We start from the raw sequence: 56863 nt of genomic DNA on the forward strand, positions 1-56863 counted from the left end.
CTGCTCGACCCGTCCGAGCAGTTCGGCACCGCTGCCGGTCAGGGCCGGGCTGACCGGCTCCCCCTCGACCACTCCCCTGGCCCGCAATTCGTCGAACGCGTCCGCCCACTCCCGTTCGGACAACCCGCGCGCCCCGCGCAGCACCGATTCGGCCGCCTTGCCCGCCGCCGCCTGCATGACCATCGCCTGCCGCCCGGTCAGGCCGTGCGTCGCCAGCGCGGCCACGTGCCCGTCGCCGCGATGCTCGCGCAGCGAGGTGGTCAGCTGCCAGAGCGCGCCCACCGGGTCCGCGGACAGCGGCAATGCGGCGTTCGCGGCGAACAGCGGCCTGCCTGTCGGGTCGGCCTGCTCCTGTGCCGGCGCGAGCAACGAGACAGCGCGGGCACACTCCGCGTCACCGGCCCCGAGTTCACGCAACAGCGTCGTGGACAGGTCGAGCCTGACCTCGAGACACTGCTCGGGGGTTGCCCGGGACCAGGCGCCGGGCAGCGCTTTGCGCACCATTTCCGGATGAAAACCGGCGAAGATCGCCTCGACTGTGGCGGGCGTCACGGCGCCGAGCGGCGCCGCCCGAAATGCGAAGTAAGTTTGCCAGTAACCGCGCAGTCCGATCGCGACTCCGGCCTCCTTGACGCCGGTCCCGAAATAGACCACGTCATGTAGTGGCTCGAGAGTCTTCCAGATTTGCCGCGCGGGATGAATTGCCATGTGGCGCAGCGTACGTCGATGAACCACCGGGCGATAGCCGAGTTCGGATTCCGAATAAACGACGGTGGCAATTCGAGCCGCGCACAATATCACGCTACAATCGCACCGGACAACGAAAAGTTTCGCTCGACCGACTTGCCTGATCTGTGCGTGCACCGCCCAGCGGTACCGATCCGATCGGCATAACGAGCAGCGATTTCGTGGTCCAGGAAAATGTGCGCGCACCAGCTCCGCATCACCAGTGCGCCGCGCCGAGATCTCCCGAGGTAGCCGCCCAGTCGCGGCACCCGAAGATCTCCAGAGCGTGGCCGGGTGAGTATCACAGGCGGAGACGTGGTCGTCGCGGGCCGACCGGTCCGCCCCACCTCGTGCGCGCGGGACGCGATTACGAGGAAGGCACGAACCTGAGCAAGATCACTGTCGAACAGGAACCCGGGGTAGCGGAGACGCTGTTGACCGCCGAACTGGACGCAACACATACCGCACCGACATTTGCCGAATTGGGCGTTCGCGACGAAATCGTGCGCGCGCTCACCGAGATCGGCATCGACCGTACTTTCGCTATTCAGGACCTCCCCCTGCCGCTGGCGCTGGCCGGCGAAGATCTCATCGGCCAGGCCCGCACCGGCATGGGTAAAACCTTCGGCTTCGGGGTGCCGCTGCTGCACCGCATCGCCACCGCCGACACCGGCACCACGCCGCTCGACGGCACGCCGCGGGCGCTGATCATCGTGCCGACCCGCGAGCTGTGCATCCAGGTCACCTCCGACCTGGAGAACGCGGGCAAGTACCTGAAGAACCACCAGGGCTCGTTGAAGGTGGCCTCCATCTACGGTGGCCGCCCCTACGAGTCGCAGATCGCGGCGCTGCGCAACGGCGTGGACGTCGTCGTCGGCACCCCGGGACGCCTGCTGGACCTGGCGAACCAGAACCACCTGATCCTGGGCAAGGTCGGCGTGCTGGTGCTGGACGAGGCCGACGAGATGCTCGACCTCGGCTTCCTGCCGGATATCGAACGCATCCTGACCATGGTCCCGGACAAGCGCCAGACCATGCTGTTCTCGGCCACCATGCCGGGCCCGATCATCACCCTGGCCCGCACCTTCCTCAGCCGCCCGACGCACATCCGGGCCGAGGAAGCGCACGAGACGGCCATCCACGACCGCACCGCGCAGTTCGTCTACCGGGCGCACGCGCTGGACAAGAGCGAGCTGGTCGCCAAGATCCTGCAGGCCGAGGGCCGCGGCGCGACCATGATCTTCACCAGGACCAAACGCACCGCGCAGAAGGTCGCCGACGATCTCGCCGAGCGCGGTTTCTCGGTCGGCGCCGTGCACGGTGACCTCGGTCAGATCGCCCGTGAGAAGGCGCTCAACAAGTTCCGCAAGGGCGGCATCGACGTGCTCGTCGCGACCGACGTCGCGGCCCGGGGCATCGACATCGATGACATCACCCATGTCATCAACTACCAGTGCCCCGAGGACGAGAAGACCTACGTGCACCGGATCGGGCGTACCGGCCGGGCCGGGCGCACCGGTATCGCGGTGACGCTGATCGACTGGGACGAACTGGGCCGCTGGGCCGGCATCGACAAGGCGCTCGGCCTGGGTATGGCAGAGCCGGTGGAGACCTACTCGCGTTCGCCGCACCTGTTCGCCGAACTCGGCATCCCCGAGGGCGTGACCGGCACCATCCGCAAGGCCAAGCCGGCCGAGCGGGACGAGGACGCGGTCGTGGTGGAGCGCTCGGCGCGGGCCCCGCGCACGCGCAACCGCAAGCGCACCGTACGCGGCAGGCCGATCGATGAGACCGAGTCGAACGGCACCGCCACCAACGGCACCGAGGTCTCCGCACCGCACGACGCGCCGCCGAGCGAGGACGCGCCCACCGACGAGAACGGCGACCAGCCCGCCCGTCGTCGGCGCCGTCGCCGCAAGCCCGCGGGCGAGGCCGACAACGGTGGCGAAACCGCTACCGTCGACGCCTCGGCCGACCACGAGAACGGTGACGCGGAGTCCGGTGACCAGCCCGCGCGGCGCAGGCGCCGGCGTCGCAAGCCGGCCGGCGAGAACGGCACCGAAGACAGCGCCAACACGGTAGAGCCCGCCACGGCTTCGGTCTGACCGGCCGGATCCGCTACTCTCGCAACCGTGCTCGCACCCGAGCGGCGAACGCGCGCCGACGTCATCTCCGCTGCCGCGATCGCCGTACTCGTGGTGATCGCGGCGGTGGCGGTATGGGTGCGCGGCGATGCGAGCGGCACCGAGTCGGTGACCGCGAGCTCGCCCGTGCCGACCCCGGTGGCCGCCGACCAACTCCCGGCCTCGCTGCGTGAACTGTGGCATGCGCCGAACGCCGCGAGCGCCCGGGCGCTGACCGCGGGCGGTGTCGTCGTCACCGGTGACGACGGCACGGTCACCGGTCACGACCCGCTCACCGGCAAGGACCTGTGGTACTACCGGCGCGACATGCCGCTCTGCGGGATCGAGAGCCAGTTCAGCACCGTAGTCGCGGTGTATCTGGACGAGCGCGGCTGTAGCCAGGCCACGCTGCTGACCGGCGACAGCGGTGCCAGGCGCACCGCGCGCAGCAGTTACATGGATCCGTCCGTGCGGCTGTCCGTCGACGGCACCTATGTGCTCGCCCAGGGGCCGAAACGGCTGGAGATGTGGCGCTCGGACCTGGTGCGCACCATCGAATACGGCTTCGTCGACGCGCCGGTGAACGTGAAAACCCAACCGCGCAAAGGCTGCACGCTGCTGTCCGCGGGCTCGAGCCCGTCGCGGCTCGGTGTACTGGAACGCTGCCCCGAGGACGCCGCCAACCGGCTGACCATGCTGAATCCCGCGCCGAAGGACAACACGGTGCCCGAGGAGTCCGGCTCGCACGTCTTGTCCGGCCCTGGTGCGGACTCCCCCGACGCGCGGGTACTCGCGGTGTCGGACAACAGGATCGTGCTCTACCTGCCGGGCACCCCGGCCGCCGGCGGGACGGAGGCGGCCGCACCACGGCTCGCCGTCTACGACGCATCCGGTAATCCGATTGTCGTGCATCAGCTTTCGGCCCCGCTGAGTGACAAGACCGCGACCACCCGAATCGGTTCGGCCTACCTGGTTTTCACCGGCAACAGCGTAATCGCCTTGAACGGCAGCACTTTCGACCCGATCTGGACCGCGGCCGGCGCGCTCGGCTCCCCCAGCATGATGGCCGGCCGGCTGCTGATGCCGACCTCGGGTGCGATCGCCGCGCTCGATCCCGCGTCCGGCGCCGAGGTCGGCCGCATCCCGGTGGACCGGCCCGGCTACAGCGGCGCGCCCATCTCGCTCGCGGTGCTCGGCACGACGATCCTCGAGCAACGCGGCACCGAGCTCTACGCCCTCGGCTGACCGGCGGTAGACCGGCCGGACGACTGGGCGGCGCACCGGTGAACCATGATGGATCCATGTCCGTACTCGACGATGCCCGGCTGGTGCTGCTGCGCCACGGCGAGACCAGCTGGTCCACCCTGCACCGCCACACCGGCCGCACCGATCTGCCGCTCACCGAGCGCGGCGAGGCACAGGCCCGGGCGGCGGGCCCGCTGCTGAGCGCCTTGAAGCTGCGCGATCCGCTGGTCTTCACCAGCCCACGCCAACGCGCTCGGCAGACCGCGGAGCTGGCCGGACTGACCACCAGCACGGTCGACGAGGACCTCGCCGAATGGGACTACGGCGACTACGAAGGCCTGACCACCCCGGAGATCCGGGAGAGCGCACCCGGCTGGACCATTTGGACCGGCGCGGTGCCGGGCGGCGAGTCCGCGGACGCGGTGCAGGCCCGCGCCGATCGGGTGCTCGCCACCGTGGCGCCGCGGCTACCCGAGCGGGATATCGTGCTCGTGGGGCACGGGCACTTCTCCCGGGCGTTGATCGCCCGCTGGGCCGAGTTCGACATCAGGGAGGGTCGCCGGTTCGCCATGTCCACGGGTGCGCTGACCGTGCTCGGCCATGAACACGAGGTGCGAACCATCTTGGCGCACAACCTGGTTCCCACCGCTGAGGGAGAAACACTGTGACTGCAGAACTGCGCCGCGCCGTCCCCGCCGACGTGCCCGGCCTGGTCGGCCTCATCCATGATCTGGCCGAGTACGAGCGGGCCAGCGACCAGTGCACCGTCACGGCAGCCCAACTCGACACCGCGCTGTTCGGCGCCGAGCCGAAGGTTTTCGCCCATGTGGTGGACGAAGACGGCGAGCTGGTCGGCTGCGCGATCTGGTTCCTCAACTTCTCCACCTGGAACGGCGTGCACGGCGTCTATCTGGAGGACCTCTACGTCAAGCCGGAAACCCGCGGCAAGGGTTACGGCAAAGCCCTGCTCGCCGCGCTGGCCAAGGAGGCCGTGGACAACGGCTACAGCAGGCTCGACTGGGCCGTGCTGACCTGGAACACACCCTCCATCGATTTCTACGAATCCCTCGGCGCCGCAGCGCAGAACGAGTGGGTGGGCTACCGCCTCACGGGTGAGCCGCTGGGCAAACTCGCCAAGGAAGCGCGGTAGTTCACCGAAGATGACATGGCTCGAACATTTTGACGAGGACGCCTGGCCGAGCACCCCCGACGCGGCCATCGCGGTGCAGGACGAACTGCGGCCGAAGGTCGAAACAACCCGGCAGGCCGGGGAATTCGGCACCATCGCCGGACTCGACTCCGCCTACGCCGAGACCGGCGAGGTCGCCGCGGCCGTGGTGGTACTGCGTGCGACCACCTTGGAAACCATCGAATCTGCTGTCGCACACGGCACTTCGAACTTCCCATACCACCCCGGCTTGCTCGCGTTCCGCGAATTACCCACGACCATGCGAGCATTGGCGCAACTCGACGCCGCCCCGGCCCTACTCGTCTGCGACGCACAGGGTTTGGCGCATCCCCGCCGTTTCGGCCTGGCCTGCCACCTCGGTGTGCTCACCGGCATCCCGACGATCGGCGTCGCCAAGTCCGTCTGGGGCGACTACCACGAACCGGGTCCCGAGCGCGGCGCCCGCACCGACATCACCATCGATGGCGAGCTCGTCGGCAGCGCCCTGCGCACCAGAACGGACGTGAAACCCGTCTTCGTCTCCGTCGGCCACCGCATCGACCTGGACACCGCGTGCGCCCAGGTGCTGGCCCTCACGCCGCGCTACCGGCTCCCCGAAACCACCAGGCGCGCCGACTCCCTGTGCCGCGCCGAGCTTCGCGCCGCACTCAGCGCATAGACCCGCGCGACCATGCCACGGTCAGCTCGACGGATCGGATTTCTCCGGCTCGATGGCGTAGTCGGCGGCCATCCACCGCGTAGAGGCCGGGGCGAAAAGCAACACCAGCGCGGCGACGACGACCACGCCGAGCAGCGTGCCCCAGACCGGCTGGTGTGAGTCGGTCAGCAGCGACCAGGTGACCGGCAGCAGCAGTAACTGGGCGATCACGGCGATCGCGCGCCCCCAGCGCTTGCCGAGCAGCAGACCGATGCCCGCGGCGAGCACCGCGCCACCGAGGATGCCGAACCAGGCGGCGGTGCCGTACCCGCTGGCCGCGGTCTGGTCGTGGCCGAGCAGCCCGCGCACGATCAACACCAGCGCGACGATCACGGCGACCGCCCCCTCCAGCGTCACCAGTCCACCCGCGCCGCGCACCGTCCTCGGCACGCCACCGTCACCCTTGCGTTCAGCCACCCGGCAAGCCTACGACCCGACGTAGTGGCCGTCCTCCCGACCGCTCCGGTTCAGCGGCTTTTCGGACCGGATCCGCCGACGATTAGGCTGCGGGTCGTGCGGACGCTGCTGATCGTGAATCCGAATGCCACCTCGACCACTCCGGCGACTCGGGATCTGCTGGCGCACGCGCTGGAGAGCCGCACCCAACTGACCGTCGCGCACACCCAGCATCGCGGCCACGCCGCCGAATTGGCCCAGTGGGCCGCCACCAACGAGATGGACCTGATCGTCGTGCACGGCGGCGACGGGACGGTCAACGAGACCATCAACGGCTTCCTGCCGCTGCCCGAACTCAACGACGGGCAGGCCTGGCTGCCGCGGCTCGGCGTGATCCCCGGCGGCTCGGCGAACGTGTTCGCCCGGGCGCTCGGAATCTCGCCGGACCCGGTGACAGCAACCAACCAGCTCATCGATCTGCTCACGCTGGATCGAGACCGCAGGATCGGCCTCGGCCTGGCCGACGACCGGTGGTTCACCTTCAGCGCGGGCGTCGGCCTGGACGCCGATGTCTGCGAGGCGATCGACGCCAGCCGCGCCGACGGCAAGACGGCCACGCCGGCCCGCTACCTCCGGACAACCGTGCGGCAGTTCTTCCGGGCCCGGCGCAAGGAGCCGACCGTCCGGATCGAGGTCCCGGGGCACGAACCGGTCACCGACGTGCATTACGCCTTCGTAACGAACACAACCCCGTGGACCTACCTGAACACCACCCCGGTGCACACCAACCCGGGCACCAGGTTCGAAGACGGTCTCGGCGTGTTTGCCGTGCGTTCGATGTCTGTACTGCCTACACTGCTGCTTGCCAGACAGCTCTTGGCAGTCGACGGAAACCCCAAGTCTCGCAATTTGTTTCGCGAAGACAACGTTCCGTCCGTGCGTATCGAGACGAAGGAACCCATCGGTCTGCAAATCGATGGCGACTTTATCGGGAAGCGCAACGTGGTGGATTTCACGGCCGTGCCCGCCGTCTTGGATGTCGTGGCGCCGCGACCAGAGTGATGCAGGAAACGCACGAAAAACATCGTGGTAGTGCTGCGAAAACTGGGTAGAGCGAGTACAAAGGACCGGGCAGGTTCCCCTAGCGGGGGCCGTTAGAGCGTGAGCTTCCCCACGGTGCACCAGATACCTATTGACATCTACGGTGTTCGTGAAAGCATTCACAAGCAACCGTGCGGAAACATTCGAGTCGCACAAGTGAACGATCCACAAACCGTCGGCGCCATTTGCGGCGCCCAGCAAAGGAGCAGAGGAATGGACTGGCGCCACAAGGCCATCTGTCGCGACGAGGACCCCGAACTGTTTTTCCCGGTGGGTAACAGTGGTCCTGCGCTCGCGCAGATTGCCGATGCCAAGCTGGTCTGCGCTCGCTGCCCCGTAACCGCTGACTGCCTGTCCTGGGCCCTGAAGTCCGGACAGGATGCCGGCGTGTGGGGCGGTATGAGTGAAGACGAGCGCCGGGCGCTCAAGCGTCGTAACGCACGCACGCGCACCCGCACCGTCGTCTAGCAGACGATCGGATTTACCGGACCATTCAGCCCCGGTCCGGTGAACGCATTTAAGCCCGGCACCTTCGAGGTGCCGGGCTCTCTTGTGTCCCAACGCATATAACGAAACGGCTATCAGCGACCGGAGCGACGGCCCAACGGAACACGAAGTACCGCATCGGTTCCGATATCCGCGCCCGGGTGCAGGCCGATGGAACCGCCGAGTTCGGCGGTCACCAGGGTGCGCACGATTTGCAGGCCGAGGCGGTCCGAGGATTCCAGGCTGAATCCGCTGGGCAGGCCGCGGCCGTCGTCGCTGATGATCACGTCGAGCCAGCGCGCGGAACGCTCGGAACGGATTGTCACCGTGCCGTCTTCGCCCGAATCGAAGGCGTGCTCGATCGCGTTCTGCACCAGTTCGGTGAGCACCATCACCAGCGGGGTCGCGCGTTCGGCGGAGAAGACGCCGAGCGAACCCGCGCGGCGCACCTTGATCCGCGCGGTGTGCACGGTGGCCACGTCGGCCATGATCGGTAGCAGCCGGTCGACGACCTCGTCCAGGTCGACCTCTTCGTCCACCGACATGGACAGCATCTCGTGCACCGACGCGATCGAGGTGACCCGGCGCACCGACTCGGTGAGCGCGACCTGCGCCTCCTCGTTCTCGGTGCGCCGCGCCTGTAACCGCAGCAGCGCGGCGACGGTCTGCAGATTGTTCTTCACCCGGTGGTGGATCTCCCGGATGGTGGCGTCCTTGCTGAGCAGCGCCCGATCGCGGCGTTTGACCTCGGTGACATCGCGCACCAGCACCGCGGCGCCCGCCAATTCGCCGTGCGGGCGCAGCACCAGGGTGCGCAGCAGCACCGTCGCGCCGCGCGCCTCCACCTCCATCCGGCGGCCGGTGCGCCCGGCCAGCGCGGCCTGGATGTCGCCGACCACCTCCTGGGCGTCGAACGGATCGGTGATCAGCGAGCGGGTGAGCACCGCCAGATCCTGGCCCGCGAGATCGGCCTGCAGGCCCATCCGGTGATAGGCGGACAGGGCGTTCGGGCTGGCGTAGACGACGATGCCCTCGGTGTCGAGCCGGATGAAACCGTCACCGGCACGCGGGCTGGAGTGGGTGGCCGCGCGGTCCTCGGTGGTCGGGAAGGTGCCGTCGGCGATCATCTGGCACAGGTCGTCGGCGCAAGCGACATAAGCGATTTCGAGCGTGCTGCGCACCCGCGAGCGCTGCACATCGGTGTCGCGGCTCAGCACCGCGATGACATCGTCGCCGCAGCGGACCGGGATGGCCTCGCGGATCGCGTGCACCGGAGTCGGGTGATAGACGCCCGCGGTCTCCACGTCACGATCGGCGCGCACGATCTTGCCCGACATCAACGCCTCGAACACCTGCGGATGATCGGCCTGCAAGGCCAGGGTGCCGACCAGGTCCTCGTGGTGCACGGTGGACGCCGTGGTCGGGCGACACTGCGCGACACACACGATGTCGGCGCCCGCCGCGATCGGTCCCGCACCGACCCACAGCTGCAGATCGGCGAAGGACAGATCGGCAAGCAGCTGCCAATCGCCCACCACCCGCTGCAGGTGATCCACGGCGACGCCGGGTAAGTCGGTGTGTTCGGCTAATAGCTCGCTCAGCGTCGCCATGAAGATCTACCGCTAACGTTTTCTAGGAGATGACGGCGATTAGGTGACCGGCTTTGATGGCATCGCCCTCTTTGACGCCGATCGAGGTGACGGTGCCGCCGACCTCGGCCAGCACCGGGATCTCCATCTTCATCGACTCGAGGATCACCAGGGTGTCGCCCTCCTTGACCACGTCCCCCTCGTTCACCACGACCTGGTAGACGACGGACACCAGCTCGGCGAGCACTTCCTCGGCCATGACACCCCATTCACTCGGTTGGTTCACGCGGCTCGCCCGGCAGGTTCGAGCAGCCGAGCCGTGCGGCCTGCATCCGCTGCAGGTATAGCCAACCACACGTGAAAGAATGGCCTTCAATCAGAAGGGAGACTACTCATGGGTAAGCGCGGACGTAAGAAGCGTAGTCGCAAGGGCAACGCAGCCAACCACGGCAAGCGGCCGAACGCCTGAGCGAGAGCTCGGCTGAAAAACGCAGAACGGCACGCACTTCCACCAGGAAGGCGTGCCGTTCAGTTTTGCGTGGGACCTACGAGTCGGAGGTCTCGATCGTGGATTCGACCTGGGTGATCGTGACCGTCTTACGGATCTCGAAGGTCAGCCGATCGCGCAGGGCGTCCGGGGCGCGGTCGCCACCGCACTTGCGGCTCAGCAGACCCTTGATCTTCTCCTCGATGCCGTAGGCCTCGATGCAGGGGGAGCAATGGTCCATGTGGTGCTGCAACCGGGCGCGGGTCTCGTCGTTGCACTCGCCGTCCAGCATCAACCAGATATCGGTGAGCACCGCGGTGCAATCAAGATCCATGTCCGGATCCCGCTCGGCGTTCACTGCTTGACCTCCTGGCGTTCCCCCGAACGGTTGAATCCACGTTCGCGCGCCACATCGGCGAGCAAACCCTTGAGCTGCTTGCGGCCGCGGTGCAGCCGGGACATCACGGTACCGATGGGGGTGCCCATGATGTCGGCGATTTCCTTGTACGGGAAGCCCTCGACATCGGCGTAGTACACGGCCATCCGGAATTCCTCCGGCAGCTCCTGCAGCGCGGCCTTGATGTCGTCGTCGGGCAGCGCGTCCAGGGCCTCGACCTCGGCCGAGCGCAGACCCTGCGAGGTGTGCTCGGCGGTCGCCGCGAGCTGCCAGTCGGTGATCTCGTCGGTCGGGTACTGCGCGGGCTGGCGCTGCTTCTTGCGGTAGGAGTTGATGTAGGTGTTGGTCAGGATCCGGTACAGCCAGGCACGCAGATTGGTGCCTTCCTTGAAGGACTTGAAACCCTGGAACGCCTTGACGTAGGTCTCCTGCACCAGGTCTTCGGCGTCGGCCGGATTCCTGGTCATCCGCAGCGCGGCACCGTAGAGCTGGTCGAGCAGCGGGAGCGCGTCGCGCTCGAACCGCTGGGCCAGCTCGGTTTCGTCGACCGCGGCACCGACACCGTCGGTCACCACGTCATCGTCGCTCGTCACACCTGTCCCTTCGATCGCCGTACCTGCCAAATCTACCGGCACTGGCAATTCGAAGGGGAATCCGGCTTCCGTCAGCGACGCCGTCGTCCCTCTCGGACGTTCGTCGAGCAGCAGGGGCACCGACATCTCCTTCACGTCGTTCACGGGGCTGATCAGTCGCGAGGCCGGGCGTGTCGTCCCGGCCGGGCGCTGTGTATTCGCTTCCAACATGCGGGACACGTCCTCTGTTCCCGCAGCGAAACTCCAGCACCGCAAAATCCCTTGCAGCTCGGGCGGGTCTGCTCGTTAAGGTGTGCGCCATGGCAGGAGCCTCGACCCCGGCGATCCGGACCCTGACGCAGGCCAAGATTTCCCATCGGGTGCACGCCTACAAGCACGACCCGCGCGCCGACTCCTACGGCACCGAGGCGGTGGACGCGCTGGCCGGTGAACTCGGGGTGACGGCGGCGCAGGTCTTCAAGACACTGGTGCTCGAACTGGCCAGCGGCTCGCTCGCGGTGGCCGTGCTTCCGGTGCCGAATACGTTGTCGCTCAAGGCCGCTGCGGCCGCGTTCGGGGTGCCGAAGGCGGCCATGGCCGACAAGGTGAAGGCCGAACGCAGCACCGGATACGTGCTCGGCGGCATCTCCCCGCTCGGCCAGCGCAAGCCGTTGCCGACCGTGCTGGACGAGTCCGCGCTGTCCTGGGATCGCATCCTGTGCAGCGCCGGGCGGCGCGGGCTGGAGCTCGAGCTGGCGCCCGCCGACCTGATCCGGCTGACCTCGGCGGTGACCGCCACAGTGAGGACGACGTAATTCACTCGATTCGACACAATCTGTGCGTCAATGGACGGGCCAGATTCGTCCGACTCGAGGATGTGATGCGAAATGCCCGCGCACCAGCGTGTACGCACCGTGATCGTCGCCCTGCTCGGAACTCTCGCCCTGTCCCTCGGCGCGGTGGCGCTGCAAGCCCCGACGGCCACCGCCGCACCGCCGACGGCGGCCCAGATCGACTTCCCCTTCGACGGCCTCGGCAAAGACGACGCCCCGAGCACGCCGAACGCCCCTAAGACAGACGAGAAGGCGGGCAAGGCCGAGAAGCTCGGCGGCACCGTGACCAGCAAGGTGATCGACCTGGTCACCGGCATCGTCAAGTGCGGCCTGAATATCGCCAGCCCCGCCGTGAAGTGCTCGATCTGATCAGCTGATCGGAGGCCGGGCGGTCAGAGCATGCTGATCTGCCCGGCTTCTTCCTGCTCGCTCACCTGCGCGAGCAGCTCGGGGCCATTGTTCTTGACGCTGTTCACCAGCGACGGCACCGGTCGCGCCACGATGCCCGCGATCACGTCTTCGCTGGGCGTCTCCAGCAGGCTCGACGGCGCTGGGTGGTCCGGGTCGAGCCAGGCGTCCCAGTGCTCCCTCGGCATCGGCAGCGGCATGCGATCGTGGATGCCCGTCAGATCGCCGATCGCGTCGGTGGTCAGGATGGTGCAGGACAGCAGTGGCTCGCTGTCGGGCAGCGACTTGTCCCGCCACACCGACCACAGCCCGGCCATATACAGCCGCGAGCCGTCCTCCCGGGCCATGAAGAAGGGCTTCTTGGCCACCTTGCCCTTGGCCGCCGGGTCCGGCTCGACCACCCACTCGTACCAGCCGTCCATCGGCACCAGACAGCGCCGGTACTTCACCGCGTCCCGGAACGACGGGGTGGTCGCGGCCTTGTCGGCGCGGGCATTGAACAGCGGCTTGCCCTTCACCGGCACGCCGGGTTCGGCGACCTTGGTCCACACCGGGATCAGGCCCCAGCGCATCCGCCGCAGCCGCAGTTTGGGCTCATCGTCTTTGTGGCCGTGCTCGTGCCGCTCCACCACGGTGAGGATCTGGGTGGTCGGCGCCACGTTGTAATTGGTGAAATTGCCCGAGCCCGGCGTGCTTTCGGTTTCATCGATCGCATCCAGCTCGACCGCGAGCCGGCCGGGGTCTGTCGTGGTCGCATATCGTCCGCACATATCTCGATACTTCCACCTCCCACCGACACTCTCATGGACAATTGATCCATAGCTGGTGACCAGTTGAGAGTTTTGACCTAACATTCTCTCAGAGGATGGGTGGTCGCTGTGCCCGTCCGCTGACGCATGCGCCCCGACCGGCCACCGCCAGGAGCAACCGGGATCGACGTCGTCCCGAGCAATCACCGGCAAGAGGAGAGACTCACCGTGACTTCCACCGACATCAAACCGGCCGACAACGATACGGCGCTCACGTCGGTCAATCCGGCGACGGGCGAGGTCATCGGCACCTACCCGATCGCGGACGAGGACGCGGTGCGCGCGGCCGTGGCGAAGGCCCGCACGGCCGCCGCCACCTGGGGCGCGTTGAGCTACGACGAGCGCAAGACGCACCTGCTGCGCTGGTCGAGCCGGCTGGTCGCGGACTCCGACGAGTTCTGCCGGCTGATCCACGCCGAGAACGGCAAGCCACTCGACGACGCCTTCCTCGAGCTGATGCTCGCGCTCGAGCACATCGCCTGGGCGGCCAAGAACGCCAAGAAGGTGCTGTCGCCCAAGAAGGTCTCCCCCGGCGCGTTCATGGCGAACTTCGCCGCCAGGGTCGAGCAGCGCCCGCTCGGCGTGGTCGGCGTGATCGGCCCGTGGAACTACCCGGTCTACACCCCTAACGGCTCGATCGGCTACGCGCTCGCCGCGGGCAACACCGTGGTGTTCAAGCCGAGCGAGTACTCCACCGGCATCGGCAACTTCCTGGCCGAGGCGTTCGCCAAGGCCAACCCCGACCTGCCCGAGGGCGTGTTCAGCACCATCAACGGCTACGGCGCCACCGGCGCGGCGCTGGTCAAGTCGGGCGTCGACAAGCTCGCGTTCACCGGCTCCACCGCGACCGGCAAGCGCATCATGGCCGCCGCCGCCGAGAATCTCACCCCGGTGCTGCTCGAATGCGGCGGCAAGGACGCGGTGATCGTCGCGGGTGACGCGGACGTGAAGGCCGCCGCCGACGCGGTCGCCTGGGGCGCCACCGCCAACAGTGGCCAGACCTGCGCGGGCGTAGAGCGGGTGTACGTCGACCGGTCGGTGCGCGACGAGTTCGTCGCCGAGGTGAAGAAGATCTTGGAGAAGGTCGGCCCCGGTTCGGGCGCCGACGCCTCCTACGGCCCGATGACCATGCCGAGCCAGGTCGATATCGTGCGCCGCCACATCGAGTCCGCGCTGAAGAACGGCGGCACCGCCGTGCTCGGCGGCCCCGAATCGGTGAAGGCGCCGTTCATCGAGCCGGTGGTGCTGGTCGACGTGGACGAGAAATCCGAAGCGGTGCAGGAGGAAACCTTCGGCCCGACGGTCACCATCCGCACCGTGGACGGCGTGGACGAGGCGGTCGAGCTGGCCAACAGCTCCAAGTACGGGCTGTCCTCGGCGGTGTACTCCAAGAAGAACGGCCTGGAGATCGCGCGCAGGCTGCACGTCGGCGCCACCTCGGTGAACTCGGTGCTCGCCTTCGCCGCCATCCCCGGCCTGCCGTTCGGCGGCGTCGGCGATTCCGGCATCGGCCGCATCCACGGCGAGCCCGGCCTGCGCGAATTCGCCCGCCCGCACTCGATCGCGGTGCAGCGCTTCGCGATTCCCGGTATGGCGCTGCTCAGCTACTCGCGCACCCAGTCCACCATGAAGCTGCTGCGCAAGCTGGTTCCGTTCCTGCACGGCCGGCACAAGTAAGTACACCGCCCGCGTGTCCGGCCGGATGATGGGCGAAGATGGACAGGTGAGTTTCTGGCCAGCGCCCCATGTCGATGTCCCTGTGCACGCGACCGTGACCCTGCCTGGATCGAAGTCGATCACGAACCGGGCATTGATCCTGGCCGCCTTGGCCGACGGGCCGTCGACGCTGTCCGGCGCGCTGCGCAGCCGGGATACCAATCTGATGATCGCGGCCCTGTGCGCACTGGGCACGGGTATCGAGGGTGACGGTGACACGCTCACCGTCACCCCGGCCCCGTTGCGCGGCGGCACCGTCGACTGCGGGCTCGCGGGCACCGTGATGCGTTTCCTGCCGCCGGTGGCCACGCTCGCCGCGGGCGAGGTGGCCTTCGACGGTGACGCGCAGGCCAGGGTGCGCCCGCTCAGCACCATCCTGGACGCGCTGCGCGGTCTCGGCGCCGACATCGACGGCGATGCGCTGCCGTTCCGGGTGCACGGCAAGGGCGCGCTGCGCGGTGGCACGGTGACCATCGACGCCTCCGGGTCCTCCCAGTTCGTGTCCGGGCTGCTGCTGTCGGCGGCGCGGTTCGACGAGGGCCTGATCGTGCACCACGACGGCAAGGCCCTGCCGTCCATGCCGCACATCGAGATGACCGTGGAGATGCTCCGCCGGGCCGATGTCCAGGTACAGGCGCCTGAGCACAGCCGCAAGGCGCAGACCTGGGAGGTTTCGCCCGGCCCTATCCGCGCGGTGGACTGGGACGTCGAGCCGGATCTGTCCAACGCGACCCCGTTCCTGGCGGCCGCCGCCGTCACCGGCGGCGAGGTGAAGATCCCGCACTGGCCGCGGCTGACCACCCAGCCCGGCGACGTGATCCGCGAGATCCTGGTGCGCATGGGCGCCGAGGCGCGGGTCTTCGACGGCGTGCTGACCGTGCAGGGCCCCGACCGCCTGGCCGGCATCGACATCGACCTGCACGACGTCGGCGAACTGACCCCGACCGTCGCAGCCCTTGCGGCACTGGCCGATTCGCCGTCGCACCTGCGCGGCATCGCGCACCTGCGCGGGCACGAGACCGACCGGCTGGCCGCGCTGTCCACCGAGATCAACCGGCTCGGCGGCAAGGTCACCGAGACCGAGGACGGACTCGAGATCGAGCCCGCCGAATTGCACGGCGGCCGTTGGCATTCCTACGCCGACCACCGAATGGCCACCGCCGGAGCGATTCTCGGGCTGCGGGTGCCCGGCATCGAGATCGAGGACATCGGCACCACGGCCAAGACGCTGCCGAATTTCGTTGCGCTGTGGGAGCGGATGCTCGATCCGACGCGCTCCGATCAGGAGGCGGCGCACTGAGGAAGCGCGAGTACGACGAATCCGACGTCCGGGTGCGCCCGGGCAAGAGTTCGCGTCCCCGCACGAAAACCCGTCCGCAGCACAATGATGCGGAATCCGCGATGGTCGTCGCGGTGGATCGCGGCCGCTGGGGCTGTGTGCTCGGCGGCGACCCGAACCGGCACATCGTCGCCATGCGCGCCAGGGAACTGGGGCGCACCCCGATCGTGGTCGGCGATCAGGTCGACGTGGTCGGCGATCTGTCCGGCCGGCCCGACTCGCTCGCCCGCATCGTGCGGGTGACCGACCGCCGAACGGTGTTGCGGCGCACCGCCGATGACACCGATCCGTTCGAGCGCATCGTGGTCGGCAATGCCGAACAACTGTTCATGGTGGTCGCCCTGGCCGACCCGCCGCCGCGCACCGGCTTCGTCGAACGCTGCATGGTCGCCGCGTACGCCGGCGGGCTGCACCCGGTGCTGTGCCTGACCAAACACGATCTGGCCGCCGAGTCCGAGTTCGCCGCCGCCTTCGAGGATCTCGACCTCACCATCGTCTACGGCGGCGTCGACGACCCACTGGAGCCGGTGCTCGAACTGCTCACCGGACGGCTCACCGCGTTCATCGGCCACTCCGGCGTCGGCAAGTCGACGCTGGTGAATCGCCTTGTGCCGGACGCGTATCGGGCCGTCGGCGAGGTGTCCGGCGTCGGCAAGGGCAAACACACCTCCACCCAATCCGTCGCGCTGCCGCTGCCCGACGGTGGGTGGGTCATCGATACCCCGGGTATCCGCTCGTTCGGCCTGGCCCACATCACCCCCGACGACGTGGTCGCCGCCTTCAGCGACCTCGCCGCCGCCATCGAGGACTGCCCCCGCGGCTGCACCCACCTCGGGCCGCCCGCCGACCCCGAGTGCGCGCTGGACAAACTGCCCGGCAAAGAGCGCCGGGTGGCCGCCATCCGGCTGCTGCTCACCGCGCTCAACTCCAATGAGCACTGGCAGAACAACAGCGGCCCGCGGCCGATCGACTAGCCGCCCGGCAGCTGGGGACTTTCCCCAGGGTGCAGCGGGTTCGCTCAGCCGCCTGCCGCACTCAACTGCGCAGTGCTTCGGCGGATCGGTCCTGCCCGTCCGGCTGACCGGGAGCGAACGGCCACTCCTCGAACCAGGTGCAGCGACCTTCCCCGTCGAAGCGCAGCACCCATAGGTCGCGCCAGCGCGCCGGTTGGCCGGGGTATTCGACCTCCGCCCGAACGACGGCGGTCAGTCCATCCACGGCAACCACCTCGGGCTCCATCGAGAACGTCTCGTCCGGCCCGTCCCGCCCGGCCTCCCAGAATTTCGCCAGCGCGGGTAGCCCGGTGAGCGGTTCGGCCCACGGGGAGACTTGGTATCCGACTTCGGGGGCGAAGAGGTCGCCGAGCTTGTCCGTGCCCGGCGATCGCCAGGCCCGTTCATATTCGCTGACCCATGCCTCAACTGTGCTTCGGTCCACCCAGAAAAAGTACGCCTCTTCGACAACCGCCACGCGGATTCCGCCGCAAAGAGAGCCACACCGGCCCGCACCGATCAGCCGCACACGTCCTGATTTCCCGCATACGGAATCGCATGCGAAACCCTATGCGGGAAGTCGAAAGGTGTGCGGCCGACCGGGTTCTCCAGCGGCGCACGCAACCCGGGCTATTCCATGGACAACTGATCTCGCGAGCACATGGGTAACTCGCCGGGTACAGGCTTAGGCGGCCGCCGATTTACCGGCGGCCGCCAACGTCACTGCCGTCGCGCCTGAGTCTGGCCTGAATACGCGGAGAGGCGGGACAGTACGCGTCAGTGGCGGCGACGCGGCTTCGGGGCGCGCTTCGGCTTTTCCTGCGCGCGGGCGGCCTCGCGGCGCTCGCGGCGGGTGGTGCCGTCGCCGTACTCCTCGGCGTCGCTGTGCACCTCGCGGTGCCCGCCCTCGTCGGGTCCGGAGTAGCTGAGCCCGCGCTGGTTACCGGAGTCGATGCCCTTGGCGCGCAGCGCCGCCGGGGCGGCGGTCCCGTTGCCGACGGGCGCTTCGTCGGTGGGCAGCGGGCGCGGCGCGGCCATCGCACCGACCGGCGAACGCAGGCCCTGATCGACCGAGACACCGTCCGGCTGCGGCTGCTGCACCTCTACCTGCAGGTTGAACAGGAAGCCGACCGACTCCTCCTTCAGGCCCTCGAGCATCGCGGTGAACATGTCGAAGCCTTCGCGCTGGTACTCGACCAGCGGGTCGCGCTGCGCCATGGCCCGCAGGCCGATGCCTTCCTTGAGGTAGTCCATCTCGTAGAGGTGTTCGCGCCACTTGCGGTCGAGCACCGAAAGCAGCACCTGCCGTTCGAGATTGCGCATGCTGCCCGCGCCGGCCAGCCCGTCGATCTCGGCCTCGCGCCGCGCGTAGGCGTCGTGTGCGTCGTCGAGCAGCGCTTCGAGCAGCTCGTCGCGGGTGAGATCGCCCGCCTCACCGACCGCGGTCTCACCGGTCAGGTCCTTGTAGTTGATCTTGACCGGGTACAGCGTCTTGAGCGCCGTCCACAGCTTGTCCAGATCCCAGTCCTCGACGTAGCCCTCGGCGGTGGCGCCGTTGACGTAGGCGGTGATCACGTCGGTGATCATGCCCTGGACCTGGCCCTCCATGTCCTCGCCGCGCAGGATCCGGTTGCGCTCGCCGTAGATGATGGTGCGCTGCTGGTTCATCACCTCGTCGTACTTGAGCACGTTCTTGCGGATCTCGAAGTTCTGCTGCTCGACCTGGGTCTGCGCGCTCTTGATCGCCTTGGAGACCATCTTGGCCTCGATCGGCACATCGTCGGGCAGGTTGAGCCTGGTCATGATCGCCTCGAGCGCGGCGCCGTTGAAGCGGCGCATCAGCTCGTCACCCAGCGACAGGTAGAACCGGGACTCGCCCGGGTCACCCTGACGGCCGGAACGACCACGCAGCTGGTTGTCGATGCGGCGCGACTCGTGCCGCTCGGTGCCGAGCACGTAGAGCCCGCCCGCCTCGCGCACCCGATCGGCGTCGGCCGCGGTCTGCGCCTTGACCTGCTCCAGTGTCGGCAGCCAGGCCTGCTGGTAGGCGTCCGGCGTCTCGACCGGGTCGAGGCCCTCCCGACGCAGAATGAGGTCGGCGATGATGTCCGGGTTGCCGCCGAGCACGACGTCGGTACCACGACCGGCCATGTTCGTCGCGACGGTCACCGCGCCGGGCCGACCGGCCTCGGCGATGATCTCGGCTTCCTTCTCGTGGAACTTCGCGTTGAGCACGGTGTGCGCGATGCCGCGCTTGGTGAACTGCTTGGACAGGTACTCCGAGCGCTCGACGCTGGTGGTACCGATCAGCACCGGCTGGTCCCGCTCGTGCCGCTCGACCACGTCGTCGACCACGGCCGCGAACTTGGCCTCTTCGGTCTTGTAGATCAGGTCGGACTGGTCGGCGCGGACCATCGGCCGGTTGGTCGGGATCGGGACGACGCCGAGGTTGTAGATCTGGTGCAGCTCGGCGGCCTCGGTCTCGGCGGTACCGGTCATGCCGGACAGCTTGTCGTAGAGGCGGAAGTAGTTCTGCAGGGTGATCGTCGCCAGGGTCTGGTTCTCCGGCTGGATCTCCACCCCTTCCTTGGCCTCGATCGCCTGGTGCATGCCCTCGTTGTAGCGGCGCCCGACCAGAATGCGGCCGGTGAACTCGTCGACGATGATCACCTCGCCGTCGCGGACGATGTAGTCCTTGTCGCGGGTGTAGAGCTCTTTGGCCTTGATCGCGTTGTTCACGTAGCTGACCAGCGGCGAGTTGGCGGCCTCGTAGAGGTTGTCGATGCCGAGCTGATCCTCGATGAACTCGACACCGGCCTCGTGCACACCGATGGTGCGCTTCTTGATGTCGACCTCGTAGTGCAGGTCCTTCTTCAACAGCGGTGCGATGCGCGCGAACTCGGCGTACCACTTGCTGGAGGCGTCGGCCGGACCCGAGATGATCAGCGGGGTCCGCGCCTCGTCGATCAGGATGGAGTCGACCTCGTCGACCACGGCGAAGTTGTGCCCGCGCTGCACCAGATCGTCGAGCGAGTGCGTCATGTTGTCGCGCAGGTAGTCGAAGCCGAACTCGTTGTTGGTGCCGTAGGTGATGTCGGCGCCGTAGGCCACCCGCCGCTGGGCGGGCGTCATGCCGCCGAGGATCACGCCGACCTCGAGCCCGAGGAAACGGTGCACGCGGCCCATCCACTCGGAGTCGCGCTTGGCGAGATAGTCGTTGGTGGTGACGATGTGCACGCCGTCGCCGCTGATCGCGTTGAGGTAGGCGGGCAGCACCGAGGTGAGCGTCTTGCCCTCACCGGTCTTCATCTCGGCGATGTTGCCGGTGTGCAGCGCGGCACCGCCCATGATCTGCACCTTGTAGTGCTTCTGGTTGAGCACCCGCCAGGAGGCCTCCCGCGCCACCGCGAACGCCTCGGCCATCAGCGCGCCGAGCGGATCGGCCGCGCCTTCCTCGACCATGTCGGAGTAGCGCTCGCGGAATTCGTCGGTCTTGCCGCGCAGCTCGGCGTCGGTGAGTTGCTCGTACTCCGACTCGAGGTCGAGAACCTGATCGGCGAAGTTGGCGAGCCGCTTGACCATGCGACCCTCACCAATCCGTAGCAACCTCGTCAGTGTCAGCGCAGGCACGGGTCTCGTCAGTCCTCTGGTCGGTGTGTCATTCGTGTCGTCGTCGGCGCCGGGCCGAGGGGTGGACTCACGGCCGGCGTGCGGGTTCGCGCTACGAGTGCGGAATCCGCTGCACGCTTCATGGTAATGCGGCGCCGTACGTCAGTGCCGACGAGCAGCGCCGTTCGGCAACATCAGCCCGTGGCCGTGTCGTCCGCCCTGGTACTCACAGTACGCGGAAGGCGGTCAGCTGCCAGCCGGCCCGGTGCAACACCACGCAAGCGGCCACTGCGAACTCCCGATTCCCGCGCTGATATCTGCCGTACACCTCGGCGGTGTTCGGGCCGGTCAGCTCGACCCCGAGCTTGGTCAGCAGGGCCGGACCGAGTTTGCGGCCCGGCGGCGCCGACCGCGCCAGCGTCTCGATCGCGGCGAGCACCGACGGCGCGGCGAGCCTGCGCAACTGGACCGCGGGGCGGCGGCCGTCCAGCACCTCAAGCACCAGCCGTAGCGAACTTTCCGCGAATCGGCTTGCGGCCGAACCTGTTTCGCCATCCCTGCCGTACGATGGAGGGCGACCGTCGTGCCGGGCGCGTCGCTCCGCCGCCCGACTGGTCGACCCGCTATGCGACGGCATGCGACGGTGACAGGGCAGCGCGGCTCGTGGCGACAACGCCTCCGATCGAGGGCGGCCCGGCCGAGCACCATCCAGCGGTGGCTCGAGCCGTGGCGCGGGCGAAAGCGATGGTCGTCGACTGTGCATCCGGTGTCCCCCTGTGTTCGAATCGAGCTCCCCTGACTCGAGGCAGACAGCTTGCCACGGAAGCCGCAGCGGGTAAAGGGGAACGCCGATTTCACCGAATAAGCCACAGCGGAGCAGCTGAACCCTTGTGGCAGCAGCACAATAGGCGTGAGGCGGCATCGAAAAAAGGGAGCATCGGGCAGCGTGATCACGAGACTGACGCCGCAGGACGCGTCCTTCTATCGGCTCGAGTCGAGCAGCAACCCGATTCATATCGGCGCCCTCGCGATCGTCCGGAATGCCGAGCACGGCGCCGATCCCGTGCTGGACTACGACCGGCTGGTCGATCTGGTCGAGGCGAGGCTCGCGCTGGTCCCCCGCTATCGCCGCAAGGTGGTGGAGATCCCGTTCGCCCTGGGCCGCCCGGTCTGGGTGGAGGACAGCCAGTTCGACATCACCTATCACATCCGTCGCTCGGCCCTGCCCACGCCGGGCACCGACGAGCAGCTGCACGATCTGGTCGCCAGGCTGGCCTCCCGGCCGCTGGATCAGAGCAGGCCGCTGTGGGAGATGTATCTGATCGAAGGCCTGTCCGACGGCCGCTGCGCGATCTTCACCAAGACGCACTCGGCCCTGGTCGACGGCGACACCGCGCTGGAGATCGGGCATGTGATCCTCGATACCGGGCCGTCGCCGCGCGAGCTGGCGAACAACGCCTGGCACGCGCCGCGTGAACCCAACGACGTGGAGCTGCTGGTCGGCGCGTTGACCCATCTGGCCGCGCAGCCGCGCGAGGCGCTGGAGGTGGCCAGGCACGCGAGCGGGCACGCCTTCGCGGTGATCGGCGCCGCGGGCCGGGCGGTGGACTCGGTGGTCTCGGCGGTGCGCGCGGCGACGACCGGCGCGCCGGACAGCCCGCTGAACGCGCGCCCCTCCCGCAACCGCCGCTTCGATGTGGTGCGCACCGATCTCGAGGATTACCGCAAGATCCGCAAGCGGTTCGACTGCTCGATCAACGACGTCATCCTCGCCGTGGTCTCCGGTGCGCTGCGCAATTGGCTGCTGTCGCGGGGTGAGACGCTCACCGAATCGACCACGTTGCGCGCGGTGGTGCCGATGTCGGTGTATGTCGAAGGGCCCGACAGCGATCAGCTGAAACCGGCCAGCGAGGTCTCCTCGTTCCTGATCGACCTGCCGGTGGGCGAACCCAATCCCGTCATGCGGCTTTCGCACATCTCGCACGCCACCGAGGCCAACGGCAAGCAGCATCGCGGCGTTCGCGCGCGCACCCTGGTGCACCTGGCCGGTTTCGCTCCGGCGAGCCTGCATGCCATGAGCGTGCGTGCGGCGAGTACCTTCGCAGAGCACACGTTCAATCTGGTGATCACCAACGCACCGGGTCCGCAGACGCCGATGTTCATCGGCGGCGCGCGGATGCTGGAGATGTATCCGGTGTCGCCACTGCTGCGCAATCAGGCCTCGAGCATCGGGATCACGTCCTATGACGGACGCGTCTTCTACGGACTCAACGCCGACCGCGACGCGATGGCCGACATCGGCGTGCTGGCCGCGTCGGTGCGCGATTCCATGGAGGAGATGCTCGGTGCCTGCGTCTGATCAGGAGAAAATGCGGGTCTATATCCCCGCGACGGTGCCGATGCTGCGCGAGCTCGTCACGAACCGGGAGCTGCGCCCGATCGGCGGCACCGCGTTCGCGGTGACCCCGGCGTTGCGTGAGGCGTACGCGTCCGGCGACGACGAGGAGCTGGCCGAGGTGGCGATGGGCGAGGCCGCCCGCGCCTCGCTGCGCCTGCTCGCCGCCGAACGCGACGAGGCCGACGATGAGGACGCGACCGCGGCGCCGGCCGACGCGGGCAGGCCGGTCTACCGGCGTGCGGTGATCGCCGCCGATGTGACCGGCGCGAAGCTGCGCTCCGACCTCGACGACGCCGTGGTGAAGCTGGCCGGGCCGATCACCTACGACCAGATCGGCTGCGTGCACGTCGACCTGGCCGAGGCCGAGCCGCAGGTGGCCAAGGCCGTCGACGTGGTCGACGCGGCCGACCTGGGCGACACCGACGCCGAGTTCGTGCTCGGCGACGCCGAGGACCACCAGCTCGCCTGGTACGCCGCGCAGGAGCTGCCGTTCCTGCTCGAGCTGCTCTGACGCTCCCTTATCGCCCGCGCGTGCTGACGCGCGCCCGCGCGCCGGGGATCATGGGTGGGAGCGGCCACGACCTCCCGGCTAACCTACGATGCCGTAACCTTGCTGAGGCGTGGGCAGCGCATCCGACGAACAGGAAGACGAACGGCAGCGATGAGCTCGAAAACTGGGGGATTCTCCGTGCGCAGCGTGCGGGAGTGGCTGGAGGCACCGGCCGCCGCGGTCGCCGAGCGCGGCGGCAGATTGAACGTGTTGCGCGGGGCCGTGGCACGCGTCACCACCCCGTTGCTGCCGGATGACTATCTGCATCTGGCCAACCCGCTGTGGTCGGCCCGCGAACTGCGCGGTCGCATCGTCGACGTGCGCAAGGAAACCGCGGACTCGGCCACCCTGGTGATCAAGCCGGGCTGGGGCTTCGACTTCAAGTACGAGCCGGGCCAGTACATCGGCATCGGCGTGCTGATCGACGGGCGCTGGCACTGGCGCTCGTACTCGCTCACCTGTCCGCCGAACTGGTCGGATCCCGAGGCGGGCGGCAAGCGCGTCATCTCGATCGCCGTGAAGGCGATGCCGGAGGGCTTCCTGTCCAGCCACCTGGTGAGCGGCGTCCCGGTCGGCACCGTGGTCCGGCTCGCCGCGCCGCAGGGCGGTTTCGTGCTGCCCTACCCGCCGCCGGACAAGGTGCTGTTCCTGACCGCGGGCAGCGGCATCACCCCGGTGCTCGCGATGCTGCGCGCGATGGACCGCCGCGACATGGTCACCGACGTGCAGCACCTGCACTCCGCGCGCACCGCCGAGGACGTCATGTTCGGCGCCGAGCTGCGCGACCTGCACGATCGGCACCCGAGCTTCGACTCGCACCTGCACCTCACCGGCGAGCACGGCAAGTTCGCCCTGGCCGGGCTCGACGAGAAGTTCCCCGACTGGCGCGAGCGGCACACCTGGGCCTGCGGCCCCGCCGCGATGCTGGACGAGATCGAACACCACTGGCGCGACGCGGGCCTCTCGGATCGGCTGCACGTGGAGCGGTTCGAGATCGCGCGCTCCGCGGTCGGCGAGGGCGGCACGGTCACCTTCGGCAAAACCGGGCGCACCGCCGAGGTGGACGGTGCGACCAGCCTGCTGGAGGCGGGCGAGTCCGTCGGCGTGCAGATGCCGTTCGGCTGCCGCATGGGCATCTGCCAAACCTGTGTCGTGACACTGAATTCCGGGCACGTGCGTGACCTACGCAACGGTGACGAGCATCGCGAGGGCGACAAGGTGCAGACCTGCATCTCCGCCGCGGCGGGCGACTGCACCCTCGACGTCTGAGCACGCGCCGAGCCTCGGCTCACCCCGTCGCCGATGGTGTTTGGGTACCCTCGAGTGAAATTGAGCAGCGAAAGGACACCCGGTGGCAATCACCGATATTCAGGCGTTCGCCCACCTGACTGCGGCAGACATCGAAACACTGGGGCAGGAGCTCGACTCGATCCGGCGCTCGGTGGAGCAGTCGCGCGGCGAGCGTGACGCGAAGTACATCCGGCGCACCATCGCCGCGCAGCGCTGCCTCGAGGTAGCAGGCCGCGCGGTGCTGTTCGGCAGCCGCAACCGCTGGGCCTGGCTCACCGGCACCGCGTTGCTGTCGGTCGCCAAGATCGTCGAGAACATGGAGCTCGGGCACAACATCAGCCACGGGCAGTGGGACTGGATGAACGACCCGGAGATCCATTCCAGCACTTGGGAATGGGACCAGACCGGGCCGTCGTCGCAGTGGCGGCGGGCGCACAACTACTCGCACCACACCTACACCAACGTGCTCGGCAAGGACGAGGACCTCGGCTTCGGCATCCTGCGGATGACCCGTGACGAGGCTTGGCGCCCGATGCATCTGGTGCAACCACTCGCGAACCTGGTGCTGGCCGCGACCTTCGAGTGGGGTATCGCGCTGCACGACTGGGACATCGAGAAAGAGCTCTCCGGAACTCCGCCGGGGTGGCGGTCCGAGCCGAACCGCGAGTTCGCCCGCAAGATCGCGCGTCAGGTGGGCAAGGACTTCGTGTTCTATCCGGCGCTCACCGGACCCGCATTCCTGTCGACCTTGAAGGCGAACGCGACCGCCAACCTGGTGCGCAACCTGTGGGCCTACGCGGTGATCTTCTGCGGCCACTTCCCCGACGGCGCCGAGAAATTCACCATCGAGCAGCTCGAGGGTGAGACCAGCGGCGAGTGGTACCTGCGGCAGATGCTCGGCAGTGCCAACTTCAAGGCCGGGCCCGCGATGGCGTTCATGAGCGGCAATCTCTGCTACCAGATCGAGCACCACCTGTTCCCGGACCTGCCGAGCAACCGGTACGCCGAGATCGCCGTACGGGTGCGCGAGCTGTGCGAGAAGTACGACCTGCCCTACACCACCGGCTCGCTCGGCAAGCAGTACCTGCTCGCCTTCCGCACCATCCACAAGCTCGCGCTGCCGGACCGGCTGCTCAAGGCCACCGCCGACAACGCGCCCGAGACGTCCTCGGAACGCAAGTTCGCCGGCATCACGCTGCCGTCGCTGCCGAGTTCGGACACCGCGAGCTGGCTCGGCGTCGACCCGGAGACCGGGCAGCGGCGCGGGCTGCGTTCGGCGATGCGCGAGGCCAAGGTGGTGCTCAAGGAGAAGGCACGCCAGGAGAAGGAAATGCTGCGCGAGGCCAAGCGCGCGCTGCGCGAGAAGGCCGAGCACGAGAAGGAGGCGCTGCGCGAGGCCACCGTGGCGCTGCAGGACCGGGCGCGCACCGAGCAGGCGTCGCTGAAGCGCAAGGCCGTGCGGCAGCGGGCGTTGTTCCGCAATCGCCGCCGTCGCTGAACCGATCGAGTGAGCCGGGAGTGATCAGCTCCCGGCTCGGCCGGTGGATTACCAGCGCACCTTCAGATCGCTGACGACCGCGGCGTGATCGGAGTAGAAGACGCCGGGCCCGTGGCGCCGCATGCGTTGGTCGACGATGCGGGCCGCCCGCGTTTCGACGTTGCCCTTGGCGAAGAGGAAGTCGATCCGTTGATCGGTGATCAGCTTCTCGGTGGGTAGTGGACTCCAGGTGCGGCCGGGGACGGCGCAGACGTCGGGGTTGGCCGCGCGGAAGGTGTCCACGAAACCGGCGTCGGTGACGACCTTGGTTGCGGTCAGCGGATAGCTGAGCCCGAAGTGGTTGGGACAGTTCGCCTGGCTCGGCGTCCAATCCGCGCCGGGCAGCGTATTGAAGTCACCACCGAGCAGCACGGGTGCGGTGTTGCCGCCGAGCATCCTCGGTAACTGGTTCTGCACGATGTCGGTGATGTATTGCGTCTGGGCGCGTTCGGCCTGCACGACAGCGGCGACCGAGTGGCGGGGTTCGCGGCCGTCGCGGCGGTCGATCGCGTTCTCGTCGATCAGATAGCCGTCCCATGGATCGGTGTAGGTCAGCCAGGTGGCGAACAGATTCAGCTCACCGTCGTGCGGCACGCGGACCCGGACACCGCCGAGATTGAAGTCGCTCACCGGGCCGCCCTGCGGCTTCGGGTAGGTCGCGACGACTTCGTACTTGGTGAAGATCCACAGGTTGTCCTGGCCGGCGGGCCGGTCGGTGATGCGGACGCCGGTGTAGCGGCCGTTGTGCGCCCGGCGGGTCAGCGCGTCGGTGATGAGGTCGCCGGAGCCGTAGGTCTCCACGGCGAAGAACACGTCCGGCTCGAGGTCGACCACTTGGTCGATCAGGTCGTTCAGGTTGTCCGGCGTGGGCTCACGTCCGCCGTGAAAAATGTTCCAGGTCAGCACGCGCACCCGCTCGTGGTCGCCGGCCTGCGCCGCCGGCGCGACCCCCACCAGCGCGGTGCTCGCCAGCAGAACAGCCGTGAGCAACGCCTTCGATAATCGCATGATCGAACTCCATTCGTCAGAGACGCTGGAAGTTAGGTGAATGTTCGGAACAGCGCGTGACTTTTTGGCAAAAGTTCGACAAAGCGGCTGGTTGATGGGGCGTCCCCAGTTCGAATGGCGCTCCGGCGCGGGACGCGGCATAGTTCGCGCGGGAAGGCCGGTCGCGATTCGCTCGGAGGGCCGAGGTCGAGCACGGAACCACGGTCACCGACGAGCCGTAACACCATGCGAGAGAAGGCTTTACGCTGTACGGCCGCATACTTGATCTAGCACCATATGATCGTGATCGCAATGGGGGATTTGCCACACCGGCGTTCAGCTCCTCGCAACCTACGGTCACGTAACTTACGGTACTGTAACCGCCATGGCGATCTCGGATGTCAAGGAATACGCACATCTCACCGAGGCCGACGTGGAAGCACTCGGCGCGGAATTCGACGCGATCCGGCGGGATATCGAATCCTCGCGCGGTGAGCGCGACGCGCGGTACATCCGCAACGTCATCCGGTTGCAGCGCGCGCTCGAGATCAGCGGCCGCGGCGTCCTGTTCGCCAGCTTCTTACCGCCGGCCTGGCTGGCCGGTGTCGCCCTGCTGAGCACGTCCAAGATCATCGAGAACATGGAGATCGGGCACAACGCCATGCACGGGCAGTGGGACTGGATGAACGATCCGGAGATCCACTCCAGCACCTGGGAATGGGACAACGCGGGCCCGGCCAAGCACTGGAAGCACACGCACAACTACCTGCACCACAAGTACACCAACGTGCTCGGCATGGACGACGACATCGGCTACGGCCTGCTGCGGGTGACCCGCGACCAGCGCTGGAAGCCGTTCAACCTGGGCAACCCGATCTACAACCTGGTGCTGCAGCTGCTGTTCGAATACGGCGTCGCCATCCAGCACATGGAGCTCGGCAAGCTGGCCGCGGGCCGCTTCAAGCCGGGCACCCCGGAGCGAGCCGAGTTCGAGCGCAAGCGCAGCGAAGCGCTGACCAAGATGGGCAAGCAGGTCCTCAAGGACTATGTGATCTTCCCGGCGCTCACCGGCCCCGCGTTCTTCTCCACGCTCACCGCCAACCTCGCCGCGAACGCGATCCGCAACGTGTGGTCCAACGCGGTGATCTTCTGCGGCCACTTCCCCGACGGGGCCGAGAAGTTCACCAAGGCCGATGTCGACGGCGAGACCAAAGGCCAGTGGTACCTGCGCCAGATGCTGGGCAGCGCCAACATCTCCGGCGGACCGCTCACCCACTTCATGACCGGCAACCTCAGCCACCAGATCGAACACCACCTCTTTCCCGACCTGCCGAGCAACCGGTACGCCGAGATCGCGGTGCGCGTGCGGGAGCTGGCCGAAAAGTACGACCTGCCCTACACCACCGGCTCGCTGCCGGTGCAGTACTTCAAGGCCTGGCGCACCATCCTCAAACTGCCCCTGCCGGACAAGTCCCTGCGCGACACCGCCGACGACGCCCCCGAAACCGCCTCGGAGCGCAAGTTCGCCGGCAAAACGGGCCCGTTCATCGACCCGGTCACCGGCAAACGGCACGGCCTGCGCACCGCCCTCGCCTCCGGCCGCCGCCGCCTCACCCGCCGCCCCGCGCCGGTCGAGCGCGCATTGCAACTCACGAAGTGAACCGGTCGGCCCGGGTTCCGACCCGGGCCGTCGCGGACCGTACCTGCCGCTGTTCGCCAGGTACATCGCTGTGCCACATTTCGGCGAAACATGGCAGTTCCCACTGACACTCGGCGCATTCGATCTTGTCCGACGCACCGTGTCTTGATAATTTTGGGCACGGCTCCGGGCGTCGAGGGAGGACTCCGGGCCATTCACAGTGGGAGGGATTCACATGTTTCGTAAGGTCTTCTATGCTTGTGCCGCCGCGGCGGTCGTCGGTCTCGGCGCGACAGGGGTCGCGTCGGCCTACGACGGACAGGTCTTCACCGGACCGGACGCCGAGTGGGACTGCGCCAAGCAGCTCGAAAAGGATCTCGTGGCCACCCCCGGCCTGCTGAGCGGCACCTGCGACCGCGACCGCGACGGCAACATCGTCGAGCACTACGGGCAGTGGTCGCGGCGGTGATCACCGGATAATCAACTGTGCGGGCGGCTTTTACAGCCGCCCGCACAGTCGCATTCCGGGTCACTCCGGGAACGGGCAGAGTCATATGGTCGTTCGCGGCAACGAGCAGAGTCATATGGTGGCTGGTCCAGATCGATCAGCCACCATATGACTCTGCTCGTCTGCGCAATAGGGGCGAGTGGTTGAGTAGGCGCGTGGGTGCTGACGGGTTGAGTGTTTACGAGGCGATTCGGGTGCGGCGAGACGTGCGCGCGGAGTTCACCGGCGAGCTCGTGGACGATGCGACACTGTGGCGGATTCTCGAGGCCGCGCATCACGCGCCGAGCGTCGGGAATTCGCAGCCGTGGGATTTCGTGGTGGTGCGGGATCCGAGCACGTTGCGCAAGTTCGCGGATCATGTGGCGGACAAGCGGGTGGAGTTCCGTGCCTCGCTGCCGCCGGAGCGCGCGGCCACGTTCGAGCCGATCAAGATCGAAGGGATCATCGAGAGCGGCACGGGCATCGTGGTCAGCTACGACCACGGCCGCGGTGGGCCGCAGGTGCTCGGGCGCGCCAGCGTGCCCGAAACCGGTGTCTACTCCGCGGTTCTCGCCATCCAGAACCTGTGGCTGGCCGCCACCGCCGAGGGGGTGGGCGTCGGCTGGGTGTCGTTCTACGACCCCGAATTCCTCGCCGACCTGGTCGCGCTACCCGAAGGCATCCGTCCGGTGGCTTGGCTGTGCGTCGGTCCGGTCCAGGAATTCCAGCAGGTTCCCGACCTCGAACGATTCGGCTGGCGCGCCCGGCGCCCGCTACACGACGCCGTGCACCACGAGACCTACCGCGCCTGACGCACACCTAACTGACGTCCCGCGATCCAGCCCGGCACCCCCACGGCGCACGACCCCGGACTGGGCCAGCTCGATGAACTCGCGCCTGCCGCACACGATTTCGCGTGCGATTGGCGGCCGCCGCACACGATTCGCTGTGCGTGAGATCACCGGGTGCGTGGCCATCGCGCGCAACCTCGAGGATTCGTCTGGGTGCCGAGTGGGTACGCATGAAGGATATCCATCTAGGACAATGGATTCGTCTCGCGCACAAAAGCTCGTCAGCTCAGGAGGTTTGCCATGGCCAATGTCGACGCCGTCCGGCTGTCGCATGAGCTGGGCATCGACCTCGCGCATGCCATGCTGCGCCTGCGCCGCGAGGGCCATCCCGGCGAGACCCACCACGACACCTGCCTGCGCATCATCGCCGAGGAGGGCGGGCGATCGCAGACCCCGCGCCGCAGCTTCACCACCTACGGCGTCCGCCCCACTGCCGACGGCACGATCCCGGTGATCCCCCCGGACCGCCCCCGCCNCGTCAGATGTGTATAAGAGAAGGGTTCCGGCCGAAAACCGTACCCACCCTTCGTTTTAACACCGCATGTCCCCTGTGTAGCCGCACACCCAACACACGATGTGTCTCACGACCATCCTGGCCACGGGCATATACGGGGTGTGCGGCTCACGAAAAGTGTGCGGTCCATCAACGGAGCGCCGAGGGCGACGGTCAGACGCGTTCCAGGACCGCCGAGGCACCGATGCCGCCTGCGGCACAGATGCCGAGCAGTGCCGCGTTCTTCCCGGTGCGTGCGAGTTCGTTCGCCATAGTGGTGACCATGCGGGCCCCGGTGGCACCGAAGGGGTGACCGAGGGAGACCGAACCCCCGTGCACGTTGAGGGTGTCGATGTCGATTTCGCCGACGGCGGTGTCCCGATCGAGGCGGGTCTTGGCCCACTCGTCACTGTTGAGGGCCGCGAGCACGGACAGGGTCTGCGCGGCAAAGGCCTCGTGGATGTCGACGAAGTCGATGTCGCCCAACGACATTCCAGCCTTGTCGAGCGCACGCGGCATGGAGATGGCGGGTCCGATGAGCACCTGGTCGGTCGGGTCCACGCTGACGTAGCTCCAGGAGCGGAACGCGGCGAGCGGCCGGTAACCGAGTTCGAGGGCCTTCTCCTCGCTCATCAGCAGCACCGCGGACGCCCCGTCGGTGAGTGGGCTGGCATTGCCCGCGGTGACGGTCCCGTTTTCGGCGAACACGGGCTTCAGTTTCGATAGTTTTTCGATGCTGGTGTCCCCGCGGACGAGTCCGTCACGCGCGATCTCGGTGCCCTCGGGGGTGCGCACCCGCAGCACCTCGTCGTCGAACCGGCCCGAATCGATGGCCGCGGCCGCACGATGATGCGAGCGGGCGGCGAATTCGTCCTGGTCGGCGCGGCTGACGCCGTGGATGCGGGCCATCTTCTCGGCCGACTCCCCCATCACCTCGCCGGTGGTGCGCTCGGCGATCTTCGGCCGGCTCGGCAGCAGGTCGGTGAACGGCGCGAGCTGCGCGACCGCGGACAGGTAGTCCTTGGGCTTCGGCTTACCGAGGGCCAGTGGCGCGGCGGCGTGCACCACCTTCTGCGGCAGTTTGACCTCGGCATTGGAGGTGGAGTCGCTGCCGCCGGCGATCATGATGTCGTACTCGCCGCGCTCGATCGCGGCCGCGGCGGAGGTCACCGCCTGCAGCCCGGACGCGCAGGCCCTGGTCACCGTGTATCCCTCGCAGCCAGGGTCCAGCCGCAGGTCGAGCGCGATTTCCCGGGCGATGTTCGGCGCCGCGCTGGGCAGGATGACCCCGCCCCACACGATCGCCTGCACCTGGGCGCCGGGCAACCCGGTGCGCTCCAGCAATCCCCGAACGGCGGCATCGGCGAGGGCGATGGAATCCATCCGCGTGTATCCGGTGAACGCACGCACGAACGGCGTGCGCGCACCGGACACGATGACGGCACGGCGAGCAGCCTTGGTGGCCATGCGATTTCCTTTCGAGAGATCTATGACCACCAAACTTACTCCATAGTAAGTTCACCGTCGACCCCCTTCGCCGACGGTGATCCCGTGCGCAGCGGCGATCCCCTCCACCGTCGCTGATTCCGGCCTGCCGCGCGCCGTTGCGCAACAGACCGGAAGGCGCCCGTCCCGACGAACGCCCCTGCTCGTCCCGGAACGCTCCGCAAGGCCGATGTCGGATGCGACTCGGCGCCTCAGAACAGTAGCAATATTTCCACTGATTTTTCAAACACTTTCTATCGATTTGCTTTCAGCCCTGCTCGCGCCTACCCTGAAGCCACTATGCATAGCCCTTCGGAGCTGTCGCGACGCCAGAAGAGATTCGGCCGAATCATCAAGGAGCGCCGGGACGAGCTCGGACTCACGCAGTTACAGATCGGCGACCTCGGGGGGCCTTCAGCACCGACGATTCGCAAGATCGAGGACGGCGACGCGGCGATCAGCACGCACACGCTGAACAAACTCGACGCGCCGCTGCGCTGGCTGCCGGGCAGTGCCGCGCGCACCTACGCGGGCGGCACGCCGACCGCCGACGAGCCGGGCCCGGTCGCCCGCCACACCGGCGAATCGGTAGTGGCCGGGCCCGACTCGATCCGCTTCGAAATCGCCGACCTCACCGGCCTGCTCGCCACCGCGGGCCGGCTCAACGACGCGGTCGAGCGCGGCAAGGCCACCGACCCGCAGCTGGTCGCGGCCATCGAAGAGCTCAACCGGGTGGTCTCCAAACTGTCGGCGCGTTACGCGACCACCATGCTGGAACGCAACGGCGGACCGGGCCGCGCCCTGCACCCCCTCGTCGAAATGGCCTTCGCGCATCTGCTGGAGGTGCCCGCCGAGGTCAGCGACGCCGGCGAACTACAGGAACGGCGATACCGGCGCTGGCTGGCCGGACGATCGGAGGACGTGGATGCTGCGACAGAAGCCCAGTTCCGGGCACGGTGGCTGGCTGCCAACCTGGCCACGACCGCGAGTCGAAACGGCGGGCACTGAGGTGACGGAGATGACGAACAACGCGCCGACCAACGGGACGCTCACGCTGAGCCACAAGGTCAACCGGCTCTTCGCCGTCGTGCACCCCCGCTCCGCGCCCGAGCGCAGCAATGCGACGGTGGCCGAGCAGGCCGGGGACTACCTGCGCCGGACCATCCCGGCGAGCCAGCTGGAGCGACTACGCCGCGGTGACTTCGACGGCGAAAACGGTGCCGCCACAATCGAACCCGAGGTCCTCGCGGCGATCGCGCAGAGCTTCGGCGTCGCCGCGGACTACCTCACCACCACGGGCCCGGCGGCCGCGGCGATCGACCGTGAGCTCGAGCTGCTCGCGACCATGCGCGATGCCAATGTGTCCAGCATCGCGCTGCGCGGTTCCAACGTCGATCAGTCGATCCTGGCCCGGATCATCGAGAGCACCGATCGTCCCGTACCGCCGAGTCGGTAACATCTCCACCTACATGGGGGCAACGAGCTTGCTGTAGGAGATCGATCGCATGGCCATGCAGGCCCGGTTCCGGAACCTGACCCGCGACGTACCGATACCCCAACCGTGGGATCTGTCGAGCTATCTCGACGATGTCGCGCGGTATCGCGGCCGGAGCATCAGTCTGTTGCCGATCGATACCGCGTTGCTCGCGGGCACCGGGTGCGGCACCGGCAGCGGTTTGTGGATCGCGAAGCAGGACAGCGATGTCATCGTCTACGGCGCGGACACCACCGAGTGGCACGCCGAGCACATCATCGTGCACGAGCTCGGCCACATGCTGCTCGGCCACGGCCCGGAGCAGCCGACCGACGACGAACCCGCGCCGACCACCCCGACGGTGGCCGCGGTCGCCGAACTTCTCCCGTCGATCTCGCCGGAATCCATCGCGCACGTGCTGGGCCGGACCGACTACGGCACCACCCGCGAACGCGACGCCGAAACCTTCGCCGACATGGTCATGCTGCACGCCATGCGCCCGCCACGCCGAGACTCGTTGCTACACCGGACTTTCTTCCGCGACCGTCGTCGGTGAGCTCCCCCGTCCCCGCGGTCTTCGCGGTGCCGGTGATCGTTTTCGTCGTCGCCGTGGCCCTCGGCCGTTTCGCGGTGCTCAACACCACCGCGATCGACCGGTTGCTCAACCGGGCACTGGCCTGGACCGCGGTGTCGCTCGTCCTGCTGGAGCGGGGTATCGCACCGCAGTTCGGCAGCGTGATGCACCAGCTGTCGATGGGCGCCACCATGCTCGCGATCGCGAACATCTACGGAGCCGCGACCCTGTGGGCAGACACCGATCCGCGCGTCGCGGCACGTAGACAGCGGTACTACGACCTCGCCGCCGTCGCCGCCGTCGGGTTGATCCTGATCATCGGCACGCCCTACCGGCGGGCAGGCACCCTGCTCGGACAGGACAGCAGCTGGCAGGAGTTCGTGGTGTCGGCGGTGATGTGGATTCCGCTGATCGCCGCGGGCAGGCTGGTCTGGCGGGTCGGCCTGCGCGAGCTGCGCACCGGTCAGGTCAGCAGGTACGAGCGGGCCGTCTTCACCGCCCTGCTCGCCGCGCCGGTCATCGCCGGCGCGAGCCTGGTGAGCTCGATCGCCCGGCATACCGGCCGCTGGAACGCCGACGACCCGCACCTGACCCGTTGGGCGGCACCGAATTTCGGCACCGTGTTCGTGCTGGCCGCGATGCTGGCGGTACCGCTGGCCGAGCTGGTGTCGGCGCGGGCCGGGTGGGACCGGTCCGGCCGGCGCTGCCGTCGGCTGCGGCCGCTGTGGTCCGAGCTCACCGCGGCCGTGCCCGAGATCGTGCTGCCCGCAAGCGGTCCGGCGCCGCCGGACGCCCGCCTGCTCCGGATGACGGTGGAGATCCGCGACGCGCTGATGCACCTGCACCGGTATCTGCCCGCCGAGCAGACCACGCCTGGTCCGCCGAGTAACGAGCGTTATGCCCGGCAACTGCGGCAGGCGATCACCGCCAAGCGGGCCGGTGCCGCTCCCGCCGCGGGCAGCAGGGAAGCCGATCGATTCGGCACCCCGTCCAGCGATCTCGACTCCGACATCCGCCGTCTGCTCGAGCTGGCACGAGCTTGGCGGATACGCGAAACTCGCACGATACCAACAGGTTTGACGAAGTTACTGCCGAAGCCCAGCCGGGGCGGCTGACGATCGCCGGGACGGGTGCGGGTTCTCCGGGCACCCAACTCGGGCGCTGGATACCCGGAGCGGTGGAAGGGTGGAAAGCCGAACTACGCGAGCCGGATGAGCCCGTAGTCGAAGGCGTGCCGACGGTAGACAACCGACGGTCGGTCGGTCTCCCGGTCTTGGAAGAGGAAGAAATCGTGGCCGACGAGTTCCATCTGGTAGAGGGCGTCGTCGACAGACATCGGGGTCGCGGTGTGCACCTTGGTGCGCACGATATGCCCTGGTCCGGCCGCGTATTCCTGATTCTCCGCCTGCTCCTCGGAGCGGCGGGTGTCGCCGTCGGGGTGGTCGTGCGCGCCGGATCCGTTCGGCTGCGCGAACAGCGACTCGTCCACCAGATCCGCGGTGGCCTGCGCGACCGACAGCGGGGTCTTGTCCCCGTAGTGCACCTTGCGGCGGTCCTTGGTGCGGCGCAGCCTGCTCTCCAGTTTGGCCGTCACCGACTCGAACGCGGCGTAGAAACTATCGGCGCAGGCCTCGGCCCGCACGATCGGGCCTTTACCGCGCGCGGTGATCTCGACGCGCTGACAGCTCTTGCGCTGCCGTCGATTTCGCTCGTGGAACAGCTCGACGTCGAAAATGAAAATGGACGGGTCGAAGCGTTCGAGGCGGGAGAGTTTCTCCGCGACGTAGATTCGAAAGTGATCCGGAACTTCGACATTGCGACCCTTGACCACGACGTCCGCACGGGGCGTCCTGGGTCGGTCTGCAGTGGATTGTTCGGTCACGTCGACGGTGCGGTCGTCCAGCACCGAAGGGTCAGCGTCTTGCACTGAAGGTCGTGAAGAAGTCGTCACGCGTACCTCCCGAATATGGCCGCACAGACAATGTGCGTGCGGCGGGATTGAGCCGTGCCGATCGACGATCTCTCGGCACATGATGTCCGAGGCGCCACCTCCAAACTCCCGGTTCGGGTGTGTGATCGCGACGGTAGTACGACATTCGGGAGTGCGCCAGTGTTCACGCAAATTTCCCGGAGTCAAGCAGCACAGGTAACCAGCACGGCACGTGTCCGTAATCCGATCCGGGCAAGCGCGCGCACCGATTCACGTGCCGTCGCTCCGGTCGTCAGCACGTCGTCGACCAGCACTACCTCGGCGTTTTCCGCGATCTCGCGCAGCGCCGGGCAAGCGGGTATCGTCGTGATCCGCCCGCGCAGATTGTGTGCCCGCGCACCGGGTGTCAACCCCACCGAATCACGGACACCCCACCACACCCGGAGCACGGATATCATTTGGCTATCGGGCAGCCAACTCACGGCTACCTCCGCCGCACGCAGCACCGGATCACCACCGCGCCTGCGCGCCGCGACCTTCCGGCTCGGCGCGGGCACCAGCACCAGTGGCCGGNCGCACGCGGCACCGGACCCCCCCCGCGCCGGCGCGCCGCGCCCTTCCGGCGCGGCGCGGGCACCAGCACCAGTGGCCGCTCGGCCGTGCGCAAGCGCGCGAGCCCACCCGCCCAGGCCAGCCCGAGCGGCGCGGCCAGGTCCCGGCGCCCGCGCTCCTTCACCGCGAGCACCGCCCGCCGCCCCGGCCCCGCGTACGGCCCGAGCGCCCAGCACGGCACCCCCGGATCGGTCCGCGGCCACACCCGCAGCGGCGGCCCCGCGAGCGCGCCCGCGCAGTCGGCGCACCAGCCGACCCCCGCCGCCCGGCAGCCCGCACACGAGGCGGGCAGGATCAAATCCAACAGGGTCCGCATCGACCGAGTCTGCGCCCGCCCACCGACAAACGACCGTCTCGGCGGAGCCGGCTGCTACCGCGTCCTCGATACCGTTGCCAGGGAACTGTTTACGCGTGCGCTGTCCGGGGGAATCGGTACGGATGGCCCCGCAGAAATCCGTCAGCCCGGCAGCACCGGCACGGCGTTCGCCCCTAGTCCTGGCACCTCGCGCCAGTAGGGTTCGCCACCGTCCGGGTTGCTGGTCAGCTCCAGCACCGCACGGGAATCGGCGGCGTACTGGTGCTCCGGCGAGGCACTCACCTGCCGCACCGGCGCCGTGAGGTTGCGGCTGGTCTGCGGCATCGGCTGTGAACCGTCGATCGACACGGTGCCCACCGGGTCGACGTTGCCTTCGCGGGAGATGATCAACCGGTCGTTGCCGAACCAGGACAGCGACACGGCGTTCGCACTCGCGTTGACGCCCACCGGCAGCGGCGAGGCCAAGGCGTACCCGCCGCCGGGCTTCGGAACCACCACCGCCACATAGACTTTGCCGTCGGCGATCAGCGCGGCCCGCACGCCGGTCCGGGAGATCCGCAGCTCGGTGATGGGCGGGCGGAAGTTCGACCCGGAGCTCGACGTGGTGAGTGCCGAGGTGTCGACATCCTGGACCGACACGGTGTTGGTGGTCCGGTCGTTGACGGCCCGGATCACCCGTTCGCCATCGATGACGGCCCACGCGGCGGTGCCGTCGACATTCCAGGACGGCCGGGTGATCGTCGCGCCCGCGGCGACCGGAATGGCGTTGCCGCCGTAGGTGCCGATCATCAAGGTGCGCGGCAGTTCCGGCGCGGGCCGCCCGGTGTCCGCGACCCCGGCGACCAGCTGACCGTCCGGTGACAGCGACGCGGACAGCAGGTTGTTCACGGCACCGAAGTAACCCGGGGCCGGGGTGATGACGGCGTTGTTCTCCGGCACCTGTACCAGCGCGCCGCCGCGCAGCGCGTGCAGACCGACCTGGGTGTTCCCCACGGTCGGCTGGCTGTAGTGCTGGACGTCGGCGGTCGACCAGCCGCTGCCGGTGAACCGGTCATCGAACGGTTTACCGTCGGCGAGCAGCACATAGGGGCCGAGAATGTCCGCACCCGCCAGGGTCAGTACGACCTGCGCGGCGAGCAACTCACGATCGCGGGGGTTGAGCGCGGACGCGCCGGCGAAATCGATTTTCACGCCGCCGATCCCGACCCCGACCTCGTCCGGATCTCCGTTGGCCTTGGTGACGGGGCCGCGCAAGGTGATCGGCGCGGCCAGCTCGTTGCGTAACACCGGGGCGAGCGCGGGTTGCGTGCCCTCGCCGAGCATGGCGAGCAGCCGCTGGGTCAGCTGCGCCTTGGGCACGGACACCCAGCGCAGATCGGGCACCACGACGCTGCTCGTCGGATCGACGAAGTAGAGCACGTAGCGCCGATACGACTTGCCGAACGCGATGGAGTCCATCACGACGCCGTCGGGCAGCTCGTCGATGCGCCACTCGTCGTTGACCTTCGTCATCTCGATCTTGTGTTCCAGCGGCGGGTCGGCCGAGGCGCGGTACGCGCCGTTGGTGTCCAGCTCGGCGACCTTGCGCGCCCGGATGCGATAGGTCGCCTTGTCGCCGGTTCGCGACTCGCGCAAGGTATCCGGCTTCTCCACGATCGTGGTGCCCGCGGCGTCGTCCCAGTGCGCGGCGGCCGACGGGGTCATGTACTGGCGGGCCGCCAGGTGCCGATTGGTCGGGTCGGCGGTGGCCAGCAGGAAGTCGCGCAGCAGCAGATCGGGGTCGCGCCCGGCGACCGGCGGCGGCGGGCCCTCGGAAGTGGGCTCCCGGTCGATGGTGCCCAGCGCCTGCGGCGCCGAGGATTCCGGCAGGCTGGCACACCCAGAGAGCACGACCAAGGCCGCAAGCGCCGCCGCGGCGCCCGCGAACAGCCGCTGCGTCTTCGCGGAACGGACACGCATTCCCATCAAACCCCTTCCCCCGGGACCGAGCGCCCCCGTCGTCGGGTGTGTGTTTCGCGCCGGGCGCGCACCGGGCGGGTAACGCCGAGTCATGACGGTACGTCCCCCGGTTCGTGCGCCGAGTCGGCCCCCGCCGATGACGAAGTCGCAGGCGGGGTCGATCCGTTCCCGGTGGCCGCCGCCGATGTCGCACCGGACACCGGATTAGGTTCCGGCGCAGGCGAAGCCGGGACGGCCTCCAGTTCGACCTGCCGCACGACGGCCTGCTTGCGCACCGGCTCCAGCGGCAGCGGGCTGACCCCGAGCTTCTTGCCGCGCACCAGCGGCAGCGTCAACCGGAAGCTCGCGCCGACGCCGACCTCGCCCCAGGCCTCCAGCCTGCCTTCGTGCAGGTTCGCGTCCTCCACGCTGATCGAGAGGCCGAGCCCGGTGCCGCCGGAGCGGCGCATGCGCGACGGATCCGAGCGCCAGAACCGGTTGAAGACCAGCTTCTCCTCGCCCGGCCGCAGCCCGACGCCCTGGTCGCGCACCACCACCGAGACCGCGTTGGCGTCGACGTCGCCGCGCATCCTGATCAGCACCGGCTTGCCCTCGCTGTGGTCGATGGCGTTGGCCAGCAGGTTGCGCAGCACCCGCTCGACCCGGCGCGGATCCACCTCGGCGACCAACGGTTCCTCGGGCAGATCGATGACCACCTCGACGCCCGCGTCCTTGGCCAGGTGCCGCACCGTGGAGATCGCCGCCCGCGCGCACATTCGCACGTCCAGCGATTCGACCTGGAGTTCGGCGACGCCCGCGTCGTGGCGGCTGATCTCGAGCAGATCGTTGAGCAGGCCCTCGAACCGGTCCAGCTCGTTGACCAACAGCTCCGCGCTGCGGGCCAGCGCCGGATCGAGATCGTCGCTGCTGCCGTGGATCAGATCCGCGGCCATACGCACGGTGGTCAACGGGGTGCGCAACTCGTGGCTGACGTCGGAGGTGAAGCGGCGCTGCAGGTTTCCGAACTCCTCCAGCTGGGTGATCTGGTTGGACAGGCTCTCGGCCATCTCGTTGAACGCCTGCGCCAGCCGCGCCATGTCGTCCTCGCCGCGCACCAGCATGCGTTCCTTGAGCCTGCCGTCGGCGAAGCGACCGGCGATGCGCGCCGCCGAACGGATCGGCAGCACCACCTGCCTGGTCACCAGCGCCGTGATGGCGGCGAGCAAGACGAGCAGCACGATGCCGCCGATCAGCATGGTGCCGCGGATCAGCGACAGGCTGCGGGCCTCGGTGGACAGCGGGAAGATGAGATAGATCTCCAGCGTGGGTATTTCGGTGCTCGGGCTGCCGATGATCAACGCGGGGCCGCGATAACCGCTGGAGTCCGAGACCGTGGTGAACTGACGGCTGACCTGGCCGCGGCGCACGAAGTTGCGCAGCTCGGCGGGCACGTCCTGGATCGGTCCCGCGGCGACCTCTTGCTGGCCGCCGTCCACCATCACCAGCGCCACGTCGTAACTGCCCGCGACCCCGGTCTGCGGGCTACCGTCGCTGGAGAGCGCGTTGCGCGCCTCGACGAGCCGATTGAGCTGAGTACCGGTGTCGTGCGTACCGACCAGCTGGCTGTGCGCCGCGTTGCGGGCGCGGACCATCTCCTCGACCGCCGCGTTGATCTTGGTGTCCAGCATCCGGTTGGTGATCTGATCGGTCAGCACCACACCGAGGATGGTGATCACGATCAGCGACAGGGTGATGGTCGAGACCGCGACCCGCAGTTGCAACGATCGCTGCCAGAGATGGCCGAGCACCGTACCGAGCTCGGTGAATCTGGCTCCTATCGCTGCCAGTCGCCGCTCCAGTTTGCTGCTGGAGCGATCGATCACGACCGAGCCTCGTCGGCGCTCGATGCCTCCGTCCGCACGAACGCTGCCTGCACTCGCTCAACGCGACGGATCACGGCGGTCCGGCCTTGTAGCCGACGCCACGGACGGTCAGCACGATCTCCGGGTTCTCCGGATCCTTCTCGACCTTGGCGCGCAGCCGCTGCACATGCACGTTGACCAGCCGGGTATCGGCGGCATGCCGGTAGCCCCAGACCTGTTCGAGCAGCACCTCGCGGGTGAACACCTGGCGCGGCTTACGGGCAAGCGCGACAAGCAGATCGAACTCGAGCGGCGTCAGCGAGATCTGCGCACCGCCGCGAGTCACCTTGTGCGCGGGCACATCGATCACGATGTCGGCGATCGACAACAGCTCGGCCGGCTCGTCCTCGGTGCGCCGCAACCGGGCACGCACCCTGGCGACGAGTTCCTTCGGCTTGAACGGCTTGACGATGTAATCGTCGGCACCGGACTCCAGACCGAGCACCACGTCGACCGTGTCGGTCTTCGCGGTGAGCATCACGATCGGGACTCCGGAATCGGCCCGCAACACACGGCATACGTCGATGCCGTTCATGCCGGGCAGCATCAGGTCCAGCAACACCAGATCGGGGCGGATCTCGCGAACCGCCGCCAGGGCCTGTGTGCCGTCGCCGACCACATGCGGGTCGAACCCTTCCCCGCGCAAGACGATCGTGAGCATCTCAGCGAGCGCCATATCGTCGTCGACGACCAGAATCTTCGGCTTCATAATTACTATGGTGTCATCTCCCAGGCCAGGATCGGGCTGCCACGCCAACACTGGTGTGAACCCGCCGCACATCTAACCCTAGCGGGTAATCAAATCCGCCAATCGCGCAGCCAATGTGGCTGGATCGTCACCTGATCGGAATATCCACCACGGCCCATACCAGTTGTGTTGAGCCAGCTCACGGTACACCGCGAGGGTTCGCTGCTGAAGTTGTCCGTCCCGTTCATACGCGTCCAGCGCCCGGCTGTGGTCGAGCTCACCGCGCTTGCGCGCCCGTTCGGCCGCGAGTTCGGGCGAAACATCCAGCAACACCTGCACCGCCGGCGTCGGCAGTGCGAACCGCTCGTACTCCAATTCGCCTATCCAGCCGACGATTTTGCCGTCGGCCTGCTCGTCGAGCCGGGCCGCGTTGTAGGCGGCGTTGGAGGCGACGTACCGGTCGAGCAGCACGATGTCGTTGTCCGCCAACAACTTCGTCAGTTCGTCGCGGGCTTGGGCCCGATCCAGCGCGAACAGCAGCGCCATCGCGTTGACCGACGCCGCGAGGTCACCGTGCGCGCCGTGCAACGCCTCCGCCGCCAGGTCGGCATGCACCGAACGGCCGTAGCGCGGAAACGCCAGCGAGTCGATTCGCAGTCCGGCGTCCCGCAATCGGGTCGTCACGGCCTCGGTCAGCGTCCGCTTGCCCGCACCGTCGAGCCCTTCGATGACAATCAGCGCGCCCATGGCACGCAGGGTACCGAGGGCACGAGCCGGGCCTCGGCTCGGCCGGAGAAACGCGAAAGCCGCCGGATCCCATGGATCCGGCGGCCCCGTGTCATCTCAGTAGCGGTAGTGCTCCGGCTTGAACAGTCCGTCGACGTCCACGCCGATGTACTCGGCCTGATCCTTGGTGAGCTTGGTCAGCTCGCCGCCGAGCGCCTCCACGTGGATCTTCGCGACCTTCTCGTCGAGGTGCTTGGGCAGGCGGTAGACCTCGTTGTCGTACTCGTCCGGCTTGGTCCACAGTTCGATCTGCGCGATCACCTGGTTGGAGAAGCTGTTGGACATGACGAACGACGGGTGGCCGGTGGCGTTGCCCAGGTTCAGCAGGCGGCCCTCGGACAGCACGATGATCGACTTGCCGGAGTCCTTGAACGTCCACTCGTCGACCTGCGGCTTGATGTTGATCCGGGTCGCACCGGAACGCTCCAGGGCCGCCATATCGATCTCGTTGTCGAAGTGACCGATATTGCCGAGGATCGAGTGGTCCTTCATCGCCTTCATGTGCTCGAGGGTGATGATGTCCTTGTTGCCGGTCGAGGTGATGACGATGTCGGCGTCGCCGATCGCCTTCTCCACGGTGACCACGTCGTAGCCGTCCATCAGCGCCTGCAGCGCGTTGATCGGGTCGATCTCGGTGACCTGCACCCGGGCGCCCTGTCCGGCAAGCGATTCCGCACAGCCCTTGCCGACGTCGCCGTAGCCACAGATCAGCACCTTCTTGCCGCCGATGAGCACATCGGTGCCGCGGTTGATGCCGTCGATCAGCGAGTGGCGGGTGCCGTACTTGTTGTCGAACTTCGACTTGGTGACCGAGTCGTTGACGTTGATCGCCGGGAACACCAGCTCGCCCGCGGCGGCGAACTGGTACAGCCGCAGCACGCCGGTGGTGGTCTCCTCGGTGACGCCCTGCACCGAATCGGCGATGGCGCTCCACTTGCCCTTGTCGGTCTCGAAGCGCTCGCGCAGCAGGTTGAGGAACACCTTGTACTCGGCGGAGTGGTTCTCGTCCTCCGGCGGCACCACGCCGGCCTTCTCGAACTGCGCGCCGCGCAGCACGAGCATGGTGGCGTCGCCACCGTCGTCGAGGATCATGTTGGCCGGCTCGTCCGGCCAGGTGAGCATCTGCTCGGCGGCCCACCAGTACTCCTCCAGGCTCTCGCCCTTCCAAGCGAAGACCGGGGTGCCCTTGGGCTCGTCGAGGGTGCCGTGCGGGCCGATCACGACGGCGGCCGCCGCGTGGTCCTGGGTGGAGAAGATGTTGCACGAGGCCCAGCGCACCTGCGCGCCCAGCGCGACCAGGGTCTCGATCAGCACCGCGGTCTGCACGGTCATGTGCAGCGAGCCGGAGATGCGCGCACCCTGCAGCGGTAGCACCTCGGCGTACTCGCGGCGCAGCGCCATCAGGCCGGGCATCTCGTGTTCGGCCAGCCGGATCTCCTTGCGGCCGAATTCGGCCAGCCCGAGATCGGCCACCTTGAAGTCGATGCCGTTGCGCACATCGGCGGTGAGCTCGGTTCGCGCGGGAAGGTCTGAGGGCGTCATAGCCTCTATCTGCCTCTCCTGGTAAGTCGGTACCAACACGCAAGGTTAGTCGCTGGCGCGGCGGGTGGGTACACCGTACTCACCCTTGCTAGCTTGGCGCGATGCCGAACCTTCGCGTCATCGTCACGACCGCGGTCGCCGGGTCGCTCGTCCTCGGTCTGAGCACCGCGTGCGACAGCTCAGCGGACTCGTCACCGGCTACTGCGCCGCGAACAGTGGAGCTGCAGGCGCACCGCGGCGGACGCGGTCTGACCGTCGAGGAATCGCTGCCCGCCTTCAGCAAGGCGATCGAACTGGGCGTGAGCACGCTGGAGCTCGACATCGTGCTCACCAAGGACAAGATGCCGATGATCTGGCACGACCCGACGGTGCTGGCGACCAAGTGCGCGGACACCGCGCCCGTCACGCTGGACGATCCGCAGTTCCCCTACGTGGGCAAGCTGGTGCACGACCTCACCTACGCCCAGACCCAGACGCTGGACTGCGGCAAGACCCTGGCCGACTACCCGGACCAGCAGGGGCTGCCCGGCAACAAGATAGCGACGCTGCCCGCCCTGTTCGATCTGGTCAAGACCTACCGGGGCGCGAACCTGCGCTACAACATCGAGACGAAGCTGGAGGCCGAGCACCCCGAGCAGTCGGCGACACCGCAGGAGTTCGTGGACGTCATCCTCAGCACGGTCGCCGCGGCCGGCGAGACCGGCAACGTCGACATCCAGAGCTTCGACTGGCGCGCACTTCCGCTGGTACGCAAGGCGAATCCGACGATCCCCTTGGTGGCGCTCTACGACGACACCACCTTCGTGGCCGGCTCGAAGTGGCTCGGCCCCATTCGCTACGAGGACTACGCGGGCGATCCGCTCGGCGCGGTCAAGGCACTCGGCGCCAACACCGCCTCACCCGGTTACTCGGTCCCCTACGGCCGCAAGGCAGGTGAGCGCGGCTTCGGTTTGGTGGCCGACCGGGCCTATGTCGAGCGCGCCCACGAACTGGATCTGCGGGTGATCCCGTGGACGGTGAACGACAAGGCCACGATCGCCGCGCAACTCGATACCGGCGTGGACGGCGTGATCACCGACTACCCCGACCGGATGCGGGAGGTATTGCAGGAGAAGGGTTTACCCCTGCCTCCTGCCTACCACCACTGAGCCGGGGCGGGCCGGTGCCTACGCCGCGCCCGACTCCCGCACGTCGGACTCCGCCGGGGTCGACTGCGCCGTCGTACCCTTGGCCGAATTCGCCTGCGCCGCACCGGTCAACGTGGCGACGGTCCCGTAGGTCTCCAGGATCCGGCGCCGCTTGCGCGGGTGGATATTGGCCTTGGTGACGTCGCCTTCGTAGTGCTCGAGCACCCGATGGTCCATCACCGCCCGCCACAGCGGCGGCACCACGGCGAACAGGATCATCGTCGCGTAACCGGCCGGCAACTGCGGCGCCTGCATCGAACTGCGCAGCGTCTGGTACCGACGTCCGGGATGGGCGTGGTGATCGCTGTGCCGCTGCAGATGGAACAGGAAAATGTTGGTGACCAACCGGTCACTGTTCCAGCTGTCCCGCGGCGAGCAGCGCGCGTAGTTCCCGTTCGGCTTCTTTGCCCGCAGCAAGCCGTAATGCTCGATGAAGTTCACCGTCTCCAGCAGCGACGCGCCGATCACGGCCTGCAGGATCAGCCACGGCAGCACGCCGATACCGAAGAGCGCCATGAGGCTGCCGAACAGCACCACACTCATCGACCACGCCTGCAGGATGTGATTGTGCACGCTGAACCAGCGCAGGCCCTTGCGCTCCAGCCGCACCCGCTCCAGCTCGATGGCCGATCGGAAGCTGCCGAACACGCTGCGCGGCAGGAACTCCCACAGCGTCTCGCCGAGCCGGCCGCTGGCCGGATCCTCCGGCGTCGCCACCCGCACGTGGTGACCGCGGTTGTGCTCCACGAAGAAATGCCCGTAGAACGATTGCGCCAGCGCGACTTTGGCCAGCCAGCGCTCCGCGTGCTCGACCCGGTGGCCGAGCTCGTGCGCGGCGTTGATGCCGATGCCGCTGACGAAGCCCAGCGTCGCGGCCAGGCCCAGCTTGTCCACGATGCTCAGCTCGTGCCCCGCCCACATGTAGCAGGCGATGAGCAGGCCGAGCAGCTGCACAGGAAGAAACAGATAGGTGCACCACCGGTAGTACCGGTCGTTGCTCAGCAACTCGTAATCCTCATCGCGCGGGTTGGTGCCGTCCTCGCCGACAACCCAGTCCAGGACCGGGATGACGATCAACACGATGATTGGACCGATCCACCAGAACACCCTTGCGCCCGTCTGCAACACGAGTTGCGAGGGCAGGAGTGCGCTCAGTGGAGCGATCAGCCCGAAAACCCATAAGTGTCGTTTGGGATCTGAAGATACCGCCGGTTTGCCAACCGTTTGCACGTTTGCCCCGCTAAATAGGAACCCTAACTCCGATGTACGAGAATAGTTCCAGACTGTACGGCTGTTTCGCAGACTTTGACGGTTGAAACGTGATGAGCGTTACAGCTATGGGGGGTAGCTTTTAAGTGGGCTCACATGTAGTTGAAGCCCTGGCTTACTCAGCGCAAACGGACCGGGGTTCTTCCGGGGTGGATCAGTGCTCGATCCGGGCGGACAGAATCGCTTCGACATACGGACTCAGCAACGCACTCAACTCCGCGGGCGCGTCTCGGCCGGGACCGGGCGGCGTCGGGATATAGCTCAGCGCGATGCGCACCAGCGCGTGCGCGATGATGTCCGATTCGGCCGCCGTGGCCGCGACCCAGCTGTGCTGGAAAGCCAGCGACAGCCGGCGGGTGGCTTGGTCCAGCAACGGGCCGGCGTCCAGCGTGATCAGCCGCAGCAGATCCAATTTCACCTCGCCCGCGAGCAGCGACTGCACCAGCGGGTCGGCCGCGGCGTCGACGAAGAAATTGGTCATGCCCTCCCGGAACGCCGCGCGGACATCACCGACATTGCCGGTGATGGCCGCGTCGACGTGGTCGACCAGATCGTCGGCCAGGCGCAGCGCGTAAGACTGCGCAAGGCCACTGCGCGAACCGAATTCGTTGTAGAGCGTCTGCCTGCTGACTCCGGCCCGGCCCGCCACGTCACCGAGGGTGATCTTGGACCAGTCCCGTTCGGTGAGTAGGTCGCGCATGGCATCGAGGACCGAGGCGCGCAGGAGTTCACGCGCCGCCTCCTGATAAGGGATGCGGGTTCCGGAGCGCGGCATACCGGCGACACTGTCACGGGCGGTTGCCGCAGTCAAAATCTCACGACCGTTCGATTTCGACCATGTAGAAGTCGGCCTTCGCCGCGCCGCAGTCGGGACAGGTCCAGTCGTCGGGGATATCGTCCCAGCGGGTACCCGCGACGATCCCGTCCTCCGGCCAGCCTTTGGCTTCGTCGTATTCGAAGCCGCATTGAATGCACTGGAACAGCTTGTATTCATTCATCGGACGGCTCCTATCGGCTCGAAGTCGATCTTTTCCCGGACGCCGCAGTCCGGGCAGCACCAGTCGTCGGGAATTTTTTCCCAGGACGTTCCCGGCGGGAAACCTTCGTGTGGCGCGCCTTTTCCCTCGTCGTACACGTATTCACAGACCGGGCAGCGAAAACGATTCATCCCCGCACCTCGCCGGTCGCCGCACCGCCCTGGTAGCGGGCGAGCACTTTGTCCCGCTTGGCGGGGTGGATGTTCGCGAGTGTGATGTCGCCGTGATAGTGCGCGAGCACCCGCTTGTCCATCACCCGGCGCCACAGCGGCGGGAAGTAGGCCAGCAGGATCATGCTGGCGTACCCGCTCGGCAGGTTCGGCGCGCCGTCCCAGCTGCGCAGCGTCTGATAGCGCCGGGTCGGGTAGGCGTGATGATCGCTGTGCCGCTGCAGGTGGTACAGGAAGATATTGGTGACGATGTGGTCGCTGTTCCAGCTGTGCACCGGCGCGGGCCGTTCGTAGCGGCCGGACGCGGTGCGCTGACGGACCAGACCGTAGTGCTCGAGATAGTTCACCGCTTCCAGCAGGCTGAAACCGATCACCGCCTGCAGCACGAGATAAGGCAGCACCTCGATCCCGAACACCGCGACCAGCGCCGCGTACAGCACCGCCGACATCAGCCAGGCGCTGAGCACCTCGTTCTTCAGGCTCCACGGTTTCTTGTCCAGCCGGGCCAGGCGGGCCTTCTCCAACCGCAGCGACGAGGTCAGGCTGCCCCACACGGTGCGCGGCCAGAAGGCCCAGAACGACTCGCCGATCCGGGAACTCGCCGGGTCCTCCGGCGTCGCGACGCGCACATGGTGGCCGCGATTGTGCTCGATATAGAAGTGGCCGTAGAAGGACTGGGCCAGCGCGATCCGGGAAAGCCAGCGCTCCAGGTGCACTTTCTTGTGGCCCAGTTCGTGCGCGGTGTTGATGCCGATGCCGCCGAGCATGCCGACGGTGATCGCCAGGCCGATCTTGTCCACCAGGTGCAGACCGTTGTCGAAGCCGAGCCAGCTCACCTGATCCGCGGTGATCAGATAGCAAGCCATGACCAGTGACGCGTATTGGAACGGCAGATACAGGTAGGTGAGATACCGGTAGTACTTGTCGTGCTCCAGATACTCCATCACCTCGTCCGGCGGATTATCACCGTCGGGTCCGAAGAAGATGTCCGCCAACGGAATCAGCACGTAGACCAGGATCGGGCCGAGCCAGAACGGTACCTGCGCCAGCGTCTGCCAGCCGATCGCGTTGAGGGCCAGGATGATCGGGATGCCGATCGTGAAAAGGCCGGTGGGGGCGAACAATCCCCACAGCCACATGTAGCGCTTGCGATCGCGCCAGTCCGGGGTTGCCACCGGTTGCGCGGACGTGTCGGCCTCTGTCGACATCGTTGTCTCCCATCCAAAAGCGGCACGTCACGTGTGACGTGCGTTACCTCTGAAATGGACGATAGAGATCTATTTGTCGTTTGTCTAGACAAATTGGCCGATTTGTAAAGCAGAATGTCCGGTACAAACACGAACACCCCGGTCGGAGCGATCTCCGGCCGGGGTGTCGGTTGTCGAGGGGAGTTAGCGCAGCAGCACTTCGGCGTTCTCGGGCAGCGCGTCGACCGGCCACCAGCGCAGGTCGGTCGACTCCGCGCTGCGCACCGGGACGGCACCCGCGGGCGCGGTGATCCGGAACAGCAGATCGAGATGCCTGGTCGGCACGCCGAGCGAGCAGGTGATCGAATGCGCCTGCGCGCCATACAGTTCCGGCTCCATGCGCAGACCGCTGATGCCCGACTCCTCGGTGGCTTCGCGCAGCGCGGCATCGGCGACCGTGTCGTCGCCCTCCTCGCAGTGCCCGCCGAGCTGGATCCACAACCCGACCCGCGGATGCAGGGTCAGCAGGACCTCGCGTTCGTCGTGCGAGAACACCACCGCCGAGGCGGTGATGTGGCCCGGCACGTGCTCACGCAGACAACCACGCGGAGCCGAGCCGAGGAACGCGAGCATCGCGTGGCGCAGCGACTGGTCGTAATTCGCGCCGGGCGACCATTTTTCGAGTAACTCGATGGCCGAGGCGTGCAGGGAATCCGCGCTCACAGCTCGACCAGTCCGAAACTGGCGCCGGGCACCGGGCGCGGCCGGAGTTCCTCGAGCGGATGGCCGATGGCGATGGCGCCCAACGGATTCCAGTCGTGCTCGAGCCCGAGGACCGCGCGGGTGATCTCCGGCGCGAAGATGGTGGAGCCGATCCAGCAGCTGCCGAGGCCCTCGGTGGCCAGCGCGACGAGCAGGCCCTGCACCGCCGCACCGACCGCGACGGTGAACATGGTGCGCTCGTCGGCGCGGCGCCGCTCGTCCGGATAGTCGTGCGCGCCGTCCGGTACGCAGAACGGGATGATCACCTCGGGTGCGTCGAAAAGGATTCGGCCACGGGCGATTCGGCGCTCCACCCGATCGGGCGCCAGGCCGTCCGCGGTGAGATCGGCCCGCCACTTGTCGGCCATCGCGGTCAGCAGCCGGGTCCGCAGCTCGGCGTCGCGCACCCAGACGAAGCGCACCGGCCGGGTGTGGTGCGGCGCGGGCGCGGTCAGTGCCACCGCGACGGCGGCGCGCACGCGGGCGGGATCGACCGGTGCGTCGGCGAACTGCCGGATCGAGCGGCGCAGCAGCACCGCCTCGCGGCGCCCCTGCTCGATCGCCTCGGCGGTGCCGAGCCAGAACAGGTCGTCGGTGCCGCCGCGCAACAGGTCGGCGGCACTGGACCCGTCGTCGGCGATCGGCAGCCCGCGCACCACCGCGACGGGCACGCCGCCGAGCTTGCCCTTCACCAGGTCCGCCGCGGCGGCCAGTTCGTCCGCGATCGCCACCTGGGTGACGTGCAGTTCGTTGCCCTGCCCGTCGACGGCACCGGCATAGTCGTGCAGCACTCGCAGGCCGGCGGCGCCGATCGCGGCGTCGGTCTGCCCGTTACGCCAGGCCCGGCCCATGGTGTCGGTGACGACCACGGCGACGTGCACGCCGAGCCGCTCGGCCAGCGCCGACCGCAAGGCCTTGGCACTGGCGTCGGGATCAGCGGGCAGCAGAACCAGTTCGCCCTGTTCGACATTGGAGCCGTCGATGCCGGATGCGGCCTGCACGATGCCGAGCTTGTTCTCGGTGATCAGGGTGCGGCCCTTGCGCGCGAGCACCCGCACCGCCTCCTGCTCGACCAGGGCGCGCCGCGCGGCGTCGCGCTGCTCCGGATCCAGCGGTACGTCGACGAGGCGGCCCTCGACCTTGGCGACGATCTTGCTCGTCACCACGAGTACGTCACCATCGGTCAGCCAGGGCGCGCGGTCCGCGATGTGCGCGGCGAGGTCGTCGCCGGGGCGGAACTCCGGCAGGCCGGTGATCGGCAGGATGCGCAGTTCCCCTGCGGCATGGTCATTCACATTCTCATCCTCACTCACGGCTCGACGCCCGCAAGATCCGGAGCCTCCCGCACATCGCGCTCAAGGCTTCACGCCCGCAAGGTCCAGCGCCTCCCGCACCATCTCGGCGGTGGTCGGCGGATCGGTCATCAGCAACGGCACACTGCGTACTTCCACGCCGGGCACGTCGGCGGTGTCGGTGGTGTGGATCAACCAGCCGTCCAGGATGCCGGTGGCCGAGCGGGCACCGTAGTAACGGCCGATCGCCTCGGCGGTCGTCTCGACCCCGATCACCGACAGACACTCGTCGGCCATGCCGCGCAGAGGTTTACCGTCGATCACACCGGATATACCAATAACTTTGGCCGCGGTTGTGCGCAGCGCGCCCCGGATGCCAGGCACCGCCAAGATGGCGCCGATGCTCACCACGGGGTTCGACGGAGCGAGCAAGACCACATCCGCGGACTCTATGATCTCGATCACATTCGGGGCTGGTTTGGCGTCCTCGGCCCCAATTGTGGCGAATCCATGGGTCTGGATGTTCGCGCGATAGCGAACCCACCACTCTTGAAAATGGATCGCGCGACGTTCGCCAGGGTCGTCCGGGTCGGTCACAACCACATGCGTTTCACAACGATCGTCGGTTGCCGGGATCAATTTCACCCCCGGCTGCCACCTGTTGCAGAGGGCCTCGGTGACCGCGGAGAGCGGGTACCCGGCGCGCAGCATCTCGCTGCGCACCAGATGCGTGGCGAGGTCGCGATCGCCCAGCCCGAACCAGTCCGGCTGCGCGTGGTACTTCGCCAGCTCTTCCTTGGCGTGCCAGGTCTCGTCGAGCCTGCCCCAGCCGCGCTCGGTATCAATGCCGCCGCCGAGGGTGTACATGCAGGTATCGAGGTCAGGACAGATTCGCAGGCCATGCATCCAGACGTCGTCGCCGACGTTCACGATCGCGGAGACATCGGCATCGGGCAGCAGTTCCCGGACGCCCTGGAGGAAGCGAGCGCCGCCGACACCCCCGACCAGTACGGCAATCCTCGGGCCGCCGAGGGAGTCGCTGTCCGCTTGAAGGGAAGTCACATCCGCACAGCCTATGCGCTGTCGGACCGGGCGATGTTCGGGCTATAGTTGCTGGTCATTTGCCCTACTCCGACTCAAGATCATCTTCGAAAGCGTTCGCGGATAGTAACGGAATAGCGACGGCCGCTTGACCATCGACACGTCCGGCGTGTCTAATCACAGTCATGTCATTTCGGGTTCGCGCGAGAGTGCAAGGCGCGAACGGCTTTTCGAACAGATGTTCGCATCGAGATGACGAGCTCGGGGACGTCCGCGGGACAACGTCGCGGGGTATGGCCGTCGGTATGCGTGTTGGTCCGACGGAACGAATCATTCTGCGCTAACACACAGTGAGGAGGCGGAGCGATGGCCAACGAGATGGTCTCGCCGACCGATTCCACAGCAGGCGCAGCACGTGGCGTCTGCGCAGACAACGGCTGGAAGGATCGCGAGGGGGGTGACGAAGTCTCGGCGACCGTGCTCGGCTCGGGTGACGAAGTCTCGGCGCCCCGGCTCAGCCTGGTCGTCACGGGCTTCGACGAGATGTTCGAATCCATCGAAGAGCAGTGGCAGGAGCGTGCCCTGTGCGCGCAGACCGATCCGGAGGCGTTCTTCCCTGAGAAGGGCGGCTCGACTCGCGAGGCGAAACGGATCTGCATGGGCTGCGAAGTACGCGACGAGTGCCTGGAATACGCACTCGCCCACGATGAACGCTTCGGCATCTGGGGTGGCCTCTCCGAACGAGAGCGCCGCCGCCTGAAGCGCGGCATCGGCTAGCCGACTTGGGTTGACCCCCGAGTTATCCGCACGCGCGACAACTCGCTACGGCGACAACGGTTCTCGCGAACATACGGGTAGCTCCGGGGGTACGCCCGAGGCCCGGCGGCACGCCCGCCGACCGGCCGAAGTAGCACTGGGTGCACGGGCCAGGGGCGGGCTGGTTAGGTTTTACCCATGGCACGTTCCCGTAATCGTCGTCCGCCGACCGCACGGTCGGTGATCCGCCGTGGTCGCGGCGTACGTGGGCCGATGTTGCCGCCCACGGTGCCTGCCTGGCGCACCCGGGGACAGAAGTTCGATCGGCTGGTGCTCGAGGCGTTCGCACCGCTGGACACCCGCTGGCACGACCGGCTCACCAAACTGGATATCGCGGTCGACGATGTGCCGAAAATCCGCCCGCTGCACCCTGATTCGGTCACCTGGCCGGACGAGGTGGTCGCCGACGGACCGGTGCCGCTGTCCCGCCTCATCCCGGCAGGCGTCGACCGGCACGGCACCGCCACCCGCGCCAGGGTGGTGCTGTTCCGCAAGCCGCTCGAGCTGCGCGCCAGCGACCCCGACGACCTGGTCGACCTGCTGCGCGAGGTGCTGGTCCAGCAGATCGCCACCTACCTCGGCGTCGATCCGGACATCATCGATCCGGAACCCGAGTAGAAGTCACACCGAGCCGACGCCGCCTCGGTAACGAATGTTGTTGCGAGCGGCGATAACTGATTACCGACACCGCGTGCGCGGCCCGCAGACCGCGCACCGACACCGGCTCGGGCCGTCCGCGGCCCGACGCCCCGCGCCCGCCTGCGGCAGCCGCCGCCTGGCGGGAGTTTTTGCCCGAATCATGAGCGTGTCTATCCACATCGGACCGCCAGGAGGGTTACTCTCATCGGCGTGATCCCCATGCGTCGTTGCTGCCGTCCAGGTTGCAAGAATCCGGCCGTCGCGACGCTCACCTATGTGTACTCGGACTCGACCGCCGTAGTCGGACCACTAGCGACCGTCGCCGAACCACACTCCTGGGATCTCTGCGAAACACACGGCTCCCGCATCACCGCCCCGAAGGGCTGGGAAATGGTCCGCCACGAAGGCGGGTTCTCCTCCAGCACACCGGATGACGACGATCTGACCGCGCTCGCCGAAGCGGTCCGCGAGGCCGGCCTACGCCGCCGCCCGCCGGAACAGGAACAGCGCGGCTACCGCGACTACGCCCCGCCGCCGCAGCGCACCACCCGCACCGGGCGCCGCGGACATCTGCGGGTACTCCCCGACCCGCCCTCCTGAACCACTGAGAACCGGGTCATCCCCCGTCGGCTCCGCCGCCTGCCATCCCCTAGGGTGGTGGGCATGACAGTCGCCCGCTCTGCCGAATTCGTAAACGCGGTGATCAAGGCTTACGACGTTCGCGGTGTGGTCGGTGAACAGATCGACGCCGAATTCGTCAGGGACATCGGCGCATCCTTCGCCAGGCTGATGCGTGCCGAAGGCGCGACGCGGGCCGTCATCGGACACGACATGCGCGAGTCCTCCCCCGGTCTGTCGGCGGCTTTCGCCGACGGCGTGCTGGCCCAGGGCCTCGACGTGGTGCACATCGGGCTCGCGTCCACCGATCAGCTCTACTTCGCCTCCGGCAGCCTGGACTGCCCCGGCGCCATGTTCACCGCGAGCCACAACCCGGCACGCTACAACGGCATCAAGATGTGCCGCGCCAAAGCCATTCCGGTGGGCCAGGACACGGGCCTGGCCACCATCAAGACCGAGGTCGCCGAGGGCGTGCCCGGCTACGACGGGCCACGCGGCACCGAGACCAGAACCGACCTGCTCGCCGACTACGCGGCGTTCCTGCACGACCTGGTCGATCTCGGCGAGATGCGCCCGCTCACCATCGCGGTGGACGCGGGCAACGGCATGGGCGGCCACACCGTGCCCGCCGTGTTCGACGCGCTGCCGCAGGTGACCATCGTTCCGCTGTACTTCGAGCTCGACGGTTCCTTCCCCAACCACGAGGCGAACCCGCTCGACCCCAAGAACCTGGTGGACCTGCAAGACCTGGTGGTCAAGTCGGGCGCCGACATCGGTCTCGCCTTCGACGGCGACGCCGACCGCTGCTTCGTGGTGGACGAGAAGGGCGACCCGGTGTCGCCGTCCACCATCACCGCGCTGGTCGCCGAACGCGAGCTCATCAAGGAGCCCGGCGCGGTCATCATCCACAACCTGATCACCTCGCACGCGGTGCCCGAGCTCGTCACCGCGCTCGGCGGCACCCCGGTGCGCACCCGGGTCGGCCACTCGTTCATCAAGCAGCAGATGGCCTCGACCGGCGCGGTATTCGGCGGCGAACACTCCGCGCACTACTACTTCCGCGACTTCTGGGGCGCCGACTCCGGCATGCTCGCCGCGCTGCACGTGCTCGCCGCGCTCGGCGAGAAGGATCGGCCGGTCTCGGAGCTGATGTCGGCCTACGAAACGTATGCGGCCTCCGGCGAGATCAACTCCACCGTGCCGGACGCGCAGGAGCGGACGCTGGCTGTGGTGGAGGCCTTCGCGGATCGCACGATCTCGGTGGATAGGCTGGACGGCGTGACCGTGCAATTGGCCGACGACGCCTGGTTCAACCTGCGCGCGTCGAACACCGAACCGCTGCTTCGGCTCAACGTCGAAGCCCGATCAACCGAAGATGTAGATGCACTCGTAACAGAGATCCTGAGCATCGTCCGGTCCTGACTGGAATAGTGGAATCACAGGCCTTGAATTCGCCCGACTCGGGCCCGGCGTGGCAGCTGACCCGGGTGCGAACGAAGGCGATAACGACTCAGCGCGATGAGGGGAGGTGGGACGCCCGATGATCGCTGGAACTCCGGTGCTCGACCTCGACGATGCCGCTTCGCTGGAGGCGGCCGATACCGGCGGCGCCCTGCGCTCGGCCGCCTCCGGCGGCGCTCAGGTCCGGGCCACCGCGGCGGCAGTCGGTGAGGACGCGCTCGCGCGCCTGGCCGGTCTGCGCCCGCGCAGCGTGGTCCTCGTCTCCGGCTCCGGCCGCGCCGCACGCGCCGCGAGCCTGCTCGTCGCCACCCTCGGTGACCGCGCGGGCCTGCCCGTCGTGCCCGTCACCGCGCTGCCGCCCTGGGTCGGCCCGCTCGATGTCGTCCTGGTCGCCGGTGACGACGCGGGCGACCCACGCCTGACCGACGCGGTCGACCGGGCGCTGCGCCGCGGGGCCGAGGTCGTCGTCGCCACCCCGATCGAAGGACCGATGCGCGCCGTCGCGGCCGGCCGGGCCGCCGTGCTGGCACCTCGGGTCCAGGTGCTCGATCACAACCGCCTGCTGCGCTTCCTGGCCGCCGGAATCGCCGTCCTGCGCGCGGTCGACCCCGCCCGCAGCGGCACCTTCGTGCCCGACCTCACCGAGCTGGCCGACGTGCTCGACGCCGAGGCGTTGCGCGCCGGACCCGGCAACGAGGTCTTCCGCAATCCGGCCAAGACCCTGGCCTCACGCATGCACCAGCGCGGTGTGGTGCTGGCCGGCGACTCCCCCGCCGCGGCCGAGCTGGCCGAGCACGGCGCCGAGGTGCTGCTGCAGTCGGCGGGCCGGGTCGCCACCGCGGTGGATCTGGCCGAGGCGGTAGCCGCCAAGACCCGAATGGTCGAGGCCGCAGGCGAATCCGCGCCCGGCTTCGATCCGATGTTCCACGACGAGGAACTCGACGGCCCGATGCAGGTCGAGCGCATGCGCGTCTTCGTGCTCAGCATCGACCCGGACCAGTCGGCCGCGCGGCGCCGGATCGCCGTGTTCGGCGGCACCGGATCCAGCCTGGTCGACGCCGATCTGGTGAGCGCCGAGCTCGATCTGCTGCACACCGGCCTCACCGACCCCTCGCTGCCCGCCCCGCCGCGCCCCGAGGAGCCCGCTCCCGGAGTCGGTGGTGAACTCGAA

At 67.8% G+C, this 56863-nt stretch carries 56 protein-coding genes and 1 pseudogene (2 of these 57 cut by a window edge); 30 read left to right on the forward strand and 27 right to left on the reverse strand.

Annotation, left to right across the window (positions count from 1 at the left end):
- Positions 1-708, reverse strand: the 5' portion of a protein-coding gene (locus DBO33_RS35640; protein ID WP_107658966.1) for an SCO6745 family protein. It extends 150 nt beyond the left edge of the window; the window shows 708 of its 858 coding nt (coding positions 1-708); the start codon lies at positions 706-708; its stop codon lies off the left edge, out of view.
- Between the two features lie 368 nt (positions 709-1076).
- Here DBO33_RS35640 and DBO33_RS35645 point away from each other — a divergent pair, with 368 nt between their 5' ends.
- The 5 genes from DBO33_RS35645 to DBO33_RS35665 are packed head-to-tail and all read left to right on the forward strand — an operon-like array spanning position 1077 to position 5941.
- Positions 1077-2831, forward strand: a complete 1755-nt coding sequence (locus DBO33_RS35645; protein WP_107658967.1) for a DEAD/DEAH box helicase — start codon at positions 1077-1079, stop codon at positions 2829-2831.
- Positions 2832-2858: 27 nt separating this feature from the next.
- Positions 2859-4094, forward strand: coding sequence for an Rv3212 family protein (locus DBO33_RS35650; protein ID WP_107658968.1), 1236 nt, complete (start codon positions 2859-2861; stop codon positions 4092-4094).
- 56 nt (positions 4095-4150) lie between these two features.
- Entirely contained in the window at positions 4151-4762 is a 612-nt protein-coding gene (locus DBO33_RS35655; protein ID WP_107658969.1) for an acid phosphatase, read from the forward strand.
- On the forward strand, positions 4759-5244 hold the full coding sequence (locus DBO33_RS35660) for a GNAT family N-acetyltransferase (RefSeq protein ID WP_107658970.1): 486 nt from the start codon (positions 4759-4761) through the stop codon (positions 5242-5244). Before DBO33_RS35655 ends, DBO33_RS35660 begins: the two co-directional genes overlap by 4 nt.
- 10 nt (positions 5245-5254) lie before the next feature.
- Positions 5255-5941, forward strand: a complete 687-nt coding sequence (locus tag DBO33_RS35665) for an endonuclease V (protein WP_107658971.1) — start codon at positions 5255-5257, stop codon at positions 5939-5941.
- 21 nt (positions 5942-5962) lie between these two features.
- Here DBO33_RS35665 and DBO33_RS35670 read toward each other — a convergent pair whose 3' ends face one another.
- Entirely contained in the window at positions 5963-6397 is a 435-nt protein-coding gene (locus DBO33_RS35670; protein WP_234391228.1) for a hypothetical protein, read from the reverse strand.
- Positions 6398-6493: 96 nt separating this feature from the next.
- Between DBO33_RS35670 and DBO33_RS35675 the strand changes: the two genes are divergently transcribed.
- Both DBO33_RS35675 and DBO33_RS35680 read left to right on the forward strand, forming a co-directional pair.
- Positions 6494-7438: a diacylglycerol/lipid kinase family protein gene (locus DBO33_RS35675; protein ID WP_107658972.1), complete on the forward strand. Its 945-nt coding sequence runs from the start codon at positions 6494-6496 to the stop codon at positions 7436-7438.
- A gap of 252 nt (positions 7439-7690) precedes the next feature.
- The gene (locus DBO33_RS35680; RefSeq protein WP_011211115.1) at positions 7691-7945 is read left to right on the forward strand and encodes a WhiB family transcriptional regulator; all 255 of its coding nucleotides are present in this window, start codon (positions 7691-7693) and stop codon (positions 7943-7945) included.
- 113 nt (positions 7946-8058) lie between these two features.
- Here the strand turns inward: DBO33_RS35680 and DBO33_RS35685 are convergent, their stop codons facing one another.
- Both DBO33_RS35685 and DBO33_RS35690 read right to left on the reverse strand, forming a co-directional pair.
- Positions 8059-9573, reverse strand: coding sequence for a sensor histidine kinase (locus DBO33_RS35685; protein WP_107658973.1), 1515 nt, complete (start codon positions 9571-9573; stop codon positions 8059-8061).
- A gap of 22 nt (positions 9574-9595) precedes the next feature.
- Positions 9596-9811 (reverse strand): biotin/lipoyl-binding carrier protein, encoded by a 216-nt coding sequence (locus DBO33_RS35690; RefSeq protein WP_107658974.1) that lies wholly within the window; start codon positions 9809-9811, stop codon positions 9596-9598.
- A 135-nt stretch (positions 9812-9946) separates the two neighbouring features.
- Here DBO33_RS35690 and DBO33_RS44840 point away from each other — a divergent pair, with 135 nt between their 5' ends.
- Positions 9947-10021 carry a 50S ribosomal protein bL37 gene (locus tag DBO33_RS44840; protein ID WP_022597109.1) on the forward strand — a complete coding sequence of 25 codons (75 nt, stop codon included), beginning with the start codon at positions 9947-9949 and terminating at the stop codon, positions 10019-10021.
- 76 nt (positions 10022-10097) lie between these two features.
- Here the strand turns inward: DBO33_RS44840 and rsrA are convergent, their stop codons facing one another.
- Together rsrA and DBO33_RS35705 are read right to left on the reverse strand one after the other, a co-directional pair.
- Positions 10098-10373 (reverse strand): mycothiol system anti-sigma-R factor, encoded by a 276-nt coding sequence (rsrA, locus tag DBO33_RS35700; protein ID WP_107660878.1) that lies wholly within the window; start codon positions 10371-10373, stop codon positions 10098-10100.
- Positions 10374-10393: 20 nt separating this feature from the next.
- Complete coding sequence (locus tag DBO33_RS35705) at positions 10394-11029, reverse strand: sigma-70 family RNA polymerase sigma factor (RefSeq protein ID WP_107660877.1); 636 nt, start codon at positions 11027-11029, stop codon at positions 10394-10396.
- A gap of 299 nt (positions 11030-11328) precedes the next feature.
- On the opposite strand from DBO33_RS35705, the gene ybaK reads away from it, so the two are divergent.
- Together ybaK and DBO33_RS35715 are read left to right on the forward strand one after the other, a co-directional pair.
- The gene (gene ybaK / locus DBO33_RS35710; protein WP_107658975.1) at positions 11329-11823 is read left to right on the forward strand and encodes a Cys-tRNA(Pro) deacylase; all 495 of its coding nucleotides are present in this window, start codon (positions 11329-11331) and stop codon (positions 11821-11823) included.
- Positions 11824-11895: 72 nt separating this feature from the next.
- Positions 11896-12210, forward strand: a complete 315-nt coding sequence (locus DBO33_RS35715) for a hypothetical protein (protein WP_107658976.1) — start codon at positions 11896-11898, stop codon at positions 12208-12210.
- A 23-nt stretch (positions 12211-12233) separates the two neighbouring features.
- Here the strand turns inward: DBO33_RS35715 and DBO33_RS35720 are convergent, their stop codons facing one another.
- Complete coding sequence (locus tag DBO33_RS35720) at positions 12234-13019, reverse strand: SOS response-associated peptidase (RefSeq protein WP_107658977.1); 786 nt, start codon at positions 13017-13019, stop codon at positions 12234-12236.
- A 207-nt stretch (positions 13020-13226) separates the two neighbouring features.
- Here DBO33_RS35720 and DBO33_RS35725 point away from each other — a divergent pair, with 207 nt between their 5' ends.
- The 3 genes from DBO33_RS35725 to rsgA are packed head-to-tail and all read left to right on the forward strand — an operon-like array spanning position 13227 to position 17087.
- Positions 13227-14735: an aldehyde dehydrogenase family protein gene (locus DBO33_RS35725; RefSeq protein WP_107660879.1), complete on the forward strand. Its 1509-nt coding sequence runs from the start codon at positions 13227-13229 to the stop codon at positions 14733-14735.
- Positions 14736-14763: 28 nt separating this feature from the next.
- Complete coding sequence (aroA, locus tag DBO33_RS35730) at positions 14764-16074, forward strand: 3-phosphoshikimate 1-carboxyvinyltransferase (RefSeq protein WP_107660881.1); 1311 nt, start codon at positions 14764-14766, stop codon at positions 16072-16074.
- Positions 16071-17087, forward strand: coding sequence for a ribosome small subunit-dependent GTPase A (gene rsgA / locus DBO33_RS35735; protein ID WP_107660880.1), 1017 nt, complete (start codon positions 16071-16073; stop codon positions 17085-17087). The genes aroA and rsgA overlap by 4 nt, the downstream gene beginning before the upstream one ends.
- A gap of 61 nt (positions 17088-17148) precedes the next feature.
- On the opposite strand, the gene DBO33_RS35740 is transcribed toward rsgA, so the two are convergent.
- From DBO33_RS35740 to DBO33_RS44615, 3 genes are all read right to left on the reverse strand, one after another.
- Positions 17149-17550: a nuclear transport factor 2 family protein gene (locus DBO33_RS35740; RefSeq protein WP_107660882.1), complete on the reverse strand. Its 402-nt coding sequence runs from the start codon at positions 17548-17550 to the stop codon at positions 17149-17151.
- Positions 17551-17882: 332 nt separating this feature from the next.
- Positions 17883-20735 carry a preprotein translocase subunit SecA gene (gene secA, locus DBO33_RS35745; RefSeq protein WP_107658978.1) on the reverse strand — a complete coding sequence of 951 codons (2853 nt, stop codon included), beginning with the start codon at positions 20733-20735 and terminating at the stop codon, positions 17883-17885.
- A gap of 205 nt (positions 20736-20940) precedes the next feature.
- A complete protein-coding gene (locus DBO33_RS44615) occupies positions 20941-21729 on the reverse strand; it encodes an Rv3235 family protein (RefSeq protein WP_325050776.1) in 789 nt (262 codons plus the stop codon).
- Between DBO33_RS44615 and DBO33_RS35755 the strand changes: the two genes are divergently transcribed.
- The 4 genes from DBO33_RS35755 (at position 21661) to DBO33_RS35770 (ending at position 26450) form a co-directional block, all read left to right on the forward strand.
- On the forward strand, positions 21661-23073 hold the full coding sequence (locus tag DBO33_RS35755) for a WS/DGAT/MGAT family O-acyltransferase (protein WP_107658980.1): 1413 nt from the start codon (positions 21661-21663) through the stop codon (positions 23071-23073). The two genes, DBO33_RS44615 and DBO33_RS35755, sit on opposite strands and share 69 nt — an antisense overlap.
- Before the next feature lie 10 nt (positions 23074-23083).
- Positions 23084-23623: a DUF6912 family protein gene (locus DBO33_RS35760; RefSeq protein ID WP_107658981.1), complete on the forward strand. Its 540-nt coding sequence runs from the start codon at positions 23084-23086 to the stop codon at positions 23621-23623.
- Positions 23624-23773: 150 nt separating this feature from the next.
- Positions 23774-24931, forward strand: a complete 1158-nt coding sequence (locus DBO33_RS35765; protein ID WP_107658982.1) for a ferredoxin reductase — start codon at positions 23774-23776, stop codon at positions 24929-24931.
- Between the two features lie 82 nt (positions 24932-25013).
- Positions 25014-26450: a fatty acid desaturase family protein gene (locus DBO33_RS35770; protein ID WP_107658983.1), complete on the forward strand. Its 1437-nt coding sequence runs from the start codon at positions 25014-25016 to the stop codon at positions 26448-26450.
- A gap of 48 nt (positions 26451-26498) precedes the next feature.
- On the opposite strand, the gene DBO33_RS35775 is transcribed toward DBO33_RS35770, so the two are convergent.
- Positions 26499-27497, reverse strand: coding sequence for an endonuclease/exonuclease/phosphatase family protein (locus tag DBO33_RS35775; RefSeq protein WP_107658984.1), 999 nt, complete (start codon positions 27495-27497; stop codon positions 26499-26501).
- A gap of 364 nt (positions 27498-27861) precedes the next feature.
- Between DBO33_RS35775 and DBO33_RS35780 the strand changes: the two genes are divergently transcribed.
- From DBO33_RS35780 to bluB, 3 genes are all read left to right on the forward strand, one after another.
- Positions 27862-29136 (forward strand): fatty acid desaturase family protein, encoded by a 1275-nt coding sequence (locus DBO33_RS35780; protein ID WP_107658985.1) that lies wholly within the window; start codon positions 27862-27864, stop codon positions 29134-29136.
- A gap of 214 nt (positions 29137-29350) precedes the next feature.
- Entirely contained in the window at positions 29351-29584 is a 234-nt protein-coding gene (locus DBO33_RS35785; RefSeq protein WP_107658986.1) for a hypothetical protein, read from the forward strand.
- 209 nt (positions 29585-29793) lie between these two features.
- Positions 29794-30414, forward strand: a complete 621-nt coding sequence (gene bluB, locus DBO33_RS35790; protein WP_199856854.1) for a 5,6-dimethylbenzimidazole synthase — start codon at positions 29794-29796, stop codon at positions 30412-30414.
- Positions 30415-31120: 706 nt separating this feature from the next.
- On the opposite strand, the gene DBO33_RS35800 is transcribed toward bluB, so the two are convergent.
- Entirely contained in the window at positions 31121-32413 is a 1293-nt protein-coding gene (locus DBO33_RS35800) for an acetyl-CoA C-acyltransferase (protein ID WP_107658989.1), read from the reverse strand.
- Positions 32414-32731: 318 nt separating this feature from the next.
- Here DBO33_RS35800 and DBO33_RS35805 point away from each other — a divergent pair, with 318 nt between their 5' ends.
- From DBO33_RS35805 to DBO33_RS35820, 4 genes are read left to right on the forward strand one after another with little or no spacing between them, the layout of a single operon-like run.
- Positions 32732-33439: a helix-turn-helix domain-containing protein gene (locus DBO33_RS35805; protein WP_107658990.1), complete on the forward strand. Its 708-nt coding sequence runs from the start codon at positions 32732-32734 to the stop codon at positions 33437-33439.
- A 10-nt stretch (positions 33440-33449) separates the two neighbouring features.
- Positions 33450-33887, forward strand: a complete 438-nt coding sequence (locus tag DBO33_RS35810) for a hypothetical protein (RefSeq protein WP_159080693.1) — start codon at positions 33450-33452, stop codon at positions 33885-33887.
- Positions 33888-33936: 49 nt separating this feature from the next.
- Positions 33937-34461 carry a hypothetical protein gene (locus DBO33_RS35815; RefSeq protein WP_107658992.1) on the forward strand — a complete coding sequence of 175 codons (525 nt, stop codon included), beginning with the start codon at positions 33937-33939 and terminating at the stop codon, positions 34459-34461.
- A complete protein-coding gene (locus DBO33_RS35820) occupies positions 34458-35594 on the forward strand; it encodes an MAB_1171c family putative transporter (RefSeq protein WP_107658993.1) in 1137 nt (378 codons plus the stop codon). The genes DBO33_RS35815 and DBO33_RS35820 overlap by 4 nt, the downstream gene beginning before the upstream one ends.
- Positions 35595-35677: 83 nt before the next feature.
- On the opposite strand, the gene hpf is transcribed toward DBO33_RS35820, so the two are convergent.
- The 7 genes and pseudogenes from hpf to ahcY form a co-directional block, all read right to left on the reverse strand.
- A complete protein-coding gene (gene hpf, locus DBO33_RS35825; RefSeq protein ID WP_407670643.1) occupies positions 35678-36382 on the reverse strand; it encodes a ribosome hibernation-promoting factor, HPF/YfiA family in 705 nt (234 codons plus the stop codon).
- Positions 36383-36612: 230 nt separating this feature from the next.
- Positions 36613-37337, reverse strand: a pseudogene (locus DBO33_RS44280) (ComF family protein).
- Positions 37338-37478: 141 nt separating this feature from the next.
- Positions 37479-39302 carry an MtrAB system accessory lipoprotein LpqB gene (gene lpqB, locus DBO33_RS35840; protein ID WP_107658996.1) on the reverse strand — a complete coding sequence of 608 codons (1824 nt, stop codon included), beginning with the start codon at positions 39300-39302 and terminating at the stop codon, positions 37479-37481.
- A gap of 83 nt (positions 39303-39385) precedes the next feature.
- Positions 39386-41158: an MtrAB system histidine kinase MtrB gene (mtrB, locus tag DBO33_RS35845; RefSeq protein ID WP_107658997.1), complete on the reverse strand. Its 1773-nt coding sequence runs from the start codon at positions 41156-41158 to the stop codon at positions 39386-39388.
- A gap of 70 nt (positions 41159-41228) precedes the next feature.
- Positions 41229-41906 carry an MtrAB system response regulator MtrA gene (mtrA, locus tag DBO33_RS35850; RefSeq protein ID WP_069163595.1) on the reverse strand — a complete coding sequence of 226 codons (678 nt, stop codon included), beginning with the start codon at positions 41904-41906 and terminating at the stop codon, positions 41229-41231.
- A 78-nt stretch (positions 41907-41984) separates the two neighbouring features.
- Positions 41985-42632, reverse strand: a complete 648-nt coding sequence (locus DBO33_RS35855) for a dTMP kinase (protein ID WP_107658998.1) — start codon at positions 42630-42632, stop codon at positions 41985-41987.
- 96 nt (positions 42633-42728) lie between these two features.
- Positions 42729-44213, reverse strand: coding sequence for an adenosylhomocysteinase (gene ahcY / locus DBO33_RS35860; protein WP_107658999.1), 1485 nt, complete (start codon positions 44211-44213; stop codon positions 42729-42731).
- 101 nt (positions 44214-44314) lie between these two features.
- Between ahcY and DBO33_RS35865 the strand changes: the two genes are divergently transcribed.
- Positions 44315-45361, forward strand: a complete 1047-nt coding sequence (locus DBO33_RS35865; RefSeq protein WP_107659000.1) for a glycerophosphodiester phosphodiesterase — start codon at positions 44315-44317, stop codon at positions 45359-45361.
- Between the two features lie 18 nt (positions 45362-45379).
- Here DBO33_RS35865 and DBO33_RS35870 read toward each other — a convergent pair whose 3' ends face one another.
- From DBO33_RS35870 to cofD, 8 genes are all read right to left on the reverse strand, one after another.
- Entirely contained in the window at positions 45380-46630 is a 1251-nt protein-coding gene (locus DBO33_RS35870; protein WP_107659001.1) for an alkane 1-monooxygenase, read from the reverse strand.
- Between the two features lie 193 nt (positions 46631-46823).
- Positions 46824-47444 carry a TetR/AcrR family transcriptional regulator gene (locus DBO33_RS35875; RefSeq protein WP_107660883.1) on the reverse strand — a complete coding sequence of 207 codons (621 nt, stop codon included), beginning with the start codon at positions 47442-47444 and terminating at the stop codon, positions 46824-46826.
- A gap of 40 nt (positions 47445-47484) precedes the next feature.
- Positions 47485-47667: a rubredoxin gene (locus DBO33_RS35880; protein WP_107659002.1), complete on the reverse strand. Its 183-nt coding sequence runs from the start codon at positions 47665-47667 to the stop codon at positions 47485-47487.
- Complete coding sequence (locus DBO33_RS35885) at positions 47664-47837, reverse strand: rubredoxin (RefSeq protein ID WP_107659003.1); 174 nt, start codon at positions 47835-47837, stop codon at positions 47664-47666. The genes DBO33_RS35880 and DBO33_RS35885 overlap by 4 nt, the downstream gene beginning before the upstream one ends.
- Complete coding sequence (locus DBO33_RS35890) at positions 47834-49084, reverse strand: alkane 1-monooxygenase (RefSeq protein WP_107659004.1); 1251 nt, start codon at positions 49082-49084, stop codon at positions 47834-47836. Before DBO33_RS35890 ends, DBO33_RS35885 begins: the two co-directional genes overlap by 4 nt.
- 183 nt (positions 49085-49267) lie before the next feature.
- Positions 49268-49786: an NUDIX hydrolase gene (locus DBO33_RS35895; RefSeq protein ID WP_107659005.1), complete on the reverse strand. Its 519-nt coding sequence runs from the start codon at positions 49784-49786 to the stop codon at positions 49268-49270.
- Positions 49783-51120 (reverse strand): coenzyme F420-0:L-glutamate ligase, encoded by a 1338-nt coding sequence (locus tag DBO33_RS35900; RefSeq protein WP_234391229.1) that lies wholly within the window; start codon positions 51118-51120, stop codon positions 49783-49785. Before DBO33_RS35900 ends, DBO33_RS35895 begins: the two co-directional genes overlap by 4 nt.
- Before the next feature lie 60 nt (positions 51121-51180).
- Positions 51181-52179, reverse strand: coding sequence for a 2-phospho-L-lactate transferase (gene cofD / locus DBO33_RS35905; RefSeq protein WP_107659007.1), 999 nt, complete (start codon positions 52177-52179; stop codon positions 51181-51183).
- 522 nt (positions 52180-52701) lie between these two features.
- Between cofD and DBO33_RS35910 the strand changes: the two genes are divergently transcribed.
- From DBO33_RS35910 to DBO33_RS35930, 5 genes are all read left to right on the forward strand, one after another.
- Positions 52702-52935, forward strand: a complete 234-nt coding sequence (locus DBO33_RS35910) for a WhiB family transcriptional regulator (RefSeq protein ID WP_029901515.1) — start codon at positions 52702-52704, stop codon at positions 52933-52935.
- 177 nt (positions 52936-53112) lie between these two features.
- Positions 53113-53592, forward strand: coding sequence for a metallopeptidase family protein (locus tag DBO33_RS35915; protein WP_167768837.1), 480 nt, complete (start codon positions 53113-53115; stop codon positions 53590-53592).
- Positions 53593-53832: 240 nt separating this feature from the next.
- Positions 53833-54213, forward strand: a complete 381-nt coding sequence (locus DBO33_RS35920; RefSeq protein ID WP_107660884.1) for a DUF3499 domain-containing protein — start codon at positions 53833-53835, stop codon at positions 54211-54213.
- Positions 54214-54276: 63 nt separating this feature from the next.
- A complete protein-coding gene (locus DBO33_RS35925) occupies positions 54277-55653 on the forward strand; it encodes a phosphomannomutase/phosphoglucomutase (protein WP_107659009.1) in 1377 nt (458 codons plus the stop codon).
- Between the two features lie 118 nt (positions 55654-55771).
- Positions 55772-56863: the 5' portion of a tobH protein gene (locus DBO33_RS35930; RefSeq protein WP_107659010.1), read on the forward strand. The gene runs 111 nt beyond the window's last position; 1092 of the gene's 1203 nt are visible here — the first part of the coding sequence; the start codon lies at positions 55772-55774; its stop codon lies off the right edge, out of view.

It is taken from the genome of Nocardia suismassiliense (assembly GCF_900269665.1).
Lineage (GTDB): Bacteria > Actinomycetota > Actinomycetes > Mycobacteriales > Mycobacteriaceae > Nocardia > Nocardia suismassiliense.

Bases quoted from the DNA above. Each gene is read 5' to 3' on its own strand.
- DBO33_RS35655 (WP_107658969.1), top strand. From the start codon at position 4,151: ATGTCCGTACTCGACGATGCCCGGCTGGTGCTGCTGCGCCACGGCGAG.
- DBO33_RS35665 (WP_107658971.1), top strand. From the start codon at position 5,255: ATGACATGGCTCGAACATTTTGACGAGGACGCCTGGCCGAGCACCCCC.
- DBO33_RS35680 (WP_011211115.1), top strand. From the start codon at position 7,691: ATGGACTGGCGCCACAAGGCCATCTGTCGCGACGAGGACCCCGAACTG.
- DBO33_RS35685 (WP_107658973.1), bottom strand. From the start codon at position 9,573: ATGGCGACGCTGAGCGAGCTATTAGCCGAACACACCGACTTACCCGGC.
- DBO33_RS35690 (WP_107658974.1), bottom strand. From the start codon at position 9,811: ATGGCCGAGGAAGTGCTCGCCGAGCTGGTGTCCGTCGTCTACCAGGTC.
- rsrA (WP_107660878.1), bottom strand. From the start codon at position 10,373: ATGGATCTTGATTGCACCGCGGTGCTCACCGATATCTGGTTGATGCTG.
- ybaK (WP_107658975.1), top strand. From the start codon at position 11,329: ATGGCAGGAGCCTCGACCCCGGCGATCCGGACCCTGACGCAGGCCAAG.
- DBO33_RS35715 (WP_107658976.1), top strand. From the start codon at position 11,896: ATGCCCGCGCACCAGCGTGTACGCACCGTGATCGTCGCCCTGCTCGGA.
- DBO33_RS35720 (WP_107658977.1), bottom strand. From the start codon at position 13,019: ATGTGCGGACGATATGCGACCACGACAGACCCCGGCCGGCTCGCGGTC.
- aroA (WP_107660881.1), top strand. From the start codon at position 14,764: ATGGGCGAAGATGGACAGGTGAGTTTCTGGCCAGCGCCCCATGTCGAT.
- DBO33_RS44615 (WP_325050776.1), bottom strand. From the start codon at position 21,729: ATGAATCGGGTTGCTGCTCGACTCGAGCCGATAGAAGGACGCGTCCTG.
- DBO33_RS35760 (WP_107658981.1), top strand. From the start codon at position 23,084: ATGCGGGTCTATATCCCCGCGACGGTGCCGATGCTGCGCGAGCTCGTC.
- DBO33_RS35765 (WP_107658982.1), top strand. From the start codon at position 23,774: ATGAGCTCGAAAACTGGGGGATTCTCCGTGCGCAGCGTGCGGGAGTGG.
- DBO33_RS35775 (WP_107658984.1), bottom strand. From the start codon at position 27,497: ATGCGATTATCGAAGGCGTTGCTCACGGCTGTTCTGCTGGCGAGCACC.
- DBO33_RS35780 (WP_107658985.1), top strand. From the start codon at position 27,862: ATGGCGATCTCGGATGTCAAGGAATACGCACATCTCACCGAGGCCGAC.
- DBO33_RS35785 (WP_107658986.1), top strand. From the start codon at position 29,351: ATGTTTCGTAAGGTCTTCTATGCTTGTGCCGCCGCGGCGGTCGTCGGT.
- DBO33_RS35800 (WP_107658989.1), bottom strand. From the start codon at position 32,413: ATGGCCACCAAGGCTGCTCGCCGTGCCGTCATCGTGTCCGGTGCGCGC.
- DBO33_RS35805 (WP_107658990.1), top strand. From the start codon at position 32,732: ATGCATAGCCCTTCGGAGCTGTCGCGACGCCAGAAGAGATTCGGCCGA.
- DBO33_RS35810 (WP_159080693.1), top strand. From the start codon at position 33,450: ATGACGAACAACGCGCCGACCAACGGGACGCTCACGCTGAGCCACAAG.
- DBO33_RS35815 (WP_107658992.1), top strand. From the start codon at position 33,937: ATGGCCATGCAGGCCCGGTTCCGGAACCTGACCCGCGACGTACCGATA.
- lpqB (WP_107658996.1), bottom strand. From the start codon at position 39,302: ATGGGAATGCGTGTCCGTTCCGCGAAGACGCAGCGGCTGTTCGCGGGC.
- mtrA (WP_069163595.1), bottom strand. From the start codon at position 41,906: ATGAAGCCGAAGATTCTGGTCGTCGACGACGATATGGCGCTCGCTGAG.
- DBO33_RS35855 (WP_107658998.1), bottom strand. From the start codon at position 42,632: ATGGGCGCGCTGATTGTCATCGAAGGGCTCGACGGTGCGGGCAAGCGG.
- ahcY (WP_107658999.1), bottom strand. From the start codon at position 44,213: ATGACGCCCTCAGACCTTCCCGCGCGAACCGAGCTCACCGCCGATGTG.
- DBO33_RS35865 (WP_107659000.1), top strand. From the start codon at position 44,315: ATGCCGAACCTTCGCGTCATCGTCACGACCGCGGTCGCCGGGTCGCTC.
- DBO33_RS35875 (WP_107660883.1), bottom strand. From the start codon at position 47,444: ATGCCGCGCTCCGGAACCCGCATCCCTTATCAGGAGGCGGCGCGTGAA.
- DBO33_RS35880 (WP_107659002.1), bottom strand. From the start codon at position 47,667: ATGAATGAATACAAGCTGTTCCAGTGCATTCAATGCGGCTTCGAATAC.
- DBO33_RS35885 (WP_107659003.1), bottom strand. From the start codon at position 47,837: ATGAATCGTTTTCGCTGCCCGGTCTGTGAATACGTGTACGACGAGGGA.
- DBO33_RS35890 (WP_107659004.1), bottom strand. From the start codon at position 49,084: ATGTCGACAGAGGCCGACACGTCCGCGCAACCGGTGGCAACCCCGGAC.
- DBO33_RS35910 (WP_029901515.1), top strand. From the start codon at position 52,702: ATGTTCGAATCCATCGAAGAGCAGTGGCAGGAGCGTGCCCTGTGCGCG.
- DBO33_RS35915 (WP_167768837.1), top strand. From the start codon at position 53,113: ATGGCACGTTCCCGTAATCGTCGTCCGCCGACCGCACGGTCGGTGATC.
- DBO33_RS35920 (WP_107660884.1), top strand. From the start codon at position 53,833: ATGCGTCGTTGCTGCCGTCCAGGTTGCAAGAATCCGGCCGTCGCGACG.
- DBO33_RS35925 (WP_107659009.1), top strand. From the start codon at position 54,277: ATGACAGTCGCCCGCTCTGCCGAATTCGTAAACGCGGTGATCAAGGCT.